General features: G+C 48.5%; 42 protein-coding genes. 23 read left to right on the forward strand and 19 right to left on the reverse strand.

What is annotated here, in order from left to right; genetic code table 11:
* Positions 1-130: 130 nt before the first annotated feature.
* Positions 131-1081 (reverse strand): transaldolase, encoded by a 951-nt coding sequence (gene tal, locus FJ444_RS12555; RefSeq protein ID WP_140958661.1) that lies wholly within the window; start codon positions 1079-1081, stop codon positions 131-133.
* Between the two features lie 214 nt (positions 1082-1295).
* Here tal and FJ444_RS12560 point away from each other — a divergent pair, with 214 nt between their 5' ends.
* From FJ444_RS12560 to FJ444_RS12605, 10 genes are all read left to right on the forward strand, one after another.
* Positions 1296-2954, forward strand: coding sequence for a ribulokinase (locus tag FJ444_RS12560; RefSeq protein WP_140958662.1), 1659 nt, complete (start codon positions 1296-1298; stop codon positions 2952-2954).
* A complete protein-coding gene (locus tag FJ444_RS12565) occupies positions 2951-3643 on the forward strand; it encodes an L-ribulose-5-phosphate 4-epimerase (protein WP_140958663.1) in 693 nt (230 codons plus the stop codon). Before FJ444_RS12560 ends, FJ444_RS12565 begins: the two co-directional genes overlap by 4 nt.
* Before the next feature lie 35 nt (positions 3644-3678).
* Positions 3679-5178 (forward strand): L-arabinose isomerase, encoded by a 1500-nt coding sequence (gene araA / locus FJ444_RS12570; RefSeq protein ID WP_140958664.1) that lies wholly within the window; start codon positions 3679-3681, stop codon positions 5176-5178.
* Between the two features lie 122 nt (positions 5179-5300).
* Positions 5301-5885 (forward strand): HAD family phosphatase, encoded by a 585-nt coding sequence (locus FJ444_RS12575; protein WP_140958665.1) that lies wholly within the window; start codon positions 5301-5303, stop codon positions 5883-5885.
* A gap of 130 nt (positions 5886-6015) precedes the next feature.
* The gene (locus FJ444_RS12580) at positions 6016-7221 is read left to right on the forward strand and encodes an aldose epimerase family protein (RefSeq protein ID WP_140958666.1); all 1206 of its coding nucleotides are present in this window, start codon (positions 6016-6018) and stop codon (positions 7219-7221) included.
* Between the two features lie 15 nt (positions 7222-7236).
* Positions 7237-9201 (forward strand): glycoside hydrolase family 97 protein, encoded by a 1965-nt coding sequence (locus tag FJ444_RS12585; RefSeq protein WP_140958667.1) that lies wholly within the window; start codon positions 7237-7239, stop codon positions 9199-9201.
* On the forward strand, positions 9182-11086 hold the full coding sequence (locus tag FJ444_RS12590) for a family 43 glycosylhydrolase (protein WP_140958668.1): 1905 nt from the start codon (positions 9182-9184) through the stop codon (positions 11084-11086). The genes FJ444_RS12585 and FJ444_RS12590 overlap by 20 nt, the downstream gene beginning before the upstream one ends.
* Before the next feature lie 229 nt (positions 11087-11315).
* Positions 11316-12176, forward strand: coding sequence for an alpha/beta hydrolase (locus FJ444_RS12595; protein ID WP_140958669.1), 861 nt, complete (start codon positions 11316-11318; stop codon positions 12174-12176).
* Between the two features lie 125 nt (positions 12177-12301).
* The gene (locus FJ444_RS12600) at positions 12302-12946 is read left to right on the forward strand and encodes an outer membrane protein (protein WP_140958670.1); all 645 of its coding nucleotides are present in this window, start codon (positions 12302-12304) and stop codon (positions 12944-12946) included.
* 316 nt (positions 12947-13262) lie between these two features.
* On the forward strand, positions 13263-15353 hold the full coding sequence (locus FJ444_RS12605) for a TonB-dependent siderophore receptor (protein ID WP_140958671.1): 2091 nt from the start codon (positions 13263-13265) through the stop codon (positions 15351-15353).
* Positions 15354-15403: 50 nt separating this feature from the next.
* Here FJ444_RS12605 and FJ444_RS12610 read toward each other — a convergent pair whose 3' ends face one another.
* Positions 15404-16036 (reverse strand): hypothetical protein, encoded by a 633-nt coding sequence (locus FJ444_RS12610; RefSeq protein ID WP_140958672.1) that lies wholly within the window; start codon positions 16034-16036, stop codon positions 15404-15406.
* Position 16037: 1 nt separating this feature from the next.
* A complete protein-coding gene (locus FJ444_RS12615) occupies positions 16038-16529 on the reverse strand; it encodes an RNA polymerase sigma factor (RefSeq protein ID WP_140958673.1) in 492 nt (163 codons plus the stop codon).
* Between the two features lie 159 nt (positions 16530-16688).
* Here FJ444_RS12615 and FJ444_RS12620 point away from each other — a divergent pair, with 159 nt between their 5' ends.
* Positions 16689-17390: a tRNA-uridine aminocarboxypropyltransferase gene (locus FJ444_RS12620; RefSeq protein ID WP_140958674.1), complete on the forward strand. Its 702-nt coding sequence runs from the start codon at positions 16689-16691 to the stop codon at positions 17388-17390.
* 65 nt (positions 17391-17455) lie between these two features.
* Here the strand turns inward: FJ444_RS12620 and FJ444_RS12625 are convergent, their stop codons facing one another.
* The 3 genes from FJ444_RS12625 to FJ444_RS12635 all read right to left on the reverse strand — a co-directional run bounded on the left by FJ444_RS12625 (position 17456) and on the right by FJ444_RS12635 (position 23469).
* Positions 17456-18991: an alpha-N-arabinofuranosidase gene (locus FJ444_RS12625; protein WP_140958675.1), complete on the reverse strand. Its 1536-nt coding sequence runs from the start codon at positions 18989-18991 to the stop codon at positions 17456-17458.
* Between the two features lie 11 nt (positions 18992-19002).
* Positions 19003-20013: a glycoside hydrolase family 43 protein gene (locus FJ444_RS12630; RefSeq protein WP_140958676.1), complete on the reverse strand. Its 1011-nt coding sequence runs from the start codon at positions 20011-20013 to the stop codon at positions 19003-19005.
* A gap of 81 nt (positions 20014-20094) precedes the next feature.
* Positions 20095-23469 (reverse strand): LamG-like jellyroll fold domain-containing protein, encoded by a 3375-nt coding sequence (locus tag FJ444_RS12635; protein WP_140958677.1) that lies wholly within the window; start codon positions 23467-23469, stop codon positions 20095-20097.
* 368 nt (positions 23470-23837) lie between these two features.
* Here FJ444_RS12635 and FJ444_RS12640 point away from each other — a divergent pair, with 368 nt between their 5' ends.
* The 6 genes from FJ444_RS12640 (at position 23838) to FJ444_RS12665 (ending at position 33746) form a co-directional block, all read left to right on the forward strand.
* On the forward strand, positions 23838-26633 hold the full coding sequence (locus tag FJ444_RS12640; protein ID WP_140958678.1) for a TonB-dependent receptor: 2796 nt from the start codon (positions 23838-23840) through the stop codon (positions 26631-26633).
* 241 nt (positions 26634-26874) lie between these two features.
* Positions 26875-28296, forward strand: coding sequence for an MFS transporter (locus tag FJ444_RS12645; protein ID WP_140958679.1), 1422 nt, complete (start codon positions 26875-26877; stop codon positions 28294-28296).
* Positions 28296-29237, forward strand: a complete 942-nt coding sequence (locus FJ444_RS12650) for a glycoside hydrolase family 43 protein (RefSeq protein ID WP_181405162.1) — start codon at positions 28296-28298, stop codon at positions 29235-29237. The genes FJ444_RS12645 and FJ444_RS12650 overlap by 1 nt, the downstream gene beginning before the upstream one ends.
* 24 nt (positions 29238-29261) lie before the next feature.
* The gene (locus tag FJ444_RS12655) at positions 29262-31727 is read left to right on the forward strand and encodes a glycoside hydrolase family 127 protein (RefSeq protein WP_140958681.1); all 2466 of its coding nucleotides are present in this window, start codon (positions 29262-29264) and stop codon (positions 31725-31727) included.
* A 20-nt stretch (positions 31728-31747) separates the two neighbouring features.
* The gene (locus FJ444_RS12660) at positions 31748-32173 is read left to right on the forward strand and encodes an FKBP-type peptidyl-prolyl cis-trans isomerase (RefSeq protein ID WP_140958682.1); all 426 of its coding nucleotides are present in this window, start codon (positions 31748-31750) and stop codon (positions 32171-32173) included.
* A 118-nt stretch (positions 32174-32291) separates the two neighbouring features.
* Entirely contained in the window at positions 32292-33746 is a 1455-nt protein-coding gene (locus tag FJ444_RS12665; RefSeq protein ID WP_140958683.1) for a catalase, read from the forward strand.
* Between the two features lie 60 nt (positions 33747-33806).
* On the opposite strand, the gene FJ444_RS12670 is transcribed toward FJ444_RS12665, so the two are convergent.
* Both FJ444_RS12670 and FJ444_RS12675 read right to left on the reverse strand, forming a co-directional pair.
* Positions 33807-34892, reverse strand: a complete 1086-nt coding sequence (locus tag FJ444_RS12670; protein WP_140958684.1) for an aromatic ring-hydroxylating dioxygenase subunit alpha — start codon at positions 34890-34892, stop codon at positions 33807-33809.
* Positions 34893-34914: 22 nt separating this feature from the next.
* The gene (locus FJ444_RS12675) at positions 34915-35868 is read right to left on the reverse strand and encodes a PDR/VanB family oxidoreductase (RefSeq protein ID WP_140958685.1); all 954 of its coding nucleotides are present in this window, start codon (positions 35866-35868) and stop codon (positions 34915-34917) included.
* A 130-nt stretch (positions 35869-35998) separates the two neighbouring features.
* Between FJ444_RS12675 and FJ444_RS12680 the strand changes: the two genes are divergently transcribed.
* The gene (locus tag FJ444_RS12680; protein ID WP_140958686.1) at positions 35999-36466 is read left to right on the forward strand and encodes a MarR family winged helix-turn-helix transcriptional regulator; all 468 of its coding nucleotides are present in this window, start codon (positions 35999-36001) and stop codon (positions 36464-36466) included.
* Between the two features lie 2 nt (positions 36467-36468).
* Here FJ444_RS12680 and FJ444_RS12685 read toward each other — a convergent pair whose 3' ends face one another.
* Positions 36469-37371: a LysR family transcriptional regulator ArgP gene (locus FJ444_RS12685; protein ID WP_140958687.1), complete on the reverse strand. Its 903-nt coding sequence runs from the start codon at positions 37369-37371 to the stop codon at positions 36469-36471.
* Between the two features lie 88 nt (positions 37372-37459).
* Between FJ444_RS12685 and FJ444_RS12690 the strand changes: the two genes are divergently transcribed.
* The 3 genes from FJ444_RS12690 (at position 37460) to FJ444_RS12700 (ending at position 42497) form a co-directional block, all read left to right on the forward strand.
* Entirely contained in the window at positions 37460-38053 is a 594-nt protein-coding gene (locus FJ444_RS12690) for a LysE/ArgO family amino acid transporter (protein WP_140958688.1), read from the forward strand.
* Between the two features lie 189 nt (positions 38054-38242).
* A complete protein-coding gene (locus tag FJ444_RS12695) occupies positions 38243-38977 on the forward strand; it encodes a tetratricopeptide repeat protein (RefSeq protein WP_140958689.1) in 735 nt (244 codons plus the stop codon).
* A gap of 286 nt (positions 38978-39263) precedes the next feature.
* Complete coding sequence (locus tag FJ444_RS12700; protein ID WP_181405150.1) at positions 39264-42497, forward strand: TonB-dependent receptor; 3234 nt, start codon at positions 39264-39266, stop codon at positions 42495-42497.
* A gap of 58 nt (positions 42498-42555) precedes the next feature.
* On the opposite strand, the gene FJ444_RS12705 is transcribed toward FJ444_RS12700, so the two are convergent.
* Complete coding sequence (locus FJ444_RS12705) at positions 42556-42939, reverse strand: DoxX-like family protein (protein WP_140958691.1); 384 nt, start codon at positions 42937-42939, stop codon at positions 42556-42558.
* 23 nt (positions 42940-42962) lie between these two features.
* Positions 42963-43319, reverse strand: a complete 357-nt coding sequence (locus tag FJ444_RS12710; protein ID WP_140958692.1) for a hypothetical protein — start codon at positions 43317-43319, stop codon at positions 42963-42965.
* 167 nt (positions 43320-43486) lie between these two features.
* Here FJ444_RS12710 and FJ444_RS12715 point away from each other — a divergent pair, with 167 nt between their 5' ends.
* Positions 43487-43825, forward strand: coding sequence for an FKBP-type peptidyl-prolyl cis-trans isomerase (locus tag FJ444_RS12715; RefSeq protein WP_140958693.1), 339 nt, complete (start codon positions 43487-43489; stop codon positions 43823-43825).
* Between the two features lie 41 nt (positions 43826-43866).
* Here the strand turns inward: FJ444_RS12715 and FJ444_RS12720 are convergent, their stop codons facing one another.
* The 7 genes from FJ444_RS12720 to FJ444_RS12750 all read right to left on the reverse strand — a co-directional run bounded on the left by FJ444_RS12720 (position 43867) and on the right by FJ444_RS12750 (position 55184).
* Positions 43867-45384, reverse strand: a complete 1518-nt coding sequence (locus FJ444_RS12720; RefSeq protein WP_140958694.1) for a tryptophan halogenase family protein — start codon at positions 45382-45384, stop codon at positions 43867-43869.
* Positions 45384-46916 (reverse strand): tryptophan halogenase family protein, encoded by a 1533-nt coding sequence (locus tag FJ444_RS12725; protein WP_140958695.1) that lies wholly within the window; start codon positions 46914-46916, stop codon positions 45384-45386. Before FJ444_RS12725 ends, FJ444_RS12720 begins: the two co-directional genes overlap by 1 nt.
* Positions 46917-46955: 39 nt before the next feature.
* Positions 46956-48452 (reverse strand): tryptophan 7-halogenase, encoded by a 1497-nt coding sequence (locus tag FJ444_RS12730; protein ID WP_181405151.1) that lies wholly within the window; start codon positions 48450-48452, stop codon positions 46956-46958.
* A gap of 1 nt (position 48453) precedes the next feature.
* A complete protein-coding gene (locus FJ444_RS12735) occupies positions 48454-50013 on the reverse strand; it encodes a tryptophan halogenase family protein (RefSeq protein ID WP_255439158.1) in 1560 nt (519 codons plus the stop codon).
* A 101-nt stretch (positions 50014-50114) separates the two neighbouring features.
* The gene (locus FJ444_RS12740; RefSeq protein WP_255439159.1) at positions 50115-52703 is read right to left on the reverse strand and encodes an exo 1,3/1,4-beta-D-glucan glucohydrolase; all 2589 of its coding nucleotides are present in this window, start codon (positions 52701-52703) and stop codon (positions 50115-50117) included.
* Between the two features lie 538 nt (positions 52704-53241).
* Positions 53242-54483 carry an FtsX-like permease family protein gene (locus FJ444_RS12745; RefSeq protein ID WP_140958697.1) on the reverse strand — a complete coding sequence of 414 codons (1242 nt, stop codon included), beginning with the start codon at positions 54481-54483 and terminating at the stop codon, positions 53242-53244.
* Entirely contained in the window at positions 54477-55184 is a 708-nt protein-coding gene (locus tag FJ444_RS12750) for an ABC transporter ATP-binding protein (protein ID WP_140958971.1), read from the reverse strand. The genes FJ444_RS12745 and FJ444_RS12750 overlap by 7 nt, the downstream gene beginning before the upstream one ends.
* A 232-nt stretch (positions 55185-55416) precedes the next feature.
* On the opposite strand from FJ444_RS12750, the gene FJ444_RS12755 reads away from it, so the two are divergent.
* Positions 55417-56331, forward strand: coding sequence for a DUF2608 domain-containing protein (locus FJ444_RS12755; RefSeq protein ID WP_140958698.1), 915 nt, complete (start codon positions 55417-55419; stop codon positions 56329-56331).
* A gap of 129 nt (positions 56332-56460) precedes the next feature.
* Here FJ444_RS12755 and FJ444_RS12760 read toward each other — a convergent pair whose 3' ends face one another.
* Positions 56461-57600, reverse strand: coding sequence for an MFS transporter (locus FJ444_RS12760; protein ID WP_140958699.1), 1140 nt, complete (start codon positions 57598-57600; stop codon positions 56461-56463).
* Between the last annotated feature and the right edge of the window lie 71 nt (positions 57601-57671).

The raw sequence follows: 57671 nt of genomic DNA on the forward strand, positions 1-57671 counted from the left end.
ACTGCTTCAGCCCAAGTTCATGTAGATGACTACACTTCACTTGCGCTTCATTGTATAAACGTCGCACAGACTGCTGCGAAATCATACAGCAAAGATCAACACGCCCTAATACGGACCAGCTAATTTGGCGTTATGCCAAATCAGCCAGCATGGCTTCCAGTGTAACCTGGTCTTTGGCGAACTGGCGAATGCCTTCTGCCAGTTTGTCGTGAGCCATTTGATCTTCGTTCATGTCCCAGCGGAACGCTTGCTCAGTTAATGCCGCTGGCGCTGGCTTTGGCGAATCAACCGGGTTTAGTTTACGCTCAAGTGTGCCTTCTGTGTTTGCCAGTTCATCCAGCAGTGCAGGGCTGATGGTTAAACGATCGCAACCCGCCAGTTCCTGAATTTCACTGATATTGCGGAAGCTGGCACCCATTACAACGGTGTTGTAACCGTGAGTCTTGAAGTAGTCGTAAATACGGCTTACTGACTTTACGCCCGGATCGTTAGCACCGGTAAAGTCTTCACCTGGCTGATGTGCTTTGTACCAATCCAGAATACGGCCAACAAAGGGAGAAATCAGGAAAGCACCGGCTTCGGCACTGGCACGAGCCTGAGCGAAAGAAAACACCAGGGTAACGTTGGTTTTGACGCCCTGAGACTCAAGAATGCGCGCAGCCTGAATCCCTTCCCAGGTGGCGGCGATTTTGATCAGTACCCGGCTGGTATCGATACCCTGGTCACGATAAAGCGCCAGCAGGTGATTGGCCTTTTCAACGGTAGCCATAGTGTCGAAAGACAAACGGGCATCAACTTCGGTAGACACATATCCGGGTACCTGCTCCATTAATTTACTGCCTATTAACACTGCCAGCTTGTCGGCTGCCGCACCAGCAACATCGGTTACAGCGTTCTGAGCAGCTGCCCATTTTACTGCTTCGGCTGCCAGCGGGCGGTATTTTTCAATTTGCACGGCTTTCAACAGTAACGATGGGTTGGTCGTTGCATCCTGAGGCTGGTAGCGCTTAATTGCTTCAAAGTCACCTGTATCGGCAACTACTGTGGTCATGGCCTTCAATTGTTCTAGTTGGGTTGTCATAGCATTTTCCATTCAACGGTTAACACAGAGCGGCGCGGCATTTTCCTTTTTCACAGCCAATCAGGCTGCCAGCTATTGCTGTAAGTGATGAAAAACTAAACACCACACCATTAATATTAATTTTATATTACCTTTACATTTGCGTATTATTGATATTATCATACAATTAAATTTGGTGGCTAATTTAGTTAGCAGTTCGTGGAATAGAAAGTTTATGTCTCGTTATACATTAGGGCTCGATTATGGCTCTGATTCGGTCAGAGCGCTGTTGGTTGATGTAACAACCGGTACAGAGCTGGCCAGCCATATGGTGAATTATCCGCGCTGGGCAGAAGGGCGCTATTGCGTACCCGCCCGCGACCAATATCGTCAGCACCCGCAGGACTACATCGACAGTCTTATCCAGGTAGTTAACGCGTTGTGGAAAAAAGTACCTGCCGGTACCGCTGACAACGTTGTGGGTATGAGCTTTGACACGACTGGCTCAACCCCTGTACCTGTGAACGCAGAAGGTGTGCCGCTGGCCTTAACCGACGCGTTTGCGGAAAATCCAAATGCGATGTTTGTGCTGTGGAAAGATCATACTGCCGTTAAAGAAGCCAGTGAGATCACCAAAGCTGCCAACAATAACGATGTCAATTATCTCTCTTATATGGGTGGTATTTATTCGTCTGAGTGGTACTGGGCTAAAGCGCTCCATATATTCCGCAACGATGCGGCGGTGAAAGCTGCAACCTACAGCTGGGTGGAACACTGCGATTGGATGACCGCGCTGATGTGTGGCACCACGCATCCATCACAATTACAAATGGGTCGCTGTGCTACCGGCCATAAATTAATGTGGAATGAAGCCTGGAATGGTTTCCCGCCAAACAGTTTCTTCACCAGTATCGATCCATTACTGGATGGCATCGTTGACACGCTTAACCCGTCTACACAGCCAAGTGATAAAGCCGCAGGCAATCTCACTCAGGAATGGGCCGACAAGTTAGGTCTGCCTGCAGGTATTGTTGTGGGGTTTGGTGCATTTGACTGTCATATGGGCGCGGTAGCAGCCAATGTCCGCGAAGGCGTGCTTACCAAAGTGATGGGCACGTCTACCTGTGATATTACCGTTACTACACCTCAAACATTGGGTGATACCTGTGTTAAAGGGATCTGTGGTCAGGTTGATGGTTCGGTTATTCCGGGCATGATAGGCCTGGAAGCGGGTCAGTCTGCGTTTGGTGACTTGTACGCGTGGTTTAAGAACCTGGTGTTATGGCCAACGCAAAACCTTCTGCACGAACTGATGGAAACCGGCGCCAGCGAACTGGCAGACAAAATTGAAGCCATTACCCTGCAGCGCTTGTCGAACGACGCTGCGTTATTGCCCGTGAGTGCAAACGATATAACCGCACTTGATTGGGTAAACGGCCGTCGCACACCCGATGCCGACCAAACGGTATCGATGGCAATCACCGGTATTAAAATGGGTGCCGACGCTCCTAAGTTATTTAAAGCACTGGTTGAAGCCACTGCATTTGGTGCCCGTGCCATCACCGAGCGATTCCGCTCTGAAGGCGTACCCATTGACTCCGTGGTGGTCATTGGTGGTATCTCCAAAAAATCTGACTACGTAATGCAAACCTGCGCCGATGTGTGGAACTGCCCAATCGACGTATTAGAAAGTGAACAGAGTTGTGCCTTAGGCGCCGCTATCATGGCTGCTGTGGCTGCTGGCGAATACCCAACTGTCGCCGACGCTCAGGCTGTGATGGCGTCGCCTGTTTGTAAACAGTACCTGCCGAATCCTGAAAACACAGGTGTTTACGACGAGCTCTATCAGAAATATCAAAGCCTTGGTGCCTATATCAGCGGAGGCAAGCCATGAGTTATACCGAATTAAAACGCGAAGTGTATGAAGCCAATATGGAGCTTCAGCACCGTAATCTGGTGATCTACACCTTTGGCAACGTGTCACAAATTGATCGCGCAAAAGGCGTTGTGGCAATTAAACCAAGTGGTGTGTCTTACGACCAGATGAAGCCCGAAGATATCGTTATTGTTGATTTGGAAAACAACATAGTGGAAGGCACCATGCGGCCTTCCTCCGACACCAAAACTCATACGCATTTGTATCGTGCGTTTGACAACATTGGTGGCGTAACCCACACCCACTCAACCTATGCAACGGCTTGGGCTCAGGCCAAGCAAAGCATTCCTTGTTTAGGCACCACCCATGCAGATTACGTGCACGGTGAGATTACTTGTACACGAGAGTTAACCAAAGAACAGGTAAACGGTGACTACGAAGAAGAAACGGGTGTGCAAATTACCGACGCTTATACCGACCGCGACCCGCTTTCAGCACCCATGGTGATTGTTGCGGGTCACGCGCCCTTTACCTGGGGCAAAGATGCAGCGCAGTCTGTATATCACGCTGCACTGCTCGAAGAAATTGCCCGTATGGCTTATTTAACCCGCACGCTGAGTCCAAACGCGGCGCCATTAAATCAGGCCATTCTGGATAAACACTATTTACGCAAGCACGGCAAAAACGCTTACTACGGTCAGCAATAAGCCGCAACGCACCTTTATCTATAGAGGACAGAATTATGACTACAGTACAAAAAGAAGTTTGGTTTATTACTGGTTCACAGCACCTGTATGGTCCGCGTGTACTGGAAGAAGTGGCAAACAATAGCCAGGCGTTGGCAGCCGGTCTGAATAACAGCATTCAGCCAGTTAACATTGTTTATAAAGATACAGTTAAAACACCTTCTGAAATTCATCAGGTGTGTCAGGCAGCCAATAGTGCGCCTAATTGTATTGGTGTGATTTTATGGATGCACACCTTCTCGCCAGCAAAAATGTGGATTGCCGGTTTGAACGAGCTGCAAAAGCCCTGGTTACACCTGCATACACAGTTTAATGCCGGTCTGCCATGGAGCAGCATCGACATGAACTACATGAATACGCACCAAAGTGCACACGGCGACCGCGAATTCGGTTTTATCGGCACGCGTATGCGTAAAGAGCGTAAAGTGGTTGTTGGCCACTGGCAGGATCCAAAAACCGTTAAACAAATCGACGGCTGGTGTCGTGCGGCATTGGGCTGGGCAGAAAGCCGGTCGCTGAAAATAGTACGCTTTGGCGACAACATGCGCCACGTAGCGGTAACGGAAGGCGACAAAGTTGCTGCGCAAATTACCTTCGGCTACGAAGTCCATGCTCACGGTCTGCAAGAGCTGGCTGATGTAGTAGCAAATGTGAGCGATGCTGATGTAGCAGCTCAAATGGATGCTTACTATCAGGAATACGATGTTAGCAAAGAGCTGCTGACCGACGATTACCAGCGCGACCGCTTGATGAAAGAAGCGCGTTTAGAGTTGGGTATGGAGAAATTTTTCGTTGACGGTGGTTTCGGTGCTTTCACCAACTGCTTTGAAAACCTGGCAGGCTTAACCGGTTTACCTGGTTTAGCGACTCAGCGCTTGATGGCGAAAGGTTATGGTTACGGCGGCGAAGGCGACTGGAAAACTGCGGCCATGGTTCGCATCATGAAAGTCATGGCAAACGGCCTGGAAGGCGGTTGTTCGTTTATGGAAGACTACACTTACAACTTTACAGGTGGCGTAGATCAAGTGCTGGGTGCACACATGCTGGAAGTCTGCCCGTCGATTGCCGGTAAGAAGCCGCGCCTGGAACTGCACCGCCATACCATTGGTGTGAAATGTGACGTTCCGCGTTTGTTATTTGCTGCTAAAGCGGGTCCGTCGATTAACGTATCGCCAATCGATATGGGTAACCGTTTCCGTATTCTGGTTAACGAACTGAATACCGTTGATCAGCCAGAAACGACACCAAAGCTGCCTGTTGCGTCTGCACTGTGGGAGCCTAAGCCGAGTCTGGAAGTAGCCGGTGCTGCCTGGATTTATGCTGGTGGTGCACACCACTCAGCTTACAGTCAGGCTATCACGGCCAGCATGATTGAAGACTATGCTGATATGGCAGGTGTGGAAACCGTGGTAATCGACGGTGACACTAACCTGCGTACCTTTAAGTCTGAACTGCGTTACAACGCAGCTTACTATCAGCTTAAGCAAGGCATTTAATCGACCTGCTGGTGCGTTCACACGGTGAGTTGACATGATAATATTACGATTCATTGTAGTATGAATATTACCGGCACTTTTGTGCCGGTAACTGTCTCTTGAACCGTAACGAAGGAGTTTTCATGGTCGATTTATCCGGCTACCAGGGCATTATTTTTGATATGGACGGCACGTTGGTGGATTCCATGCCGTCTCACATGGTGGCATGGGAGCGCGCATGTCAGGCGTTTGGTTACCCGTTCGACCTGGACTATATGAATTCCCTGGGCGGCGTACCTACACAACAAACTGTCGTAATACTGAACGAAAAATTCGGCATGGATCACGATCCAGTGGCTGTGGCAAAGTTCAAGCGTGAGGCATGGGAAACCATGGATCTCGAGCCTGTACTGATCCCGTCCACTATGGCGGTGTTTGAGCACTATCGCCCTACCATGCCAATTGGAATCGGAACCGGTGCAGAACGACCGCACGCTGAACATCTGCTTGCCAAGCACGGATTGTTAGCACGGATTGATTCACTGGTGACGGCCTCTGATGTAACAAATGGAAAACCGCATCCCGAAACGTTTTTAACCGTAGCGAAGCAAATGGGTGTCGCGCCACAACATTGTGTTGTGTTTGAAGACACTGAGATTGGCTTTCAGGCTGCTAAAGACGCGGGAATGGACTGTATTATGGTAAAACAGGGCGAAATTCAGCGCTAACCGTGAATTAACGCATGTGTGTTGCTGGTTTCATCAGCGGAACACACCTGCCAGTGAACTGAATCATTACTTGCATTCCCTGTTATATTTGTAATATAAAAGTATAAAAATAATTATGGGAATGTTAACCATGTCTACGCTTTCGCTTACTTCAATACGTCCTTCACAACAATTCACCGCCTCCGGTAGTCGCGCTAAGTGGCTGCTGGCAGGTGTATTGTCACTCACTTTTGGCTGTAGCAGTCAGGTGATGGCAGAAAAAGGACAAACAATGACAACGACTCCCTCTGCAACAATCAGTGCGTATGGTGTGCTAAGTGACGCTACACCGGTGAAACAAGTCACGCTGAAAAACAGCAACAACATTGAAATTGATGTCATCAGCTACGGTGGCATTATTACTCGTATGTCGGTACCCGATGCCAACGGCAAATCCGGTAACATCGTGTACGGGTTTGATTCGCTGTCAGACTATGAAACGAAAAACCCGTATTTTGGCGCGTTGATTGGCCGTTACGGCAATCGTATTAAAGACGCTAAATTCTCGCTGTTTGGTACCGAGTATCAATTGGCTACCAACGATGGTAGCAACCATCTTCACGGCGGCGTGCAGGGCTTCGACAAAAAAGTTTGGAGCATGGAACCGTTTGCAACCAAAACCAGCGCTGGCGTGAAATTAACTCTCGTAAGCCCGGACGGCGATCAGGGGTATCCCGGTGAATTAACCACGGTAGTGACTTACACGCTAACCAACGACAATACGCTGGATATGCAGTTTATTGCCACAACCGATGCACCAACCATTGTTAACCTAACCCAGCACACGTACTTCAACCTGGCGGGCAAAGGCGATATTCTGGATCACGAATTAACCATTCACAGTTCAGCAATTACTCCGGTAGACGGTGGCCTTATCCCTACTGGTGAACTCATGCCGGTTGAAGGAACTCCGTTTGATTTTACTGCGGCCAAAGCCATTGGCAAAGACATTGGCGATAGCCACAAACAGCTGTCATTAGGTAAAGGTTACGACCACAATTACGTGTTGAAAGCGCAGCCTGATGACCGCTTAATTGAAGCTGCAATGGTATACGAGCCAACCACGGGCCGCGTGCTGCGCGTACTCACCGAAGAGCCTGCTGTGCAGTTTTACTCAGGCAATTTCCTGGATGGCAGCACCACAGGTATGGGGCAGCAGCATATCTTCCGCGGCGCTTTCTGCCTGGAGCCTCAGCATTCACCTGATTCGCCAAATCAATCCGCGTTCCCCAGCACAACCCTGTTACCGGGTGAAGTGTATTCAACGCGCATTGTGTATGCGTTCGAAACCAAGTAATACGAGTGCGTAATAATGTGGCAGCGTACAACTAAACTGATACTGGCGGTGCTGGTCACCGCTATTTCGTCGGGTTCGGTATGGGCAAAGGCCATTGTCAGTTTGCACAGCCCGAACTACGAACTCAGTGCTCAGGTGTCGCTTAATAGTGATAATGCCCTGGTGTATCAGGTAAAGCGCAGAGGCGAGGCAGTGATCCAGCCTTCTGCTCTGGGCCTTACCCTCGCCAATGCATCGTTTGCCAGTGAGCTCAAACTGAACAGTGTTGGCGACGTACGCGCCATTGAATCGACTTATAGTCTGATACACGGGAAGAAACGTGACATTGTGTATCAGGCTAATGAAGTGCTGGTGAGTGTTGAAAATTCTCGTGGTGATGTGTTGGCAGTCCGCTTGCGATTAAGCAACGACGGCCTGGCGTTCCGCTACGAACTGTTGGGTAAATCTACCGACACACGCGTAGTGATCAGCGAGCAAACCAGCTATGGCATATTTGCTGACACCTTGGGATGGCTGCAACCTAAAGCGGCGGCTCAGTCGGGGTGGATGAACACCAATCCATCTTATGAAGAAGAATACCAGCACGGTATTGTAGGAAAGCTTACGCCACAGTTCAGCAACGGCTGGGTATATCCGGCTTTGTTTAAATACAAGGATACCTATCTGGTAGTCAGTGAAGCTGGCATCACCGAAGGCTATGCTGCTAGTCACCTTGTAAGTGACGAACAAGGCATATTTGAACTTGCGTTCCCTCATCCTGCGGAAACCGTTACTAACGGCCAGTTGTTACCCGAGCATGCATTGCCTTTTACATCGCCATGGCGACTGCTGTTAGTAGGCGATCTGGATACGATTGCCGCTTCTACACTGGGGACTGATGTAGCCAACCCACTAGCATTTCAGGATACCGGTTACATAAAGCCAGGGCCTGCGGCATGGAGCTGGGGGTTGCTAAAAGATGAATCAGTTAATTCTACAACCCAACGCGAATTCATCGACTATGCCGCTGACATGCACTGGCCGTATGTGCTGGTGGATGTGAACTGGGATCAGAATATTGGTTACGACGGGATTGCTAAACTTTCAAAATACGCAGCGTCCAAAAGTGTGCGTTTATGGCTGTGGTATAACTCATCAGGGCACTGGAACCAAACGGTTTACAGCCCTAAAGGTCAATTGCTTACGCAGGCCGACCGCCGCAAAGAATTTGCCCGTTTGCAAGACATGGGGATTGCCGGTGTAAAGATTGATTTCTTTCCGGGCGATGGCGCAGCCGTATGGGATTACTTTAAAGCGATTCTTAGCGATGCTGCCGAATTTAAGCTGATGGTGAATTTTCACGGCGTAACACTGCCGCGGGGATTGCAGCGAGAATACCCCAATCTGATGACGGCAGAAGGGATCAAAGGCCAGGAAATGATTACGTTCTTCCAGGACTTCGCTGACCGTCAGGCGTATCACGCAACCCTGTTACCCTTTACCCGCAATCTGTTCGATCCTATGGACTTTACGCCCACGGTGTTAGGCGATATTCCCAATATCGAGCGACGTACAACGAATGCTTTCGAATTGGCTGAAACCGTATTGTTCTATTCAGGTGTTCAGCACATTGTTACTACACCTGCGCAGATGCCATTGGTTGAGCCGCACGTAAAGCAGTTTCTGCAAACATTGCCGACAAGCTGGGATGACACAAAACTCATTGCCGCTCACCCGGGCAAATATGTTGTGTTGGCTCGCAAGGCACAGTGTCAGTGGTTTATTGCAGGCATTAGTGCCCAGGATACACCACAGCAAATCGTTATACCGGCAGATGCCTATCCTCTAACGGGAGGAACGCTGTTAATGACCGGCGAAAACGCACGCCAAACCCGCATTCAAACCTTGCCAGCAGGCGATCTTCATTTAACGTTATCTACAAACGATGGGTTTGTGCTGACAACACAAAGAGAGAGTACCAATGATTGTAAAGTCGATTAAACGGCTGACTACTGCGGCCTTGTTACTGGCCGTACTGGGCGGATGCAGCAGCACCACATCCCAGAGTGATGCTACCGCTACACAACCAGACAGCGTAGCCACGGAAGCTTCTGGCATCTTTACTAATCCGCTATTTCCAAATGGCGCCGATCCGTGGCTGGAATACTGGGACGGTAACTACTACCTCACCACCACCACCTGGACATCACAACTGGTTATGCGTAAATCCCCCACATTAGCAGGACTGGCAGACGCTACTCCGGTAAACGTGTGGTCATCCACAGACCCTGATCGTTGCTGTAACTTCTGGGCATTTGAATTTCACCGACTAAAAGGCCCGAATGGCTTTCGTTGGTACATGATGTATACCGCAGGGCAAGACGGCACGCTGGATCACCAGCACCTGAATGTGCTGGAAAGTGTTGGCGACGACCCCATGGGGCCGTATCAGTACAAAGGCGCGTTAATGCCTGATGTATGGAATATCGACGGAAACTACCTTGAGCATAACGGCAAGTTGTACGTGATTTATTCCCAGTGGCGTGGCGACACCCAGCTCAACATTATCGCTGAAATGGAAAATCCATGGACGCTAAAAGCCGGCCAGCCCCACACCGTGCTGACGACACCTGAGCTGGACTGGGAAATCAGCGGCCGTAAAGTGACTGAAGGTGCCGAAATCCTGCAGCGTAATGGCCGCACCTTTATGACCTACTCAGCCAGTTTCTGTAACACCCCGGATTACAAATTGGGCTTGCTGGAACTGGTGGGCGATGACCCAATGAATCGCGACCACTGGACAAAGTACCCAGAGCCGGTTTTCAGCCGCACTGAAACTGTATTTGGGCCTGGGCACAACGGCTTCTTTACCTCGCCGGACGGCAAGGAAGACTGGCTGGTGTATCACGGCAACGATTCTGTTGAACATGGCTGTAGTGCAACGCGTTCACTGCGCGCTCAAAAATTTACCTGGAATGAAGATGGTACGCCGCAATTTGGTGAGCCTCTGACGCCGGGAGTGGAAGTAGCCCCGCCGGGTGGCGAAAACGGCCCGTTGGTGACACGTGTTCAGGGGCAGCGTTATCAGTTGGTTAATGCAACCAGTGAGCTGTGTCTGGATATTTCGGCTGACCCGCAGGACAACCGTGCGGTACAACGCCAGTGTGCCGGCACCAACGGACAATGGGTGCTCGATTCCACCACCGATGGCTTTTTGCGGTTAGCCAATCGCGAAGACAGCAAATTCCTTGAAGTAGCGGCTTGTAGCACGGCTGACAACGCGCGTGTACAGTCTGCGGCATGGCGTAACAACTACTGTCAGCAATGGCAGGTAGCGCCGGGCATTGATGGCAATGTAACGATCACTAACCGCTACTCAGGTAAGCCGTTGGCAGTTGCAGGATGCTCAGCGTCTGCAAACCAGGCGGTATTGCAGCAGAATGCCGACAGTGCCTGTAATCAGTGGCAGCTTCGCCCGATAGGTGAGGTGGCGCTGATGAGCCAGCAAAGCGGTAAAGCTATCACGGCTGATAAAGACAATGTGGTACAGCGCGCATTTAACTATCTGGACGAACAAACCTGGGTATTCCAACCCACAGATACTGGCTACTTACAGCTAAAAGTTGATGCGGCCAGCTCGCAGTGTCTGGGCGTGGTGGATAACCAGGTTGTACCTGGGGCAAATATCGATATGGTGAACTGTGATAGTAAAACTGCTCAGTGGCGATTAGCCCCCGTGGAGGGTGGCGGCATGATGCTGTTTAACCGTTATACCCGTTTACCACTGGGGTTAACCGACTGCGGATTAGCTGAGCAAACCAACATTGCGCAACAGCCTGATTTAGGTACGCGTTGCCAGGTATTCCATTTGCGCGAACCAAAGTAATTAATACATAACCTTGTTGTTCGAGGGGCGGCACTGTGTAGGGCGGTGTTGCCCCTTCTTTTTTCTGGGGCGGTAAGCTGAAAAATCGGATAAGTGGATGAGTAACGAAGGGATGAGAGTGGGAAAGTGGCTTTTAAATTGATAGGCTTATACTCAATACTTCAAGTTAGTTCTATACTTAGAGAATAAGTATCGACTTTTTATGGAATTCACCTTGGTAAGGATAAGCATGCGAAAGAGCGTCTACCTACCCATTTTAATAAGCTTTATTGCTGTATTAGTAACCGGTTGTGTAATCAATGTTACGCCTCAGAATCTGATCTATCAGTCTCCAAAAGTGGAAACGCTGAACTTAACAAGCTTTCAGGAAAAGGCGTTTAAAGACAGTATTTCAGTAGCAATTAAGTCTATTGCTATTACAGGTGTAAGAGGCAACAAAATCAGAGGCGTACAAGTACTGTATCAAGGCGCTAAAGCCAATATAGTGTTGTTTGGAGGCAATGGTTCAACCATTAACAAGTCTGCCAGTAAGCTGCACAGATTAGGCAGTATTCCGGCCAATATCATTTGGTTTGACTATCCGGGAGCCGGTATCAGCGACAAACCAGCAGATATGAAGCCAGAGCACATGTTGCAGGATGCGATGGCCGTATACGACTACGCCACCGAGAAACTGCGCAACGATAAGCCAATGTTAATTCATGGTGTGGACCTTGGCACTGCGGTAGCCACCTATGTTGCGTTAGAGCGCAACCCTGATGGATTGGTGTTGGAAGGTGCGGTAGTAAATTTAACGCAGCTGATTTACGACAACTCGCCTGGCTGGTCTGCCTGGCTGACGCGCTACAAGCTGTCTGAAAGCTTAAAAGCGGTAGATAACGCGTATCAGGTTGGCACTTACACTGGACCATTGCTGGTTATTGTGGGTGAGAAAGACAAAAAGACACCGCCCAAATACAGCCAGATACTGTATCAGGTGTCCCCTTCAGAAAACAAAAATCTGGTCGTGGTTGAAGGAGCAGAACACAACAATGTACTGACTTCGCCCATTGCAGTAGAGGCTTATCAGGCATTTATTAAAAGCCTGTAAGCCTGGCTTCCATTCTTAATGTTAAACAGGCGCAAGTCTCACTGCGCCTGTTGATTTCACCTTTATTTTACTTCGCTTCATTACCATTGCTGTTTTGCACCCACTTGCACAGAATCAGGAATCACATGAAACAATATGTAAAGTATGCCTTATCGTTCGTTTTGCTAGGGGCTATTAACAGCGCCAACGCAGCAGCAGGATGGTTTGTTGAAGGCGCCGCCCTTACCAGCTTTTATAACTATAACGAGCGCGATGCGCGAAATGCACTGCCCGACAGGGTAACCCAGTTTCTCGGTGACGATGACCTGACTGGCAGTGATAATGATCTAATCAATTACTACCTGGCAGTAGGGTATTATGTAATGCCCACAACCAGTGTGAAGCTGACTTATGCCAGTGGCATAGATTTGGGCTTTTTAGACGGACTAAGCTGTTTATTTTGTTCCGACGGAACCGAGCACTACCATACCGATGCTGAATTTAGCTATATCTCGACTGACGTTACGCATCGCTTCTACACCATCAGTGACGCGTTTCACTTCTATGCTAAAGCGGGAGTGGCTTACTACTCCATTGAAAGCATGACCACGCAAAAGCAGTCTGCCGAGTGGACGACAATAAGCAAAGACAAAACGAACAAATGGGGAGTACTTGGTGGCGTTGGTATTGCCTGGGATCTCACCGATAATGTTTCGTTGAACGGCGGTGTGAGTCTGCATCAGTTTATGGCAATAAAACAATACAGCATCGCCTTAGAGTACCGTTTTTAACCTCTTTTGAGTACGGGCTACGGGGAATAAGTTAGCTGGCATTTACAATGCAAAACAGACTCTTTGTCTGTTGTAAATGCCGGCTAAGCGCTTACGCTGCTTGATTACCTGCGTGCATTATTGTGCTCGGAATTGGCGCAGGTATTCGCTTAGAATAATCAAATATAACCAATTCTTTACATTGGTTGAAATTAATAATAATTCGCATTAACATTCTTTCCCGCGATTGCAGTCCCAGGACATCTAATAACAATAACAATGCATCGCGCACAGGCTTGTGCCTTAAGAACGCACACAAACAAATGGAGAGAATGGCTTGAAATTCCAACTATCTGCGATTACCGCAGCGTTGCTGATTAGCAATACTGCACTGGCAAATACCGAAGACGATCCGGAGCGTATTGTTGTTGAAGGGCAGTATTTGTCGTTCAATAAATCGAATTCGGTAAAAACCCCCACCCCCATCATTGATGTGCCTCAGAGCCTGTCAATTATGACCGCCGATGAAATCATCGCGCGTGGTATCACCAGCATTGGTGAAATTATTGACTACACGCCAGGCGTGAACACCTCGATGGGTGAAGGTCACCGTGACTCAGTGGTGTTCAGGGGGGTGCGATCAACAGCCGATTTTTATATCGACGGTAACCGCGACGATGTGCAGTACTTCCGTTCTCTTTACAACATTGAGCAGGTTGAAATTCTGCGCGGCCCGAACGCATTGTTGTTTGGTCGCGGTGGTACCGGCGGAATCCTGAATCGCGTATCCAAAAAAGCCAGACTGGACGATGCGTTTACCGGTTACAAAGCTACGCTGAATACCTTTGGCGGGTACAGCGCAGAAATCGATACTAACGCCAGCTTAAGTGAAACCTCTGCAGTACGCGTAAATGCAATGTATGAATCATTAGAAAATCACCGCGATTTCTTCGGTGGTGAGCGTATCGGCTTTAATCCAACTGCACGCTTTGAACTCAGCGCTGATACAGTGCTGGACGTATCTTACGAATACATTAATCACGATCGCTTTATTGATCGCGGTATCCCTACCGGTGAAAATGGCAAGCCCGTTGAAGCGTTAAAAGACATTACGTTTGGCGATCCAAACAACAATTACCACGAACTGGATGCGCATGTGTTTCGTGCCAACGTAGAACATCAGTTTACCGATACTATTAAAGGAAACCTGAACGCGTTTTACGGCGATTACGACAAAGTGTATGCAAACTTTTACGCAAACAACTTTGATGAAGCCGAAAATACTGTTGAGCTTGACGGGTATATTGACAACACCCAACGCGACAACCTGATTTTTTCGGGCAATCTGATTGGTGAATTCCAGACAGGTGGAATTGGCCATGTTGTGATCACCGGCGCTGAATTCATTCAAACCAACTCAGACCAGAACCGCTTTAACCCTGTCTTCAGTACCTCAGGTAACGACAAAGAGACTTTTGCCATTGAGCGACCACTTAACATTCGCGGCATGGCTGGCGTGAATGCTGAAGGCACGCCGTTTACCGTTGCGTTTACCGCGCTTAATGATGATACCCGTGTAACACTGGATGTGTTTTCATTCTACCTGCAAGACGAAATTGCGCTTTCAGAGCATCTGGACCTGGTGCTGGGTGCGCGTTTCGACAGCTTTGATATCGAAGTATTCGATGCGAAAGCGGGTAACACGCAAAATCGCAAAGACAGCCAGGTATCGCCACGTGCCGGGCTGATTTATAAGCCGCAGGAAAATATCTCTTTGTATGCCAGCTACAGCGAGTCATTTTTGCCTCGTAGCGGCGAGCAATACACCGATATAAATGGCGACAAAAGCCAACTCGATCCAGATACTTACAGCAACCAGGAAATTGGTCTGAAGTGGGATTTTGCGAAAGGGGTGAGCTTCACCGCTGCGGTGTTTGAAAACGAACAGAAATCGCCACAGGTAGCTGATGACGATCCGGCCACACTGGATGTGATCAATTCTGAAATTTCAGGCTTTGAACTGCAATTCAGCGGTGCAATTAGCGACGACTGGAACCTAACGGTGAACTACAGCAACCTTGACGGGGAAATTGTAGAGCGCACAGGCCCAACCGGACTGACCCCACGTGAGCTGCCGGAAAACACCTTCTCAGTATGGTCTACCTACCAGGTTAATGACCGCTTTGGTTTTGGTGTAGGGGCAACGTATCAGGACGAGAGCTTTATTAACAACAGCAACAGTGCTGTGTTACCGAGCTATACGCGTGTTGATGCGTCGGCATACTACGATATTTCAGATAATCTTCGCGTTCAGCTGAACATTGAAAACCTGACCGACGAAGTGTATTACCCCAATGCACACTCAACTCATCAGGTAACTGTAGCGGCACCAATAAATGCTATGTTAACAGTGGTCGGTAAGTTCTAACCGACATCTTTATGCATAAAGCACAGGTTCAGCCTGTGCTTTGTTTAACCTTAGTCTTCTCGTAACGCCTTCATTTCATTAAGTAATGCCTTGAGCTTTTTAATTTCACTGCCGTATACCATGGTGACATCGGCGCGGTAAATCCTTGCTCCTGCCACGCCCAAAATAAGTGAAATGAGCCCGATTACAGCATAAACAGTAAACGACGGCATTCCGTTGCTATTAACCATGTCCAGTTGAGTTAACACACCTATTGCACTGTCAGAATAAGCATATCGCGCAGTGCAAATTGCAAAAAGTGCAGGGTAAAAAAAGCGGTAAATTTGGGTGTACTGAGCAATGGCATTATCTAACCAGATATCAAATTCGTTAAGGTACTCAAAGCTAGATTGGTCCTTGCTAATCTTGCTTAATTTCTTTAGCTGTCCGTGTCCTACCATTACCAGTCCAGTTAGCATTGCTGCTATTATTGCTCCGACAAATGGCGCGCCAACGTATGCCACGGCACTGCCAATAACCATCGCAGCAAAGAGCACAGCCTTCTGATTTGCAGCAAACAGTGATTCAAATTTGTCTACGAGGTTTTGCGACTTCATCGCATACAGATTATTCACTTTTGGAGCAATCAGCGCCATATCGTCAATAAATCCGCTTTGCCAGATGTCTTCAATGGATTTGCGCATGTCAGGTCTCCAAATTATGCAATAGTTTGTTCAGGCGGTGTTTAATTCGCGATATACGAACACCAATGTTATTCGCTGTCAGCCCGAGTATTTCCGCAATGACCTGATTCGATTGTTGCTCCAGGTAAAGGAGAATTAGGGCCCTGTCGATTTCAGATAACTGGTGAATTGCTTTGTACAAGTATCGGACTGATTCATCCTGGACGAATTGAATGTCACTCATTACTTGCTCTGGCAAAGGGTCAGACGTAAAGGTTAACGGCGAGCGTGTTTGCCTTTTTAAATACGTTAAACACACGTTGAAGGCGATTTTGTAAATCCAGGTTGTCCAGGCGCAATTGTGGTTGAAGCGCTCATGGCTGCGCCATATCTGCAGACACACTTCCTGATAATAGTCTTCGAAGTCTTCCTGATTATTGGTGTAAGCACGGCAGATCTTAATGATGATGCCGGCATAAGGCAGTATCTGCGTGGTGTAAAAATCGCTACCCATTTATTTCGTCATTGTGTTGTTTTGTTAGTTAGTGGCTGGAAAGCTAATTTATTACACTCTAGTGCCATTTTTTTATTTTGAAAGACATAACCGGGGAGGGTAACTGGTAAATTGGCATTTCAGGTATACTATGCTTCTTTACCTTTGAAGTCCTGACTTTTGCACAACGCTATTCTTGCACTCCGCCAGCGCGAACTGGCTTTATCAACCAAACCCTTTGCTGCACGTGGTGGAAAGGTAAAACGCTGTCAGCAGTGTTTGCTGCCAGTGCCAGACTGTATGTGTGCTCATACCCCTGCGCCTATGGCTGACGCAGCGTTTTTGTTTTTAATGGCGAAAGGCGAATGCTACAAGCCTTCCAATACGGGACGTTTGATTGCAGATGTGGTGAAAACCAATTTCGCCTTTACCTGGCAACGCTTAGAGCCCCAGCAAGCATTACTGGACTTGCTCAACGATGCGCGTTACGCGCCTATTATTATTTTCCCACATGAATATGCAGAGCCAGAGCGATGCATTCACAATCTTGATAGCGTGCCAGACAGCCGCACACCATTATTTATTATGCTCGACGGCACCTGGCGCGAAGCGCGCCGAATGTTTCGCAAGAGTGAGTACTTGCAGCATTTACCGGTATTGGGAGTACGCCCGGTTGCACAGTCTGATTATTTGCTTCGGGAGGCTGCCCATGATTATCAGTTGTGTACTGCAGAAGTCGGTGTTGAAGTATTAAAACTGGCTGGAGATACCGCGTCTGCTGACGCGTTGACTCGCTATTTCAAGGTATTTCGGCGAAGTTATCTGAAGGGTAAACCGCATTTAACCGATAAAAATGAACAGGCAGAAAACGGTCTGGAGTGAAACGTTTTCCGCCTGGGGACGAACTGTTGTAGCTATTACAGTAAGCGATATTACAGTAAGCGATATTACTGCAAGCGACCCACCAGTACCGATTTAGCTGGCAAGGTTAAGTCATTCAGCGAAGCGCTAAACGCAGCAGGTTTCACTACTTCTTTTTGTGAGAATGTGTTCTTTGCTGTTATAGCGTCGTGAGTCAGCAACTCACCGGTAAGCTTACTAAAGTTACCGTTACTCAAGTTAAGCTCAATACTCGCATCATTCTCTGGATCAAGATTCACCAGCGCTAAATAAACATGGCCATCTGTTCCCAATGCCAATGATGCGGTTACCGCAGGTAATTGCTTATCGCCCTGTTGGTATGCACCGCTATCAATCGTAAACGGTATCGCAGTAGCGTTCTGGAACACTTTGTACATGCCAAATACGTGATAAGTTGGCGTAACCAGCATATCTGCGCCATCGGTGAGTACCATTGCCTGCAGTACGTTAACCATTTGCGCAATGTTAGTCATGTGTACGCGATCTGCGTACTGGTTAAACAGGTTAAAGTTAACCGCGGTAACAACGGCGTCGCGTAGGGTATTTTGCTGATATAAAAAGCCGGGCTCTCTGCCAGGTTCTGGATCATACCAGGTACCCCATTCATCTACATAAAGACCAATTTTGCCTTCCGGATCGTTTTTATCCAGCTTGGCAATGTTGGCTTTCAGGTAGTCGTTCATCCGATACGTACGTTCCAGCGTGGCAAACCAATCGTCATTATCAAACTCAGTCGCATGGCCTTTTTTCTGCCAGTCGCTGTTGGGCAAGGTATAAAAGTGGTAACTGATCCCATCCATGTTTTGCTGAATATTTGCACTCAGCACATCTGTCCACTGTGTGTCTTCAGTATGGCCGCCGCTGCCCACCAGTTTAGGCTTCTTACCAGGAGGTGTTTTGATAAACGTCGCGTACTGTTTATACAAGTCCGTGTAGTATTCCGGGCTCATGTTGCCACCACAACCCCAGCTTTCGTTGCCAATACCGAAGTAAGCGATGTCCCAGGGTTCTTCGCGACCGTTTTTACGTCGCTCATTGGCCAGTGTGGAGTTTTTATCGGAGGTCATGTATTCAACCCACTCCGCCATCTCTTGCACGCTGCCGCTGCCCAGATTGCCGTTTATATATGCATCAGCGCCAAGTAGCTCGATGAAATCAAAGATTTCATGTGTGCCAACGGCGTTAGTTTCTTCCACGCCGCCCCAGTGCGTATTGACTTTTACCGGGCGTTCGCTCTGTTTACCGATGCCGTCGCGCCAGTGGTATTCGTCGGCAAAGCAGCCGCCGGGCCAACGCACCAGCGGAACTTTTATTGCTTTTAATGCATTGAGTACATCATTGCGAAACCCCTTGGTGTTGGGAATATCAGAGTCGGGTCCTACATAAATCCCTTCATAAATACCCCGGCCAAGGTGCTCGGCAAATTGCCCGTAGATGTCTTTGTGTAAAAGCGGGCCTGTTTCTTTAAGGTTCGCAGTGAGGGTGACGTCGTGTTGTTCCGACACACAGCCGAACGACAAACCAACGCCAAATAACGTGGCTACCAGCAATTTGCTTTTCATAATGTAACTCCTTAAGGCTGAATACCTTCCGTTGTCATGACGACGCGTTTTAGCGTGCCATCTTCGTTGTAATAAAGCGGGTCTATGGCAACTGAACGGCGGAAGCGGCCACCGCTGGGTTTGCCGTCGATAGGCGGTACTGCACCTGTGTGATAGATGAAGTAATCCTTGCCTTTAAACTCGATGATAGACTGGTGATTGGTTTCTGTGTTTCCGGCAATTTCGTTCAGGATCCCTTTGTATTCCCATGGGCCATGAATACTCTTGCTCATGGCGTAGCAAATTTTTTCCGGGAATTCACAGGCGTAACTTAAATAGTAGTTATCGCCTTTTTTATGCACCCAGGACGCTTCGGTGTAATTGGGTAAATCAAGTGCCTTAATGTCACCGTCAAGCTCAATCATATTGTCTTTGAGCTTCACGTATTTAGGAACCAAATTACCAAAAAACATATAGGTATCACCATTTTCCTCAATGAAAATAGCGGGGTCGATATCGTCCCAATCGTTCGGGGTATGCTTGGTCATGTCATCAGTAACCAGTGCTTTTCCAATGGCATCTTTGAACGGGCCAGTAGGTGAATCTGAGGTTGCTACACCAATGGCAAAGCCGGGCTTGTCGTCTTTGTGGCGAACGGTGGTGTAAAAGTAAAACGTACCGTCCTTTTCAACCATGTGCGCTGCCCAGGCATCGCCTTTCGCCCATGTAAAGTCGGTGGCTTTCATAATCGGGCCATGTGCTTCCCAGTTCACCATGTCGGTAGAGCTGAAAACCAGCCAGTCGTGCATTTGAAAGAACACATCGTTGTTAGGCGCTTCATCATGGCCGGTGTACAAGTAAACTGTGTCGTTGTGCACCAGGGCTGCTGGGTCGGCTGTGAATACGTCGGTAAATAGTGGGTTGTTGGCTGTCTGTGTTAAATAGCCTGGTGATGCTGCAGAAGGTGTTGGTGCTTCGACTGTAGATTCACCCGAGCAGGCTGTTAATGCCACCATAGCGAGTGCTAAGTTTAAATGTCGCATAATAATCCCTATAAAAATAAAACTGAGAAAACGAAAAAACCGGCACCGAAGTGCCGGTTAGGTTATTAGCGTTGTTAGTGTTTATTCTGGTTTCTGTGCATTGTAGATTTGCATCACGTCTGTTGCTGTCAGTGCATCATCGAATACATACACTTCATCCAACTGTCCGTTAAATGCTGCATCCCAGAAGTTGGCGCCTAGTGAGAAGGACGTCACATTGACCGGAGAGAACACATCCGGGAAGCCAGCGCCGCTGAAACCTTCTTCGCCGTTGATATAGATGGTCATCGCACCCTGGTTGTTCACCATAACCATGTGGTACCAGGCGTTAGTTTCCAGTACCTGGTCGGTGAAGGCGTCATACCATGCGGTACCAGACCACACCATTGCATTGCTTGCACCATGGTGACCACCCGGAATCATACTGATCCAGCTGTCGGTAGTGGCGTAACCGAAGAACACTGGCGTATACAATGTCAGTGAATCCGGATTAAACCATACTGAGATTGCATAGGTATTATCTTCAATCAGATTGTCTGGTAACTGAACGCCGTAAGTGCCGTCCATATCCAGTGCTTTACCAGCAATGCCGTCGGTGTAAATTGCCGCACCACCTGCCTGTGTCAGTAAGGCGCCTGTAGTTGTTCCTGCATCAAAATTACCAGTCGCATCAGTTAAGTCTTCGTTGTCGAAGCTGTAATGCACTACTGGATCAGGTAACCCCAGAGCACGTACTGTTGCTTCAAATGGCTTGGTAACAGATGAACCTTCCAGTGTAATCGTTGCGGTAAGTGTTACTACTGCATCGCTTTCGCCGTTAGCAGGACGTTTTACTACCCCTTTGCTGCTCACTACAGCAGGGTTAGATGACTCCCAGCTTATTGCTGAAGCATATGGGCCCGATACTGTCATTGGCAAATCAGAAATCACCGCACTGATATCGCCTAAATCGAGTATTTCTTGTGCAGAAGCCAACAATTCCGCGGTGCTTAAAGGTGTTACGTCCAGATTCTTGATTTCACCTGCAGTTAATGCGGTATCATAGAATTTAACGTCATCAATCATGCCCACAAATGGCAGGTCATAAGGATTGGTACCCAACGTAAATGTAGCTTCCTGACCGGTGAAGATATCCGGTAAGCCGCCTATTTCAGTTGTTTGTACACCGTCTACAAACACTTTAACAATGCCTTTATTTACTGAGAATGCTACGTGTTTCCAGGTATTCAGAGGCATTGGAACGCCAGTAATACCATCAAACCATGGGTTGGCGCCTTTCAGAGCCGAGTTACTCCACAGCATTATGTTGCCGTCCCAGCTTTGTGGTGCAAGGTTAATCCAACCATTCGCACCTGCATCACCAAATAACGCCGGAGTGAAGATAGTAGTTTGAGCTGCATTCAGCCACATAGATACAGTGTAGTCGTATGAATCGATAATGCCGTTGGGTAGACGAATACCGTTGGTACCATCAAGAACGGCAGCCTGACCGTTCTGACCAACAGCATAGCTTACTGTTCCGTCTGTGCTATCCGGGCGAATACCGGTTTCAGTAGCAGCGCTGTAATTACCGATGCTGTCACTCAGGTTGGTGTCAAAGCTAAAGTGTGCAACACGGTTGTAAGCAACGCGTGCTGGTACCATTACTTCATAGCTCTGTGTTTGCGTTACACCATTAAGCGTAGCGCTTGCGGTTAGCGTTACAGTTGCATCGTCGTTACCCACATTTGGACGAGTAACAATGCCGGAGTAAACAGCATTTGGCAGTTCTGGTGTACCTTTAACTTCAATGTAGTCCGGGTGACTTGACGTCCAGGTAATTGCTGCACCATTTGCGCCTACTGCTGGTAAGTCCAGGTTAAACGTGGTTTGTTCCGGGAAGCTGATAGCTGCAAGTGTGTTAGTTAGCGCGATGCTTTCATCCGTGGTGGCGGTTTTGCTACCCCACAATGAAGATCCATCCTCACCTACCGCAGTAAACGTGGGTACGAACTGACCCATATTGTCGTTGTACTGCCAGGAAGAAACACCTTTATAAGTGCCTAATCCGTCGATGTACAAGCGAACTGTGTTGTCTGCTTCATAATACCATTTACCGCTAAAGTCGCCGCTGATGACGTTGTAGTCTTCCAGTGTCATATAGCTGGAAACCTTGGCTTCACGGGCAATGTCTGTTTCGTGATTAATGACTTTAAATGTGCCAATCAGGTCGGTTTCGTCGGCGATATTGTCGCCATCCTGAACCGGAACGTAACGATGTGGCGCAACAACCATCCATCCGTCTTCGTTTACAAACATCTCGTGAACACGCACGTTATGAATTTCTCCGGTACCCGGGAAGCGTGTATGGAAAATCACAAAATACTGACCAGTTGATTCGTCGAAGTAAACTGAGTTGTGGCCTGGTGACATATAGCCGTGATCTGAGCCCATTTCGCCAGGATTCACATCGAATAAGTGACCACCCATAATCTTGTTGCCATAGCCTTCGATGGCTGACCATGCGCCTGCTGCGCCGATCATATCCTGGCCTTTAATGTCTTCAAACGGACCGTTCGGATTACGAGAGCGCGCAATGCGCATGTTGTATCCATCCGCGTTATTGAAGCCACCAAACGAGGTAAACAGGTAGTAGTAATCAGACTCCGGGCTGTACAGCATATTTGGCCCTTCGATAGCGCTGTAGAAACCGCCCATCAACTTGGTGCCGTAACCCTGATCAGGTAAAGCTTTACCGGTTTGAGGATCCATTTCCATGATCCATATACCGCCAGAGTATGAGCCGTACACCATCCACAAGCGGCCTTCTTTATCAAAGAAAACGTCTGGATCGATAGCGTTTGGATGAATGTTACCGTCATAGTTTTCACCATTGATCCCAGGATTTTCATCACCTGTGTGACCACTGGTTACAATAAGACCTAAATCCTCATAAGGACCTTCGATGTCATCAGATACGGCAACACCTAAATAAGAACGCGATACACACTCACCGTTTTCAGGTAAAGCACAGTGGTTGTAATAAAAGTAGTATCGGCCATCAGCTAGTTGAATTACGTCAGAGGCCCAGGACCCTACCCAACCGCCTACCCAGGCAATACCTTCTGCGACTTCTGATTCGTAGGTATTAAATAACGGGGTATTTGCAGCAGCTGCCGCGTTGTCTGCTGCAGCTGGATTCAACTGCGTCCAGTTAACCAAGTCGGTGGAACTGGCATATGCCATGTGTGAACCGAAAATGTAGAAAGTACCGTCATTAAGACGAATGACTGAAGGGTCGTGTACACCTACTTCAGCAAAAGTCACTTCAGTTGGGAATACAGGGTCGGCTATACTAACAGGTGCCGTGTTATCAGGTGCCTGCACAATACCTTCAACTTTTTGTTGTGTTCCGTCTCCACACCCACCTAATGCTGCGGATATACTCACGGCTAACAACACTTTGTTCCATTTCATGGTTAAACCTCATCAAAGTAATATTGTATTATCATTTTAAAGTACCATCTAAGTTGCGCCATGTAAATCTGTTGTTAAATATAATGTGCTGCAAGATATCGTAAAAAAGACTATCTATTTGTTATTTATGATTATTTCTTTGTTATAAATTCAGTTTATGTTAACCAATAAGCAATGTTAAGTTGATTTGTTAAGAAATGTTAATAGTTTTAACAGACTTTGTTGACACCAATTAAATCATACAATAATATCTACCGATAATTTATAGATCGGTTACGAAAAATAACAATCTTTTTATTTTGCAGATAACGCACTTACTAGGTTACTGCCTGGAGTATTAAACGCTCCCAGTAATGGAGGTTTACCGTATGTTTAAGAGAACACATTTAGCAACCGCAGTTGTACTGGCACTCAGCAGTACCTTGCTGCAGGCTCAGGAAGCCGATTCCGCTCAGGACGATGCCACTCAGGATGTGGAAGTTATTGAGGTCTCGGGTATTCGTGCAAGTCTTAATAAGGCAATCAATATTAAGCGTCAGAATATGCAAATTGTGGACGCTATCGTAGCTGAAGATATCGGTAAATTCCCAGATAACAACGTAGTAGAAGCGCTACAGCGTGTAACAGGTGTACAGGTAACTGACCGTGCGTCTGGTGAAGTTAATACCGTATCTATTCGTGGTCTGACTGACGTAACTACAACGGTAAACGGTCGTAATATCTTCACCTCTACAGGTCGCTCCATTGCGTTAGCCGATATCCCGGCAGCATTACTGCAAAGTGCAAACGTATATAAAACCCGCTCTGCTTCTCAGTTGGGTAGTGGCCTGGCGGGTCAAATTGACGTAAAAACGCAACGTCCGTTTGACTTTGAAGACTCTAAAGTTGTGTTGGCTGCTCGTGCCATTGAACAGGAGCAAGCTGATTACTACGATCCAAACGTAAGCCTACTGGTAAGTGACCGTTGGGATACTGAATTTGGTGAAATTGGTGCTTTGGTTAACGTAGCTTATGCAAGAACGCGTTTCCGCGATCAAAGCATTACTGCGGGCGCGATGTTACCTTATTTTACCAAAAACCCACCAGAAGGTTACGATATGCTCACGCGTATCTCTTCTGAATACTGGACACCTGGTCTTGAGGAAGGCTTGCCATTTGCTGCTGGTTCAACTCTGGATATTAATGGCGTAGACGCAGAGTACTATTTGTCTCGTGACGCGATCTTCGGTATTGATAAATACGGTGATCGCGAACGTCCCGCGGTAAGCGTATCGTTGCAGTGGGCACCAAACGATTGGTCAGAGTACTTATTCGAGGCATTTTATAACGGATTCCGCACTGACGACCAAACCACTATGTTTTTTAAAAACGTAGAGCACACCTATTTATTAGATCCTAGCACACCACTGTATTTATATGGTGATACCAATATCGTTAAAGCGGGTACAGCCATGGACTCGCAGAATATCGGCAATAACTTTACCAGTGGTGACTACTTTACTGGTAAAACCGACGGCTACTTATATGCACTAGGTGGTAGTTGGTATTTAACCGATAACATTCAGGTTAAATCAGAACTGATTTATCAGACCAGTGAATACTCAAATATGTTCTTCGCCATGCGTGGCGTACCTCAATACCTGACAGGGACGCTGAATTTTGACTTTAACGCAGGCGCCGGTATTCCTTCACTGGAAGTGGTTGATAATCCGAATACCGCAATTGATGAGTCGGATCTGACCAACCGAGCGCTGTGGCAAACAGACGGCCTGTACGACAATTCTTACCGCGGTGAAGGTGATGCACTGACCTTTAAAGTGGATACTGAGCAGTTTGTTAACTTAGGCCCAATCGAAAAACTAAAATACGGTTTGCGTTACGACAAGCGCACAGCAGAAGATTACGATTACTTAGGCCCGGGTGGCAATGTAGCAATGTCTCTGACCGAGTTTGAAGATGGGTTTACTTATATCAACAGCAACTTCTTCGATGGTCGCGCCAACTTCCCAGCAAGCTGGGCTGCGGTAGATGCGAAGTATATTGCTCAGAATCGTCAGGATATTCGCGCATTACACGGCTATGACGATGTCACTGACCAGATTCCGGGCATTAACTTTGAAATTGAAGAAGTGTCGAAAGAAGCCTATGTTGAAGCTGATTTCTCAATGGAAGTTGGTGGTAAGAAGTTAGATGGTCAGTTTGGTGTTCGCGTAGAAAAAGCTGATCGGGAGATGAGCTTCTACGATGGCGACGTGGTAACAGAAGGTGAAGGCTCCAGTACTTCAGTATTGCCAAGTTTTGTTGTGCGTTACCATCTGGCTGACGACATTATTACGCGTTTAGCGTATACCGAAACAGTGCGTCGTCCGGACTTCGCAGCGCTTAACCCAACCATTTCTTATGGTTCAAATCTAACTGGATTGGAACTGAAAACAGCGGGGCAGGGTAACCCAGACTTAGGCCCTGTGGAATCAACAAACCTGGACGTATCTGTTGAGTGGTACTTCTCACCACAGAGTTCTGTTTACGCTGCCTGGTTCCAACGCGATATCGAAGGTTTCGTATTTGATTCCAAGCGCAAGGTAACACTGCAAGGACCAGAGGACGAAGAGCCAACGGGTTATGTTATTACGCAGCCTGGCAATGCGTCTGACGGTAAGCTGAACGGTTGGGAATTAGGATTGGTTTATTTCCCGGAAAATCTGCCGGATATGCTGGATGGACTGGGTGTGCAAGCTAGTTATACATTGCTTGATTCAGAACAGGATATCCCAGAGTTTGACGTAGACGAAAACGGTGACATATTCGTATCACGCGTACTGTCTCGCAGCATGTTTGCAGTATCTGACAAATCTTACAGTGTGGTTGCTGTGTACGAGAAAGAAGATTTCGACATGCGTTTGTCTTATGTATGGCGTGATGACTTCCTGAATAACTACGAAGCGGCGATTTTTGCTAACCCGCTGGGCGTGTATCGTCGCCCAGAGCAGAGTCTGAACTTCCAGATGAGTTATGACGTGAGCGAAAACCTGATGCTGACGTTTGACGCAACGAACCTGACTGATGAGGTTTATCAGAGTTATTATCAATACCCAACCACTAATAACTTCGGTAGTGCTATTATCAGCAGAACCTTCGCACTGGGCTTGCGTTACAGTATGTAATCTGGTGTGAATAAATCGTGAAAGACAGCCCGGCTTGCCGGGCTTTTTCTATTTTCACTGGCTTAAAAATCAGCGGCCGGACGAGTATTTGAGACAAAATACTTGTTATTTTAAAAGTATGATAATAGTATATTTGTCATTAACATTTGGTTTGCAAATGTCGTTAACACGGGGCTAATGTACAGGCTCGGTATCCATTCATAATTACCTGCTTTGGCAGGTATTCAGTCGGAAGCGCGGTATGGTTTCGCAGAAGTTAACACGGTTAGAAAAAGTCGGATTTGGCGCCGGGGATATGGCAGTCAATGTGGTGATCTCCTCAATGATGTTGATCATCACCTTCTTTTACACAGATATATTCGGACTCAAGCCATCTGACATGGCTTTAATGTTCCTGTTAGTTCGCATCCTCGATGCTATCAGTGACCCACTGATGGGTATGGTGACCGACCGCTACACCAGCCGATGGGGGCGCTATCGTCCTTATTTCCTGTTCTTGTCGGTGCCGTTTGGTATTTCCGTCTTTCTGACATTCAGTACCCCTGACGTCGACTACAACGCCAAGCTTGTGTGGGCGTATTCTACTTATATTTTCGTTACGCTGATGTTTACTGCGGTAACCATTCCTTACATATCACTGATTGGTGTTATGACCGCTGATCCGAAAGAAAAGCTGTCGGCCAACGGCTATCGTTTGTTCTTTGCCAAGGTGGCAGCGTTTCTGGTAACCATTATTGTGCCCTGGATGGCGGGTGCAGATATGTGGGACGGTGACCGCGCCGCAGGCTATCAGGCTGCAATGGGGCTGATGGCAGTGCTCGCAGTGGTGATGTTCATGTTTTGCTTCTTTGCAACCACCGAGCGCCTTGAGCACGAAGTGGAAGACAAACCACTTAAAGAGCAATTGTCGCTGCTGTTTAAAAACGATCAGTGGCTGATTCTATGTGGCGTGTGTGTACTAGGCACCATCGGTTATGTTGTGCGCGGCTCGGTAGCCCTGTACTACGCAAAATATTACCTGGGCGGCGATTCAGGTATGCAGTCATTGTTCTTATCTACCGGCGTGGGTGCTGCCATTCTTGCCATGATTGCCTCTACCTGGATCACCAAACGTTACTGCAAGGTAAAACTGTTCCGCTTTAGTCAAATGGCAGTAGGCCTGTTATCTGTGATCATGTATTTTGCGGTTGGCCCGGACGATCTGGTACTGGCGTTTGTGCTGTTCTTCCTGATCAGCTTTGTAGTGGACCTCCACGCCCCAATTTTCTGGTCTGCCATTGCTGAAGTGGTTGACTATGGTGAAAGCAAAGAAGGTAAGCGCGTTGCCGGTTTGGCATTCGGCGGTATCTCATTCTGCCAGAAAGCAGGTATGGGTGTGGCGGGTGCATTGGTTGGCTGGTTACTGGCGTATTTCGAATACACGCCGGGCACAGAACAAAGTGAATTCACCCTTACCGGCATAGTACTAATGCTCACAGTAATATCAGGCTTCTTCCATTATCTGGTGGGTTGGTTGATGAACCGCTACGTGATCACCGACGTCGAATACGCAAAGCTTGCCAAGGTTGTTGCAGACAATCGCGCAGCCAATGCTAAATCTGATACCACAGTAAGCGACACAATGCCTTCTACCTCTAACATGACACGTGGAGTTCAGTCATGATGAATACCAATGAGCCGTTGATCCCACAACGCGCTGACCCGTTTATTTTCAAGCACACTGATGGATTTTACTACTTTACTGCGTCAGTCCCTGCTTACGATGGAATTGAGTTACGCCGTGCAGAAACAATCGAAGGCCTGGCGCAAGCGCCGACGCGTATGGTTTGGACTAAGCCCGACACCGGCCCCTACAGTGAGCTTATCTGGGCACCCGAGATCCATTTCAACGAAGGCGCGTGGTATGTGTATTTCGCCGCCGCCCCGAGCCGCGAAATCAAGGATGATCTGTTCCAGCACCGGATGTACGCCATCAAGTGTGACGACGCCAACCCGGTAGACGGCGAATGGGAATTCTGTGGTCAAATTGAAACGCCATGGGATACCTTCTGTCTTGACGCCACTACCTTCTATCACAACGACGAATTGTATTATTGCTGGGCGCAGAAAGAGCCGGGTATCCGCGGCAACTCAAATCTGTACCTGGCGAAGATGGAAACGCCTACCAAAATTACCGGTGATATCGCACGACTCACTGTGCCTGAACTGCCTTGGGAAATCATTGGTTTTTGGGTGAACGAAGGGCCAAACGTCATTAAGCGTAACGGTAAGATCTTCATGACCTATTCCGCCAGTGCAACCGATGAAAACTACGCCATGGGTTTGTTGTACGCAGATCTGGACAGCAATTTAATGGACCCTGCGAGCTGGACTAAGTCGCAGGAGCCTGTGTTCCTCACGAATGAGCCTAAAGAAATGTTCGGTCCGGGTCACAACAGCTTTACTGTTGATCAGGATGGCAATGACGTGCTGGTGTATCACTGCCGTCAGTACACCGAAATCGAAGGCGACCCACTGTGGAACCCAGACCGCCACACGTTTGTGAAGCACCTGAAGTGGGACGAAAACGGCATGCCGATTTTCGGAAAGCCCGGCCAGCCATAAACACACAACAATAAGCAAAACGCTATGATGAATCCTGTCTTTAAAAAATGGTGTCTGGCGTTTTGCGCCAGCGCGCTGTTGCCGACATTGTCGGCATGTAGCGCTGATAGCGCTAATCCCCAAGCGCAAGTCTCTGCCGAGCAGGCAAGCTCAGCTGCCGCCCTCCATACTATGCCAGTTGGCAAATTATTCGACTTGTCTCAGGTACGCATTACCGACGGACCTTTTGCCCATGCAATGCACACCAATGTCAGCTATTTGCTCGCCATGGAGCCAGACCGGTTGCTTGCGCCCTATTTACGCGAAGCGGGGCTTGCGCCCAAAGAAGATTCCTACGGCAATTGGGAAAACTCAGGATTGGACGGCCACATTGGCGGACACTATTTAAGTGCATTGAGTCTGGCGTATGCCTCAACGGGTGATGAAGCCCTGTTACAGCGTTTGCAATATATGCTTAATGAACTGCACCGCGCCCAACAAGCAACGGGTGGGTATCTCGGCGGTATTCCAAACAGTCAGGCTATGTGGGCGCAAATTAAAGCCGGTGAAATCAAAGCGGATTTGTTCAGCCTGAACGACCGTTGGGTACCGCTATACAATATCGACAAGATTTTTCACGGTTTGCGCGATGCCTACGAGATAGCGCATCAGCCCTTGGCAAAAGCCATGTTAAGTTCGTTGGGCGAATGGATACTCGACACCACGGCCAAGCTTACCGATGACCAATTCCAGCAAATGCTGTACTCAGAGCACGGCGGGCTCAATGAAGTGTTTGCCGATATGGCCGCTATCTTCAACGACCCGCGCTATCTAAAGCTGGCTCAGCAGTTTACCCACCAGAAAATTATCCAACCTTTAATTGCGGGTCAGGATCAACTGACCGGTTTGCACGCCAACACACAAATTCCGAAAATCATCGGTACCCTTCGTGTCGCAGAGTTGAACGATGACGCCGCATGGGAAAAAGCAGCGACGTATTTCTGGGATACCGTAAGTCAACATCGCAGCGTGAGTATAGGTGGCAACAGTGTGCGCGAGCACTTCCACGATGACAAAGATTTCACCCCTATGGTGGAAGACATCGAAGGGCCGGAAACCTGTAACACCTACAACATGATGAAGCTCAGCAAAATGCTGTTTCTTCGCACAGGTGATGCCCGCTATCTGGACTTTTATGAGCGCGCCACGTACAACCATATTCTATCCAGCCAGCATCCACAGCACGGTGGCCTGGTGTACTTTACGTCCATGCGTCCCGGTCATTACCGCATGTACTCCTCGGTACATGACTCTATGTGGTGTTGTGTTGGCTCTGGTATTGAAAACCATAGTAAGTATGGAGAGTTAGCGTTTACTCACTCAAATGGTGAGCTATGGGTAAACCTGTTTATGCCAGCCTCATTACACTGGCAGGAAACCGGTGTTACCGTTACTCAGCGAACCGCCTTCCCCGATAATAACGCGGTGATTTTAACGGTGAATACCGAACGCGATGACACGCCATTTACCCTAAACCTGCGTCAACCCGGTTGGTCTCAGGGCGAGTTAGTAATTAGTGTTAACGGCAAGCCAATACGTGCCGTGTTCACTAACGGATACTGGCAAATAACGCGAGACTGGAACACGGGTGACACAGTAACCTTCAAATTGAACCCAACGCTCGCCACTGAGCAGTTACCGGACGGCCAGGACTACTATTCTGTGATTTACGGTCCGGTCGTCATGGCAACGCCTGTTAAGGCATTTGAAAAAGAAACGCTGAACTTTGTGGCTGACGACAGCCGTATGGGTCACATTGCCGCCGGGCCGGTATGCCCGCCTGAGGCATTGCCAATTATGTTGGGTGAGCCAGAGGCATTCTTGCAACAGTTACAACGCCCCGATCCTACGTCGCTGTCTTTTGTGGCCAGTGGTAACGTGGCTATTGCGAACCTGGTTGACGAAAACGCCGTTACGCGCCTTATTCCCTTCTTCCGTTTGCACGACGCCCGTTATCAGGTGTACTGGCCGCAAATGCCGGAAACCGCGTTCGATGATTACGTAAAAAGTGCTAATGCAAAAGCGGCTGAACTTGCTGCATTAAAAGCCATGACTGTCGATGTCGTTACGCCTGGAGAGCAACAGCCAGAAGTTGAGCACGACTTCCGCGGTAACCAAACACGTGCCGGGGTGAATAACGGCATGCACTGGCGCGACGCCACTGGCTTCTTTGAATACCGCTTAAGCAATAAAGCGCTTGAGGCTGGCGTATTGCGGATCACGTACTTCAAAGGTGACGTAGGCAGACAGTTCTCGATTTCACTGAACAACGAGTTATTAGCAGATGTATCGCTACCGGTTGGTGAGCCTGAGATGGATTTTTACACGGTGGATTACCCGTTAAGTCCGGCTATGCGCAAAGCAAACGTGCTTACACTGCGCTTTAGTGCAGCCCCTGACTCTGTTGCTGGTGGGATATATGGGATACGCTTGCTGAAAGATCCAAACTAAAATAAGCAAATTTAATAGTAATGGCAAAACAAAAGAAACAAGCAAAAGGCTCCCGAGGCAGCAACCGCAATCTGACCCAGGATGTGTTAGCTAAATACCGTCAACGCCCCGATACCACCGAAACCGCATCGGGGCTGATTTACCGCATTATTGACGATGCGCAAGGTGAACAGCCTGGTCCGCATCATCGGGTGAAGGTACATCAGCGCATTATGCTGGGCGACGGTTCGGTTATCGACGACACCTACAAGAAGGGCTTGCCCGAAGACTTTGCTATTAGCGAAGCCATTGAAGGGCTACAGGAAGCCTTGCCGATGATGTCAGTTGGCGCGCGCTATGAGTTCGTGATCCCACCGGAACTGGCCTGGGGGAAGCGGGGTAACAGCGGCGCAATTGGGCCGAATGCCGTGATGATTGTAGACGTGCGGTTGGTCGATATTGAGTAATTGCAAAAACTGATTAGCATGATTGATATATATCGATATAGTTAATTATTGGTTGTTGTTAGGATACTTCCATCAAATAAATGGTTTTTAATTTATAAAACCAATTGGAGGAAGTATCATGACAAAACGTTGCCCATTAACTACCAGTTCAGGTGCGCCAGTTGCGCACGACAATCAAAGCCGCACTGCCGGTGCCCGTGGCCCGGTGACGTTCGACAATCATTACCTGTTTGAAAAGCTAGCACACTTTAACCGTGAACGTATTCCCGAGCGTGTAGTGCACGCTCGTGGGAGTGCCGCGTACGGTACTTTCACGCTAACTAAAAGCCTGAGTGATTTCACTATTGCTGATTTCCTGCAAACCGAAGGTCAGCAAACGCCGGTATTTTTGCGCTTTTCTACCGTAGGCGGTGGTCAGGACTCCAGCGACTACGCCCGCGACCCTCGTGGTTTTGCGGTGAAGTTTTATACCCAACAAGGTAACTGGGACATGGTGGGCAATAATACGCCGGTGTTCTTCCTGCGTGATGGCATTAAATTCCCGGACTTCATTCACTCGCAGAAGAAGAATCCGCGCACCAATCTACCGGATCCACAGGCGGTGTATGAGTTTTGGGCGAATAACCCACAGTCGCTGCATCAGGCTACTATTCTGATGTCGGACCGCGGCATTCCGGCCTCGTATCGCCACGTTAACGGTTATAGCTCACACACATTGAGCTTCTGGAACGATAACGGCGAACGGTACTGGGTTAAATGGCACTTTAAAACCAACCAGGGCATTCAAACTCTGACCAACGAAGAAGCGGCCACTCAACCCGCCTTCGGTGCGCAGCAGGATTTGGTGGAAAGCATTGATAAAGGTGACTTCCCGAGCTGGACGGTGAAGGTGCAAATCATGACCGAAGCACAGGCGCGGGATTACTACATTAACCCGTTTGACGTCACCAAAGTGTGGCCGCACAGCGACTTCCCGCTGATTGAAATTGGCCAGCTTGAACTGAATCGCAACGTGGATAATTTCTTTGCGGAAAACGAACAGGCAGCATTTGCACCGAGCAATTTGGTACCGGGAATTGGCGCGTCGCCAGACCGTATGTTGCAAGCCCGGTTGATTGCTTACCAGGATGCACAGCGTTACCGCATTGGTGCGAACTATAACCAAATTCCGGTGAATGCGCCGCGTTGTCCGGTACATCACTACCAGCGAGATGGCGCGTTTGCAGGGATTAATCCTGCGGTTGCAGGGAGCGGTGCGAACTTCTATCCGAATGACCGTGCTGAACAGGGCGCCCCCGCAGAAGTGCCGGACGTGGCCGAGCCACCCATGCCGCTTGAACAAGACGCCTGGTTGGGTATTCACGACAACCGTGACGACGACAACTTCTCACAGGCGGGTGATTTGTTCAGGCTGATGAGCCCGTGTCAGAAAGGACAGCTGGTTCACAATATCGCAGCAGGGTTACACCAGTGTACCGACGATGTTCAGCAACGCATGCTGGCCCAGTACGAACAGGCAGACCCGCAGTATGCGGCTATGGTGAAGCAGGCCATTGCGACGTTTCAAAAATAAGTGAGCGTTAAATCAAACAAACAGCCCGTCATGGGCTGTTTGTTTATGGGGTTATGATATTTACGCCTGCTTCAGTGATTCAATGATCCGGCGGGCCCGGTTTGCACCCACATCCACGTGAATATCAATCATTTTCTTGCCGTTAAAGCGCTTCATATTTTCATACTGGGCTTCAATGACTACCTTGTCCTCATCAAAGGTAAAGGCCGTTTGGTCGAACACCTTTTTCATGGTGTCTTCCACGTTTTGAGTGGGGTTACTGGCCATGGTCCACAGGTAAAAACAGCTTTCGTCGGTTTCAGGCGTAAGCCCGTGAAAACCGCGCATGTGAAAGCCGCCACGGTCCGGTGAATCAACCGGTTCGCTGCCTTGTTCCACCGCTCCTGTCCAGATTTCCAGATGTGAGGGGTGAAACACGATCTCCTGCCAGCGGTCTATCTTGCCACTGAACGGGTAAGCGGCGCTGTAAGTCGGTGGTGGCGTTGAATTCAGCATGTGACGCACTACTTTTACGCTGTTGCCATGCTGTGTTACATCCATTTGAGCATTCATGTGAATACTGGCGTTACCGCCAATGGTTTTAAGGTGCACGTAACCTAAATGGCTCAGATCCAATAAGTTGTCATGGACTAACTGATAGGGCGCGTTGTAGTGGAATACATCACCGCTGTAATGATAAGCGGGATTATTGTGAACCGGGTAGTGTGGTGGTTCACAAGTGGGCTCACTGTTTACGTCGCTGCCGAACCAAATCCAAATTAGCGCGTCCTGTTCTTTAACGACATAGCGCTGCACTTTCGCTCGCGAAGGAATTTTGTCCTGGCCGGGTATTTCGATGACTTTTCCGTCGCCATTGAACAATAAACCATGGTAACCACAGCGCACGCCGTTGTCTTCCAATGTACCTGCAGACAAGGGCAAAAACCGGTGACAGCAACGGTCTTCTAACGCGTTTACTGCGCCGTCGGCAGTGCGAAATAGCACTACGGGCTCATTCAACAGCGTTCGGCCCAGTGGCTTGTCAGTCAATTCACTGCTTAACGCGGCAACATACCACATATCCAGAGGGAAGTTGTGGCGTGTGCCTGCGGTGCTTTTTATGGTGTCTTGCGACGCTTCAGTTGGGGAAAATTGTTGTACGGTCATGGGAAATATCTCGGGTGTAGGGTTATAGATCCAGTGTCAGCGATGCCGAAACAGCACGTGAACAGCAGGGGGTAAACTGATTGTGTTGCGACTTTTCCTGTTCGGTGAGATAGGCATCGCGGTGGTCAACTTCACCATCCAGGACGTTCAGTAAACAGGTGCCACATACGCCCTGTTCACAGCTGGCATCGACCTCTATACCAGCGTCATCCAGTGCTTCAAGTGCGGTTTGACTTGCTTTTACCGGTATGGTGAGTCCCGAGCGTTTCAGGAATAGTTCGAACGCTTTGTCGCTTCTGGTATCCACTTTTTCCAGCCCAAAGCGCTCTTGATGCAATGCGTTTGCAGGCCAATTCAGCGTATTTGCGATACTCAGTACTGCGTCCATAAAACTGTTTGGGCCACAGGTATATAACCCGCTTTGCGCCCCATATTCACCGATGTTCTGTGTAAACCACGCTTTTACTTGTTCGCGGTTGTCTGGCTGAAGTATCCGCACGCGATCGACAAAAATTCCATGTTGCAATTCAGTGTCAAACGCAACGCGCTGACCGGGCTTGCTGACATACAGCAAGGTAAACTCCTTACCTTGTTCTGCCAAAGCATGTGCCATCGACATGATGGGGGTGATGCCAATTCCCCCCGCTACTAACACTGTTTTGGTGTCTTCCGGGTTAAGGGCAAACAGGTTCTTTGGAGGCGAAACTTTAATGCGCTGACCAGGATGAAATGTCGTATGGATAGCTGCAGAGCCACCGCGAGAATTCGGGTCGCGAAGTACGGCAACACTGTAAGCATAGCGATCAGAGGGAGAGCTACACAGGGAATACTGGCGTGTGATGGCATCGCTAATACGAATATCAATATGGGCACCCGCTTCAAAGGCAGGCAAAAGCCGGTTAGCTGGATCTGTGAAGGTAAGCTTGACCACCGATTCTGATAACGGCGTTATCGCCTGAATAATAACATCGAGCATAGAGGCATCTTGGTTTAACTAATCATTAACATTATTAAATGGCAATATGGTTGATATGTCAACTATATTGAAGCTACTCAATGTTTATGATTGTCGCTAAGATAGGTGTTTTAATTTCCAGATACTCTTAATGTCTGAACAAAACCTAAATAAAAACAAACAGCTGGATTTAGAACGTTACGTACCGGCACTGATCACCTACCTGGCCAATAAATTATCCAGCGGGGCTTCTCAACACTATCGCAGTGAATTTGGTGTGGGTGTGGTTGAATGGCGGGTAATGGCGTTACTAGCGGTAGAGCCTGCCATTACGGCAAATAGAGTGTGCAAGGTTATTGGACTCGATAAAGCCGCCGTGAGCCGGGCGATTAAAAGCCTGGATAGTGCTGCGCTGATTACCTTGGAAAAAAGCGACAAAGATGCCCGTCAAATTCTGATCAATTTGTCTGCAGAGGGGCGTGATAAACATGACGCCATTCTTCATGTTGCGCTCGCCAGAGAGGCAAGACTTCTCGAAGTGCTTTCAGCAGTGGAGCGCGAGCAACTGATTGTTATGTTACAAAAGCTGAACGATCAAATTCCCAAAGTAAATGCCTGACATTATTGCGCATTAGGTTGAATTAGCCGGCGCCTTGCAACACTGAGCGCATTCGTTCGCAAACTGGCAAGTAACGGACTCTCAGTTTGCCAGTAATGCCAATAAAGGGGCGTGTCGAGTGTGTAGTGAGGCGCTAAATCCACCATGTCACCACGCGCAATGCCATCACCAATCTGTAATTCCGGCAATAATCCATAGCCTAAACCAGCAACCACCGATTGCCTGAATCCTTCTGAAGAGGGGCATAGGTGAATGCGTTTTGGCGTAGCTTTAACTATATCGGTTAAGAATTCATGCTGAAGTTTGTCGTGTTCATCGAACACTAAACAGGGGGCGTCAGCTAAATCTGCTACCGATTGAATGCCATGGGCTGCTACAAACGCCGGACTCGCTACTGCGCGATATCGCAACGCGCCCAAGTAGCTTACCAAGCCACCATTTACAGGCTCAGCAGTAGAGGCAATACACACCATCACTTCGCCGGATTTCATGCGATTCAGGACGACGGTTTGATCCTGCAGCACGATCTCAAATTGTAAGCGTGTGTTAACTTCGTTGTTGGTGGTCACCAGCGCTTCGGGTAACCAGGTTGCAATGGAGTCTGAGTTGGCCGCAAGCCTTACAATTAAGGGCTTTTGAGGGTCACTATTGTACTGTAACGCGTTGATACCTAGCCCGTATTCCAATTGCAACACCTGTTGAAGGTGATTCAGTAGCCGGGTGCCGGTAGCAGTGGGTTTCGGAGGTTGTTGCCGTAACAACACGGGCTCACCCAATTGAAACTCCAACTGCTGAATACGGCGACTTACCGCTGATTGGGTAATAAACAATTTGCGGGCAGCGCGTTCAAATCCGCCTTCGTTAATCACTGCCGAAAGCGCGTGCAGCTGTGCGTAATCGATCATGAGTTTTGTGCATGTATGAAGATTATTATTCATTAGATTAATAACACGCGGTACGTAAAATGCAAACCAAATTACGACGGAGTGGGCTATGTCTTTTCTTGCAGGTGTGTTGTTGGGGTTGAGTTTAATAGTGGCAATTGGCGCGCAAAATATCTGGGTGCTGAGTCAGTGTATGGCGGGGGCAAACCGAGTCGCAATAGCGCTTACTTGCATGCTGTGCGATGCAGCGTTGATCATTATTGGTGTATTTGCGGCTAATCGCCTGACTGAAGTGGCTCCGGCGCTATTGCCCTGGCTTACCGCTGGTGGTGTGGCGATGTTGCTGTATCTTGCATGGCAGGCTGGCTATCGGGCACTTAAAAGCAAATCAGGTTTGCGTACTGAGCAGGTAAAACCGCAGCATTGGTTTCGAACTGTGTTGGCTGCCTTGGCAATAAGTTTATTAAATCCGCATGTTTACCTGGATACCGTTGTATTGTTGGGCTCAATTGGCGCGCAGCAAAGTCAACCTGCTATGTTTGCGGTGGGCGCTTGTACTGCTTCGCTTCTGTGGTTTGGATCGCTAACTGCTTTCTCTCCAAAATTGAAAACGTTATTGAGTTCGCCACTGCGTTGGCGGGTGTTTGATGGTGCGATTGCTGTGATTCTTACCGGTATGGCGGTGAAGCTTTGTTTTGTTTGATATCAAAATTCGCATTACTCAGGTAGCAGGGACTTGATTAGCTAATACCTCCAGGCAGCGTACTCACCTATTTTCTGATTCCGGTTATTTATGTGTTGGCTGATGGTAAATAACTTGTTAATAATGTTGGGCGGCAATGTTGTACATTGTTTTATGCTTGTTCAGTTAACTACCAGGAGGGACAGAAAGATGAGGAGTCAAAAAGTAAAAGTAAGGCACTGTTTGATAGGGTTAACAGCAGTATCCGTACTGCTTAGTACTCAACTGCAAGCCAGTAATCAGGAAGACAGTCAGGCAGCGAATACCGAGGAGGAAGTTGAGAACATTACGGTTACCGGCAGGGCCGGAGATGCAGCGATGCAAGCCTTTAACGCAGGCGAATTTGCTTTAGCCGAAATGAAATTTAAGGAAAATGAGCAGTGCGCACTCAGGGTGGAGCGAAACCGACAAGCATTTGTTGAAGGCGTTCGGGAATCTCAAATTAGTCAGGAGGTAAATGGTGGTGGTGTGAACACCGGTAGCTCTATGACCGATTCAAATGCTGCCAGAGTTGAAGGCAATTCCTCAATGAACGCAATTGCGGCGAAAACGCAAAAAAATGAAGACAAAGTTCGTGAAAACACTTGTGAAAATCGCGCCTTTCAAATTTACATGACAGGCATGTCACAGTTGCAACTCGGTCGTGCCGAAGACGCAGAAAGCAGCTTCGAGCGTGCGGTGGCATTAAGCCAAATCCAATACGATGCCCACTATCGATTAGCCTTAATGAAGCTGTTACGACAGGATAAAGAGGGCGCAGCCGATCACCTGGATGCCATAAACACTATTTTAAAACGCTGCTACGACTGCGAAGCTCGCGACGAGATCGTAAGAATTTCTGACTTTCTTCAAAAGGCCGTTGACGGAAAAATAAAGCTGAACTAAGAAAAAGTTATTTTACCATCATATAGTTAGGATAACGATGTCATGGAGAAATACTTTGTGCTGTAAGTGAAAATTTGCTTGAAAAATAACCTTGAAAAGAATATGGTAAAAAAATGTATATAAATTGTTACAAATTGTTGGCACTTTAAATACATATTTTTTGCTTCATGGTTGTAAACGCTTACAGCTTTTTTTTGTAACCGCTTTGAAAGCGCTTACATTTGAAGTAAAGGTCACTGAATACAAAAACAAAAAGTTCAGCTCGGGTGCGTGGATGGAGAAGAGAATGGATAAAAGGCACACTCAACAAAAAAGATCGGATGGAAAGTTTAAGAAAAGTTTAATTGCCATGGCAATTGTGGGTTTTACCCAACAGGCATACGCTCAGGAAGCGCCTGCAACACAAGTAGAAGACTCCGAAGAATACGAAACGGAAGTCATTGAAGTTAAGGGTATCAGGGGAGCGCTTGAAACGGCCGCTGATCTAAAGCGTTCTTCAAAAACCTTCGTGGATTCAATTACAGCAACAGACGCAAACGTATTACCAGATTTGTCGGTAGCAGAAGCACTGGCGCGTATTCCGGGTATTACCGTAACCCGTTTTACTGCTGGCGATGATGATTTCCCCTCACCGGAAGGCTCAGGTAACCTGATCCGTGGTTTGGGCTTTGTGCGTTCTGAGTTCAACGGCCGCGATGCATTTAGTGCAAACGGTGGTCGAGCATTGGATTGGGCTGCGATTCCGCCAGAACTGATTGGCGGCGTTGACGTGTATAAAAACCAATCTGCTGATCTGATTGAAGGTGGTATTGGTGGTTCAATTAACTTAAGAACATTAGAGCCTTTCGATCGCGAAGGACGCGTGTTCATTTTTAGCGCTGATACTACCTACACCGATTTGCGTGAGGAATGGAGCCCATCGTTCAGCGTAGTGGCTGGCGACAGATGGAAAACCTCTAAAGGCGAATTTGGTTTGTTAGGATCGTACTCAACATCCGATCTGGCCTCTGAAATTCACGGCTTTCAAACCGCTGCTCCTAACCCGCGTGACAACTTGTCACAGGATGCGTTTACCGGCGATTATATTCCGGAAGCCGGTTCTGTAGTGGCTGTGCCACAGGGCTTCCAGCTTCGTACTAATCAGGTAGACAGAACCCGCGACAGTTTCTATGTGGCCGGTCAGTGGCGTAGCCCGGACAACGATACCGAATTAACCGTTAAATATATTCGAGTAGAAAACGACAGTAACTCAGTAGAGCAAACTACCGAATCCTTTACCGATGCAAACAGCTGGAACCGTTTTGAATTAAGTGAACTGGTTGTTAAACCGTTTACCTCCGACGGTATCGCGCGTTGTAACGGTAACAACGAAAGCCCGGTGGGTTTCTGTGATGAAACCGTTCCGGTTACGGGCGGCTTGATGGAGCAAGGTATGCTAACCGATTCAGGTGATTCCTGGTACGGCGCATATGGTTTGCAACTGAGTAACCTTGGTGTGGGCGTTCAGCAGGAATCCATGACCGACGATATCAGCTTCAATCTGAAAATGCGTCCTGCCGACAACTGGATGGTTGAAATCGACGGTCACCGCACCACCGCTGAATCTAAACATCGTGAGTTGTGGGTGGGCGCGAATACCTTTGTTCAGGCTTTCTACCGCCCTGATTTAGATAATCCTTATCTGGAACTCTCACATGATCCGCGTCTGGATATTGGTGGTTTTATTTTCGACGAAGGTGAAAATCAGAACGCTTGGCAGTATCCAACCAGTACCGCCGATGCAGGTTCAACATTTATGCCTTTCATCTCTGATGGTTACCGCGACGGTGAAGGTGAGTTAAACGCGCTTCGCGCAGATGCAACCTATCAGTTTGAAGGTGATTCGTGGTTTGAGTCGGTTAAGTTTGGTGCGCGTTACTCAGAGCGAGAACAGGTTAACCGTGACGCGGGAATGAACTGGCAGGCTGCATCTCAGGCGTGGAACGGCGGTATGGCGATGTACAACAACTTCGATACCGTTGCGCACGAAATTGTAGATATGTCTGACTTCTATCGCGGTGGCGTAGTGGGTGGGGATAACACGTCTTTCGTATTCGTGGATTCTAACCTGTTACGCAATCCCCACCAGTTCTTTGATTTCTATCAGAACGAACCCGACCTGGCTAATGGTGGATGGAATCCTTATTCTGCGAATGGTTTAGCGCGTCGCACTCAGGACGGCAAGTACACGCCAATTTATCAGCCGGATCAGGTGTCTGATATTACCGAAGAAACCCTTAACCTATATGTGCGATTGGATTTCTATAAAGAGATTGGTAACGGTATGGATATCGAAGGCAATGTGGGTTTACGTTATACCCGCACCCAGTCGAATTCTGACGGTGAGCTAAGTTACTCAGAGGTATGGGAAGATACTGACGATGTTGATCTGCCTCTGTATCCACAAAGTGCAGAGGATCGCGATCACCCGGCTGATTTCCTGCCAGAAACTGTTGCGTATCTGGAGCAAGCGTCAACTGAGCGAAAGGTGGATTTAACCGACGATCACTTCTTACCTTCATTGAACGTGAAGTGGAACTTAAACGACGAAATGCTGCTGCGCTTTGGGATTAGTAAAGCGGTCACGCGTCCAAATATTCAGGATCTGAGAGCGGCGCAAACGGTGTCTGGAGCGTTTACTACCGTTCAGTTTGATCCGTTGCCTGAGGATGATCCAAATTTTGGTATCGCTCGTGGCGCAGAAGATATCTTCGTGCGTTCAATTAACGTAAACGGCGGTAACCCTGATTTAAAATCCACAGAAGCGATTAACTGGGATGTGTCGTTTGAATGGTACTTTGAAGACGGCGAATACTTCAGTGCGGCTATCTTTGGTAAGGACCTGAAAAACATTATTTCCTGGGGTGTAGATGTACAGGATACTATTACGCTGGATGGCGCATCGGTTAATTACCAATACGTTGGGCCTGTTAATCAGTCTGATGCGGAAATTCGCGGATTAGAGTTCTCTTATCAGGACTTCTTTGACGAACTACCTGGCATTTGGTCGCACCTTGGTGTACAGGCTAACTATACGTTCATTGATGCGTCTGCCACACCACCACCGGCGTTCTTGGATGCGGACAATGATGGCGAGCCAGACCCGGGTTCGTTTGCTAATAACCTGCGTTTTGGACGTGATGACCTGGTTGGACAGTCGCGCCATACCGCTAACCTGATTGGTATTTACCAGGACGAGAAATTTGAGGTGCGAATTGCGTACAACTATCGCTCAGAGTACCTGAATGCTTATCGCGATTGGATCACCGGTGACCCGCTGTTCCAACAACCTACGAGTTTTGTTGACGTATCATTACGCTACGACATTACTGAAAACGTGCAGCTAAGCTTCAACGGTGCGAACATCTTCGACGAGAAGAGCAGTTCTGAAGCGCAAATTGACCAAAGTGGTCAGCGTTATATGCGTTCGAGCTTCCTGAATGACCGTCGCTTTAAGTTTGGTATTCGCTATACCTACTAATAGCGTGTAAATTTAGTGTTCATGTAAAAAGGCCAGGCAACTGGCCTTTTTTATGTGTCTATTGCTGTAACGACGTCTCTGCCGTTTCCATGGAAAACAGATATACGCCTAATGCGATGCAGGGAATATTGGTGGTGACGGGATTAAATGCTTCAACAAGCAACAAAGGTTGCAACACCGCGCTGACAATAAGTAAGCCAATTAATGCCAAAATATTCAGCATTAACAGCGGTTTTGACTGGTAGTATTTGATGAGCAGTAATCCGAAAATCACTTCGCTCAAGCCTGCAAACTTTATAAACCAAAAAGTAGCGTCCGCAGAGAATCCAATGCTTGATGATAGCTGCCATTCCAGTGGCGCAATAGTGAACAACTTTGGCACCAATCCCTGATATATCCACATAAAGCCTAATGTGAATCTGGCTATGTTAATTTGCTTCAATTTCAAATCCCTTTAACGCATTACTACTGCGTGAAATCCACTGTTAGCCTAATGTCTTTGGACTCTTCAAAGTCAGGTTTAGATAAACCAAATAACTCAGTAAATGGCGACGATTTCCTGATAGCCTCAATAGCTGCCTTCTCCAGAGCTTCGTTATTGTCGTCGGTTAGTACTTCATAGGCTATGACCTCCGCACTATCGTTCAGTAAAAATGAAATGACGACAGGCTTAGGGTATGAAGTCTCCTTTACAGAGAGATTAGAAGTAAGCTTTGCTTTAATGACAAGGGTACAGTCTTTTATAGTGTTGCACTCAGATGATGGTGGGTGCTTTGCTACACAACCAAACAACAACACGATCACGAAAAGCCATCTGAACATGTAAAATCCATTCAATGTTAGGTTGTAAAGCATGACTTTAGCTCATTTTGGAGCTGGGCGGTATGGTTGGATTATATCGCTCTTGTGAAAATACTGTTCCAACTCACTTCACCCAATCTTAAAACCTGCGTTACCATGCGCCCGATATTGAATAAATGAGTAAAGACATGACTGAGCAAATCCGAATTGAAGACGTTATTGTGGGCGAGGGCAGTGAGGTGAAGAAAGGCGCGTTGATCACCGCACACTATCGCGGGCTGTTAGATGACGGCACGGAGTTTGATTCGTCCTATGAAAAAGGCCGTCCGTTTCAAACCGTTTTGTCGAAAACCAAGGTCATTCAGGGGTGGTTTCAGGGCTTACAGGGGATGAGGGTTGGTGGTACGCGCAAGTTGTGGGTCCCGGCTGAGCTGGGCTACGGCGAAAGGCAGGTGGGCAAGATCCCACCAAACAGTAGCCTGTACTTCGAAATTGAATTACTGGAAGCCCTTAATCGCGACGACTAGCAGGCATAGGGTAATGCCTGCGGTTGCCCGGGCTAACCTGTTTAGACCGGCAAATTGGCTTTGCAGTGCTTCGCAATAAAGTCCTCGTGTCCGGGCATTACCTGCAGACACTTACCTGTCACCGTATGAATTTCTTCCATCCTACGATGTAACTCATCCTCTGAAAGTATATCGGCAATGGGATGATAGCGCTCGGGCTGAATGCCCTGACCGTGCATGACCGCAAACCAGCTTACGTGGTTAAATAACTCGTTATCGTGGCGGTATAAGCGGGCATTTTGTTTGTAGATTTCGATGCGCTTGTGCAGCGACTCGGGAATATCCATGGTACGACAGTAATGCCAGAACGGGCTGTCGTTTCGGCGTGTGGCCTTGTAATGCAAAATCAAAAAGTCACGCACCTGCTCGTACTCAAGCCGCGTACGCTCATTGTAATAATCAATGTCGTGCTGATTAAACAGCTTGTCCGGGAAATTCGTCATTAACCGGGCAATGGCGGTTTGAATTAAGTGTATCGACGTGGATTCCAGTGGCTCTAAGAAGCCAGATGCCAGGCCAAGCGACACTACATTTTTGTTCCAGGGCTTTTTGCGGATCCCGGCTTTAAAGCGCAGGTAATTGGGCTCGGAAATCGGTTTGCTGTTCAGGTCGGCGTACAGACTTTGCAATGCTGTGTCGTCGTCCATAAACTTGCTGCAATACACGTGGCCGTTGCCGGTGCGAGACTGCAGCGGAATTCGCCATTGCCAGCCTGCTGACTTTGCCGTAGCACGGGTGAAAGGGGTTAACTCGTCGAGCTTGTTGCTGGCTACCGCAATGGCCCGGTCGCAGGGCAAATAATGGGACCAGTCTTCGTAGCCGCTATTTAAGGTTTGTTCGATGAGCAGGCCTTTAAAGCCCGAGCAGTCGATAAACAAATCCCCATCAATGTGATGGCCGTTGTCGGTATCCACACTGGCTATATGGCCGTTTTCCGGATGCTGATTTACCTGGGTGATTTTGCCTTCCGTGCGCACTACGCCATTGGCTTCTGCTATACCGCGTAAGTGCTTGGCATACAGCATGGCATCGAATTGAAATGCGTAGGCAATGGTGCTCAGCGGCGAACCTTGTAGTTCAACCTGCGCACGCTGAAATTTATTGGCCTGGGCTGCCAGGATTTGCAGGTTAAATTCGTCGATGGGTTTGGCTTGCCCCATTTTTTGCTGGCGCAGCCACATGTGATGAAAGTGGATCCCTTCCATGTCCATGCCATAAGGCCCAAATGGGTGAATATACGACTCACCGGTTTGCCCCCAGTCGACAAATTCGATCCCCAGCTTAAAAGTACCGTTGGTGAACTTAACGAAGTCGTTTTCGTTAATGCCCAGCAACCGGTTAAAGTACAGAATGTGCGGAATGGTTGCTTCGCCTACGCCTACCGTGCCGATTTCTTCTGACTCGATAAGCTGAATCGTAATGCTGTTGTCATTCAACAGCTTTGACATAGCTGCGGCAGCCATCCACCCCGCAGTACCACCGCCTACAATGACAATCTTTTTAATACTGTGCTCTGACATTATTGTCGTCCCATTGAAAATGTTGGGTTTGGTTGCATGGCGGTATATTTATCAATAAACATCGCATGGTCCGGCAGTCGGGCAACAGCTTGTTCCATGGCCTGCTTCATGGAGTTAAGACTGCGCTGAATATCGGCCACCGGGATATTAGCCAGAATTGGGTCGAAGGTGTTGGGGAATATGCCCTGGCCAACCATTACCGCTACCCAGCTGGAGCGGGTAAAGAGTTCATGATCGTCTCTGAATACGCGGCCGCCTTGCTGAAAAAGCGTCATCTTATGTGTTAGCGAGTCTGGTATATCCATATCTCGCACATAGCGCCAGAACGGGCTGTCATCGCGGGTGGTGGCTTTGTAATGCAGAATAATAAAGTCGCGTACCTGTTCGAATTCCCGGCTCATTAATCGGTTGTATTCATTACGGATCACAGGGTGTAGCCCGGCATCCGGGTACAGTGAAATGAAGCGACTGATACCCTGTTGAATCAAAAACAACGAGGTAGATTCCAGCGGCTCCAGAAAACCGGCCGACAAGCCAATACCAATGCAGTTTTTCTCCCAAAAGGCTTCCTGGCAGCCGGTTTTAAACTGAATGGTACGCACTTCTGAGATGGGTTTGCTGTCGAGTCCGTCGAGCAGAACCTGACGAGCCTGGTCGTGATCAATAAAACGGTCACAGTAGATGTGCCCATTACCGACGCGCTGCTGGGTAGGTATGCGCCATTGCCAGCCAGCGGCTTTTGCCGTTGAACGCGTGAAGGGAAGGACTTTGCTGGTTTGTTCTGTGGCGACCGTTTGCGCCGTGTTACACGGCAGCCAGTGGCTCCAGTCTCGGAATTTCACGCCCAGTGTGTCGCCGAGTAATAAAGACCGGAATCCCGAGCAATCGAAAAATAACTCGCCGCCTACGGTGGTGCCATCTTCCAGTGTCAGACCAGCAATATTGCCGGTGTCTGTGTGTTGTTGCACGCTGGCAATTTTGCCCTCAATGCGTTTAACGCCACGCTGTTCTGCGTATTTTCGTAAATAGGCGGCATAAGCGGTGGCATCAAAGTGATAGGCGTAGCGCAAATGTGAGAGCACCGAGTTGGGGTTTTGCTCAGGCAGCACAAACTTGTTCTGTTTCGCTGCGACTGCGCAGATGCTGTAGTCTTCAAGCTCACAGGTATTTCCGGCTGTCAGGGTATGCAGCCAGTACTGATGAAAGTCGACGCCGTTCATATCGACGCCGTGTCCGCCAAATGGGTGGAAGTAACTGTCGCCTAACTTGCCCCAGTCGTTAAACTCGATACCCAGTTTAAAAGTGCCGTTGGTGGCTTTAATAAATTCACTCTCGCTGATGCCCAGTAATTTATTAAAGTTGATCATGTCGGGGATTGTGGCTTCCCCTACACCAATGGTGCCAATCTGTTCAGACTCCACCAGGGTAATCTTAACGTCGCCAGTGGGCAGCATGCGAGACAGCGCGGCGGCGGTCATCCAACCGGCGGAGCCGCCGCCGACAATGGTTATGTGTTTTATGATGTTTGGCATTGTGTCTTTCATTTTGTTCTTCGTGACCTTGCTGCGTTCTTATTGGCTGCGCTTTTGAGACAGATAAGCCATTAGCTTTTCCAGGTAGATAGCGTGAGGCGGCATTTGGCTCACCACCTGCTGAATCACATTGCCCATGCCGTTTAATTGATTCGCCATCTCCGCGCGTGGCACCTGATCTGCCACTATGTCGTAAGTTTGTGGGCGGCGCTGCATACCGCTGTGCAGCATAAGCCAGTCCTGTTCATTAAAGGGTTCTAAATCGTAGCTTACAAGCATACCCCTGTGATTATATTGAGTGAGTTTGCGGGTAAGTTTCTCACTTTGCACAGACTGCGCAGCCTGTTGCCAATAGGCATGCTCTGGCAAGGAATCTTGCCGATGTTCAAACGCAAACAACGCACCTTGGAATAAACCAGTATGTTCGATATCGGCAATAAAGCGGCGGTTATATTCAGTTGCCTCAGCCAGCATCGTGTTGGTTACCGGAATGAGTTCCAGCAAGCGCTGAATATCGCGCATCAGCATCATCAATGGCGCAGGTGTGAGAGGCTCTATCACACTGGCTGCCTGACCTATAGCGACGCAGTTACCTGTCCAGGCTTGTTGCCGGTGCCCGGCGCTAAACGCCATGGCAATACTGGCCTGTGCCCCGTGAGCGTCTATCGCCTGTGATTTCTGTTCAGGCGAACACACGGTTAATCGTTGAATGCTATCGCGCAGATAGGTGTCGGCTTGCCAGCCAAACTCACGTGCACGAATGTGCCTGTGTGTAGGCAGTGTCTCACCGCGTTGCAGTGTGCTGTGAATAGCAAACAGGGTTCGCGCATTTTCGACCTGGCTTTTGGAGGCTTGGTTATTTTGTTCTAGCGTGGAATACACCTTTGCATCAGGACCGCTGCAGTCGATATATAAATCTGCTTCAATCCGCTGCCCGTTGTCGAGTTGCAAGCTGGTAATACTTATATCGCCAGTGTCTGTAGCCACCTCTGAAATGCTCGCATTGATCACCGTTACCTTGCTGCTGAGTTTACTTGCATACAGCGCGCTTAATGCGCTGGCATCAAATTGATACCCGTATTCTGCTCTGGAAAGCGGATGGCGATTGTCTTCAGGCGGGTGGGCAAATTTACCGGTTTTGTCGGCCTGTGCATTGATTAGATAAGTTGCCAGCTCGGTTTCACCGTGGCGGGTAACAAAGTGATGTAAGCCTACGCCGCGCATGGCGGGAAACGGCAAATGAAAGCCCTGTAACCACGAGCAGGGTGTCATGGCCCAGCGATCAAAATAATTGCCCCAGCAGAATGTACTGTTGGTGTTAAACAACAAGTCAGGCTCAGACACGCCAAGTGTAAGGTGAAACGGGTACAAGTGTGGTGCACTGATGCTGCCATACAAACAATCCAGTTCGGCATGTTTTGCACTGCTAACCAGAGTTAAAGTGATGTCAGGCGGCAGTTGCTGCTGTAACGCAAGTGCGGTCATGTTCGCTGCAAGGCCGTTACCGGCAATGACAATACGTTTTATACCGGGCATGCTAATTGCCCCCCGACGTTGTTGATGCCATCGCAGACATAAGCGGCTTACTGTTTGATGCCGCGCCATAGCGGGTAAGGAATTCGCGGTGCAGTGGCGTGTTATTTACCGAGCTAAGGATGGCCTTGCGCATGCGCTCGCTGGTTTGGATAAATTCCGCATCAGAGGTGTTATTTACCCGCGGATCGAATCCTGTTGGCATCAAATTCTGCCCCAGTAATACCGCTATCCAACTGGGTGGCAGGAACACACCAAACTCGTAACGCTGAATATAGCCACGACTCAGCCACAGTTCGATTTTGGTTTGCAAGCTGTCGGGCAGGGGCAGGTTACGGAAGTATCGCCACATGTCACTGTCGTCGCGCTTCGTAGCAACATAGTGCAGTAACAGGAAGTCTCTTACCCGTTCGAAGTTAAGTGCCATTCGGCGGTTGTATTCGTCGGCATCCTGTTGCTGGATGCGTTGCTGCGGGAACAGCTCAATTAACGTGGTGATCCCCTCCTGAATTAAGTGTATGGATGTGGACTCCAGCGGCTCTAAAAAACCTGAAGACAGGCCAATGGCCACTACATTCTTTTCCCAGCATACATTACGTCGACCCGCTTTAAAGTAGAGCTGATTAGGCTCGGCCAGCGGCTTGCCATCCAGCGCGTTTAGCAACTGACTACAGGCTTCGTCGTCGGAGATATGCTCGCTCCAGTACACAAAGCCATTGCCGGTGCGGTGTTGCAGCGGAATTCGCCATTGCCACCCTGCCGCTTTGGCGGTTGCTCTGGTATAAGGCATCAGTGGGTCGGTACTTTCGCAGGGTATAGCCACGGCGCGGTTACAGGGTAACCATTCAGACCAATCGTCGTAGCCGGCGTGTAAGGTTTGTTCTATTAATAAGCCTCTGAAGCCAGAGCAATCTACAAAGAAGTCGCCTTCAATTACCGCCTGGTTGTCCAGTATCAGTGATACTATTTCGCCGGTGTCGTTGTGTTGTTTAACCTCAACGATTTTGCCTTCAGTGCGTATTACGCCTTTTGCCTGAGCATAGCGTCGTAGAAATTTGGCGTACAGTGAGGAGTCAAACTGATACGCGTAACCGTAGTGTTGTTCGATGTTGCTGGATGACGGTTCGGGTATGCGGAACTTGTTGTGTTTTGCCGACATTACGCCCGCAGCATATTCATGTAATGATGTGGTGATGACACCGCTCTGAAAATGCTTTAGCCAGTGTTGGTAAAACTCGACGTTATTGATTGGCAAGCCAAAGTCGCCAAAGGGGTGAATATAGCTTTCGCCCAGGTTACCCCAGTCACAAAACTCGATCCCTAGTTTTATAGTGGCTTCGGTTTCCCGCATAAATGCGGCTTCATCAATGCCCAGCGCGGAATTAAAAAAGCGAATGTGGGGCAGCGTAGCTTCGCCAACCCCTACGGTGCCGATACTGTCAGACTCAATGAGCTCGATATCAATCGCCAGGCCTTGTAGCTTGTTAGCCAGCGCTGCGGCGGTCATCCAACCGGCAGTGCCGCCACCTACAATTACCACTCGCTTAATGTCATTCCGGTTCACGTTGCTTTTTTATTCCTTATGGCGCAATGATGCGAATTTACTCCCATCATTGCGCATGTTGCAGGCCCTCACAAGTCGTAAGGGCCGACTTTTATTTATGGCTACTGACAACTCAGCGTTGCGGCATCAGCCTTACCCGGTACGCTGGCAATATTGGTGACACTCAGGTCGACATTGCCTTCCATGCTTAAGGCAAATGGCACAACGATGTCACCTAAGCGTATCCCTTGCGCGGTAAAACAGGCTAAGTCGACCGACATCTCGCTCCATTCACCCTGAGGTAATTGCTGCATGTATTCGGTGATATCCAGGTAAGCTCTGCAAGAGCCTTCCGGATCCGCCGTGCCTTCGCAGTTCATACCCAGCTTAATGGTTGCGTTGTCGATGTCGTCTGCTTTTACTTCAAAGCTTAACGCTGCTTTGGCTTGTAAATCAGACAGCATGTCTTCGCGGAAATGGCTCTTGCTCACAATGCGAAGTTCCGCTGGTTGCGTGCCGTCTACGGTGAGTTTCACCGCATCTTCCTGCACCACTTTGTCAACGGTACGGAAGGTTAACGAGCCGAGCGTGTGAACACTGGCGCTTACGTTGACGTACTGGCCGCCAGAGAGCAATGCCATTTCCCAGGGCGCGTGCATTTTGCCATCAAACATCTTACGCACCTGCACGTCATCCATGTCCAGTTCAAAGCTCTCGTTAAGATCGTCGGCAAGCACGTTCTCGTCGCCATAGGTCAAACCAAAGCCATAAGGCAGGAGTGGCGCGTAGTCTTCGTCTCCGCGGTTAAGCACTGTTTGCGTTGGGCTTTTCGGCCAGGAATACGACAGCTTACCTTTGAAGTCGTGTTGTAATGAGCCGTCTTTGTTCGTCAGTAGTACATCGGCAACGGCCAGCCCTTCAGAGCCGGGTAGCCAGGCCGCCACAAATGCATCGGAACTGTTTAGTTCGGCATTTACCCACATAGGGCGTCCGCTGATGAACACCGAGACCACAGGAATGCCTTGGGACTTAAGCTTTTTCAGTAGAGCTAAATCCGTTTTATTGCCGCGCTGGTATTCGAGGTTCTCACGATCACCGTGCCCCTCTGCATAAGGCTCTTCACCAAACACCACAATGGCAACATCCGGCTTTTGCGAGTAGTTACCTTGTTCGCTGAGTATTACTGTACCGCCTGCTGCCTCAACCTGTGATTTGATGCCATCGTAAATGGACGAACCGCCCGGGAAATCGGCATTGGTGTTATTGGTACCCTGCCAGGTAATGGTCCAGCCACCAGACTGCTTGCCAATATTATTGGCACCGTCACCCGCTACCAGAATCGTTTGGGTGGGGTCGAGGGGTAACAGGTTTGCTTTGTTTTTAAGAAGTACCAGTGATTCGCGTACCGCCTGGCGGGCCACTTCGCGGTGGGCGTCTTGTCCAATCAGTTCTGTTTTACCTGAAAACTTGCGCTTGGCAGGGCTGGGCTTGTCAAACAATCCGGCACGTAATTTCACGCGCAGAATGCGCGTTACCGCATCATCAATACGTGACAGAGGAATAGTGCCGTCTTTAACCTGCGCAATGGTGTTTTCGTACAAGGGTTTCCAGGCTTGAGTGGGCACCATATATACATCCAGACCTGCGTTAACTGCCTGTGGGCAGTTGTCGTTAGTGCAGCCCGCAATCTGACCATGACCATTCCAGTCACCTACCACAAACCCATCGAAGCCCATACGGTCTTTCAGTACGGTAGTAAGCAGGTACTTACTACCGTGTATTTTCTTGCCATGCCAGCTGTTAAACGACGCCATCACGGTTTGTGCACCCACGGTTAAGCCTTCTACGTAACCTTGCGCGTGAATATCGAAGAGCTCTTGTTCGGATGCAACGTTGTTGCCTTGGTCATCGCCGCCTTCAGTGCCGCCATCGCCTAAGAAGTGCTTAACTGTGCTGATTACCCGGTTGTCACTCAAAAAGTCTTTATTCGCATGGCCCTGCAAGCCGTTAATAATGGCCTTGGCGTATTCACCTACAATGACAGGATCTTCCGAGTAACCTTCATAGGTACGGCCCCAGCGGTCGTCCCGGACTGTGGCAACGGTAGGTGCGAATACCCAGTCAATGCCGGTTACCATGACTTCCGTTGCCGTTACATTGGCGATTTTTTCAATTAATTCAGGATTGTTTGCGGCACCCAGGCCGATGTTGTGTGGAAACAGCGTGGCGCCGATTACATTGTTATGGCCGTGTACCGCGTCGGTGCCCCACATAGTAGGGATGCTTGAACCATCAAGTGAATCATCAACTGACGCCTGGTACATGTCTTCGGCTAACTGAATCCAGTCGGCCGGTGTGGCGTGTTTATTATTATTCGGGAAGGCACCACCGCCATTAAGGTAAGAACCAAACCCATATTTGCGCATGTCTTCAACGGTGATGTCGCGTATTTCAGGCTGAATCATTTGCGCGACTTTTTGTTCCAGCGTCATCGAACTTAGTAGCTCAGCTATTCTGGCTTCTATGGCCGGATCCTGTTTTACTACTATATCCAGCTTGGGCCAGATATCTGCGGTTTGACTGTTATCGCCCGGTTGGCTGCTTTCACCCGGTAAAGCGGGCTCGACAGTGTTGCTCTGTTCCTGATCTTTGGCACAACCCGCCAGCATTAAAGTGGTGACGCTTGCCAGTACAATTGATTTTATTTCCATTAGCAGTATTCCATGATGATTTTTGTATAACGTGCATGTTGTCTTTCAAGTCATCAAAAACAATGGGTAAGTAGCAGCTAATTGGCGGGACATATGAAAGTTGCACTTCACAGTAACCAATGCGTATTCCCAACCACGAAGGAATTGCGTGTGTCCTGTGAAGTGCGCAAAAGAGACTATGGCCTCAGGCTTTCATGTTCCCATTTTTACGTTTTTTGTTATTAGACTTGCTCGTCGGCTAAATCACACACCAGGTAAAATGCCGGTTTTGTCAAATTGAAAGCGCTTACAGTATCCTGTGGCTGATGTTTAATTTCAACAGAATATTGTGCTTTTCTGCCTGAAAAATAAGCGTAAACAGGCTGGGTATTCGCTATTTTCTGAGTGGGATAAACTTGATGGTTTTGTTTATGTATTTGAAATTTAATACTTAAACTTGTTTTTTGGTGTATTGATGCGTTTGCGATTTCGTTAACTTTTTTGAAAAGTTTTTATTACAAATTAATGGCTTAGATAGCCTGCAAAACGCATCTGCCAATCAGGATGACAAACGCTGGCTTAACGCGCCGCGATAGGCGTCGATAGCCGGTATCAAACTACAAATAAGTGTTGCGACCATAATAATCCCCACCACTATCAGGCTGTGCAGGTTAAATACGTTGGCCGATATGAACATACCGTACTCACTGGCTAACCAGTCTGTCGACAGTGTAAACACCGTAAATACCAGTATTAAGGCAGAGGCACTGGCTGCTACCGACAGCAATAACGCTTCTATCAAAACCAAACGAAAAATCGTACCTGCACCGGCACCAATAATACGTAGCACGGCAATTTCTTTCTCCCGCTGCTGCATGGACGCGAGTAACATGGTGGACAGCCCGAATAGTGATGACAACATGATTAACAGGCTGATAAACCGCAACAGGTTTTCAATACCCGACATCATCTGCCACATTTCAGCTAATGCAACGCCCGGCAGAATGGCCATCAGGCGGTCGTCAGGGTAATTGTTGAGTTCGCGCTGTAAGGTAAACGTCGCAAATTTGCTGGTGAGTCCCAGCATAATGGCCGACACACTGTCTACTTTCAGAAGCTGAGGGTCAGCCTCTTCCGGGTGTTCCAAAAGCGCGTGTAACTGCGAGGGAGGCAGGTGCATCGCTTCTATACCTGCCAGTGAAACGTGCACGGTGTTGTCTACCGGCGTGCCGGTTGGCGCCAGAATCCCGGTAACGGTGAAGGGCGATTCGTCGTGATTGTGAAAACTCACCGCGCCCATACCATGAGCAATAACAATGTCATCGCCCACCTTGTAGTTCAGGGTGTTGGCAACATCAGCACCAATAACGGTGCCAAAATTGCCAGAAAACGTATTGCCTTTGGCAAAGGTGAGTGGTTGTTTATTGCCGTATTTGTAGTGCTCAAAATAGGCCTGAGTGGTGCCCAACACGCGAAAGCCTTTGTGTGAATCGCCCAAAGAAATTGGAATTGCCCAGCTTACCTGCGGGTGGTTTTGCAGCATGGTATAGCTTGCATAATCAATATTGTTGGTGGGCGAGCCCATCCTGAATACGCTGTACAGTAGTAAATTGAGCTGGCCACTGGGCGCACCCACTATTAGATCAACATCGGACACCGTGCGGTTAAAGCTGGCTTGGGCCTGTAATCGAACATGCTCGACGCTCAGCAACACACTTATGCTGATCAGAAGGGACAAAAAGGTCAGTGCAAGCGATTTGCCGCGGCTTTTCAGGCTGCTCAAGGCAAACGACATTAACATGCGTTTGTCTCCTCAAACACGAGAATGTCGTTCACTGACACGCGGGATGTTAAGTACTTACTGAGCGACTGATCATGACTCACAAAAATAAGCGTAGTGTTATGCGCCTCACATAAATCAATAAGCAGCGTCATGAAGGCATCTCTGGCATCGGCGTCCAGTGCGGAGGTAGGTTCATCCACCAGTAATATTTCCGGTTCGTTCACCAAAGCTCGTGCAATCGCAACGCGCTGCTGTTGACCCACGCTCAATTGCTGCGCTTTTTTTTGAAGTACATCTGCCGGGAGATGCAATGCATTAATTAACGTTTTTAATCGGTCGTTATTTGGGGGGAGATTGCCAGCAAAATGCGCAGCTAACCGAATATTCTGCGCAACAGTTAGATGCGATATCAAATTGAACTGCTGAAATACCACACCAATATGACGGGCTCGAAAGCGATCGCGTTTGGATTCCGTTAGTGCAGAAAACGGCTCGTCGAGAATCGTAATACTGCCCTGTTCAGGAGTGAGAATGCCCGACAGCAGATTTAGCAGAGTGGTTTTACCTGAGCCCGACTTACCGTGTAAAAAAATGCGCTCACCTTGTTTTACCTGCCAGTCTGCAATCCGCAGGGTGTTTTTGCTTTGTGGATAACAAAACGACACGGCATTCAACTGAATTACAGCGGATTCGGCGAGGTTGGGTAGCGAGGCGTTCATCACAGTTATTGTCTGGTTAATGGCTTTTTGTGCTAATTGAATTGGTTCCCAGTGTAGAGGTTTACCTATATCGATACAAAATATTCCTGCAGCGGAAATTCGACAATTGGTCTGTTCTGAATCCGATACCTCAAGTTCACCTGTGTACCTGTAACTTTCATCGATTGAAATAACAGTAATCGTCACGCATTGGTGTAGTATTCTCACTAAGTTTGTTTATGTACTGATTCTTATGGCTTCTGTTTTTAAAACCATTTACGCCAATCGTTTAGCGACGGTGATGCTTGCTTGTGCTGCAATCAGTTTAACCGCCTGCGCCGCGGCTCCCGTTCCGCTAAAAGCGGGTGCTTATGTTGAAGAGGTTGTCTCGTTTAATCAGATTGCGCCGGTTGTTGAGGCACTCAATCAACGGTATCAGCCTGAAAACGTGCTAATCGTGTCAGATATCGACAATACCTTACTTACCAACAACGGCGGTTTGGGAGGCGATATCTGGTATCAGTGGCAGCGCGGAAAATTACCAGTTAAACCATCACCCGAGCAAAGTGTGAGTTGTTTGTTTGAGGATGTGATTGGCATGCTTTACGAGCTAAGCCCCATGGCATTAACCGAACCTCAGGTGCCTGCGCTGATAACCGAATGGCAATCTGCCGGAAACCCCTTGATGTTGCTCACTTCCCGCTCTCCCGATTACCGCTCTCCTACGGAAAGAGAATTATTGAATAAAGGGATTAATACGCGCATTTCGGCACTGCTTCCTAAAGATGGTAGCAACCCGGAATACCGGGAAAAGCTGGAACGTGAAATGAGCTATAGCCGGGGAATAATGATGACCACTGGCATGCACAAAGGAAAGATGCTGGAGTGGATTCTCAATAAAACCGGCCGCGAATTTGCCGCCATCGTCTTTATTGACGACTCACAACACAACATCGACGATATGTTCGGGAGCTGGCAAAACAAACCGGTAGAGATGGCTATTTTTCACTATACCCAGGTAGAAACAAAGCGTATTGAAAAATTTGGACAGGTGTTAAATACTGAACAAGCTGATGCGTTGGCTAACGATTATGTGGCGTTAAGCCAAACACTCAAATCCGTGTTTCCCAAACGATATGAAAGTGGCCGTTGTTTGAGTACACAATAATATTGCATTAGCTGCCCGGTTTTCTGGTGCCTTGTTTTCGGTTTCCGTTAACCGGCTTACGGTAACCGGTTGTCTGCTACCGGTTATTGGCGTAGTTCCTCGTATTGGCGGTTGATGTTGCCGACTGCCCTACACACGGATCTTTAAGCTGATCAGTAGCGCCAGCACCATTAAGCCAACAATAATGTGCAGTGACACAGGCAGGCTGAACAGCTCAGCCCCAAACCCTACCAAAGCCGGTCCTGCCAATACCCCGGCATAACCTAATGTAGATACCGCGGTAACGGCCATGGATTCAGGCATGACGGTTTGCTTGCCGGTGGCTGAAAACATAATGGGTACAATATTAGCGCAACCAAAACCAATCAACGCGTAGCCTGCTAATGCCAGTTGCCAGGTATCGGTATGCAAGGTAAGCAGGAAGCCAAAAATGGCGGTTAATGCACCGGCGTTTATCACAATTCTCGGGCCCATGGATGATACAATTTTATCGCCCGTTAAGCGGCCAATGGTCATTGCCACGGAGAAACTGGCGACACCCAGCCCGGCGCTCGACGTTTCAATGTTCATAAACTCGGTTAAGTAGATCCCGCTCCAGTCCAGTACGGTACCTTCCGAAAGAAATAGAATGCTGCACACCAGGCCTATCAGCACCACAATACTGCGAGGCATAATCATGATTGGTCCCGACGAATTCTCTGCGTTATTCAGCAGTCCAGTGAGGCTGTATAACAGCATAGCCACAACCAGTATTGACGTTACAACACAAGCAAGCATAACAGGCACGTCCAGCGAAAGTTGCGTTGTCATTACCAACGCGCCAGCCATGCCGCCCAAACTGTAAAACCCGTGGAAGCCAGACATCAGTGGTTTGTCTGAGGCCTTTTCAACCACCACTGCCTGAATGTTCATTGCACAGTCGGTTAAGCCAATGCTCATTCCAAACAGGAACAGTGTGAATGCCAGGCTATAGATGCTCTCCATCATCGGGATAAGTAAAAAGAGTATCGCAAAACTCAGTACAGAGGCAGTAAGCAGGCGCTTGCAACCAATACGGCCAGCCCATACTCCTGCTAGCGGCATGCCCGCCAGGGCGCCAGCGCCAAGACACAGCAAAAGTCCGCCAATCACGCCGTCACTGATCTGCACATTGTATTTTACGAAGGGAATAATCGATGCCCAGGCCGCTGTAATCATGCCGGCACTGAGGAACATGATACGGGTAGCCAGGCGTGTTTGCGGTGTATTATTTGAGACTGAGTTGTCCATGTTGGCGGATATAAAATGTTCGTTTTCATTATGGTAAACGATATCATATCGCTAAAGCTGATTTAAATAAA

Origin of the sequence: Aestuariibacter sp. GS-14 (assembly GCF_006494365.1) — a bacterium.
Classification (GTDB): domain Bacteria; phylum Pseudomonadota; class Gammaproteobacteria; order Enterobacterales; family Alteromonadaceae; genus Alteromonas; species Alteromonas mangrovi.

Coding starts and splice junctions, on each gene's coding strand:
- FJ444_RS12715 (WP_140958693.1), top strand. CDS start 43,487: ATGACTGAGCAAATCCGAATTGAAGACGTTATTGTGGGCGAGGGCAGT.
- FJ444_RS12685 (WP_140958687.1), bottom strand. CDS start 37,371: ATGATCGATTACGCACAGCTGCACGCGCTTTCGGCAGTGATTAACGAA.
- FJ444_RS12745 (WP_140958697.1), bottom strand. CDS start 54,483: ATGTTAATGTCGTTTGCCTTGAGCAGCCTGAAAAGCCGCGGCAAATCG.
- FJ444_RS12590 (WP_140958668.1), top strand. CDS start 9,182: ATGATTGTAAAGTCGATTAAACGGCTGACTACTGCGGCCTTGTTACTG.
- FJ444_RS12680 (WP_140958686.1), top strand. CDS start 35,999: ATGTCTGAACAAAACCTAAATAAAAACAAACAGCTGGATTTAGAACGT.
- FJ444_RS12615 (WP_140958673.1), bottom strand. CDS start 16,529: ATGGGTAGCGATTTTTACACCACGCAGATACTGCCTTATGCCGGCATC.
- FJ444_RS12750 (WP_140958971.1), bottom strand. CDS start 55,184: ATGAACGCCTCGCTACCCAACCTCGCCGAATCCGCTGTAATTCAGTTG.
- araA (WP_140958664.1), top strand. CDS start 3,679: ATGACTACAGTACAAAAAGAAGTTTGGTTTATTACTGGTTCACAGCAC.
- FJ444_RS12690 (WP_140958688.1), top strand. CDS start 37,460: ATGTCTTTTCTTGCAGGTGTGTTGTTGGGGTTGAGTTTAATAGTGGCA.
- FJ444_RS12710 (WP_140958692.1), bottom strand. CDS start 43,319: ATGTTCAGATGGCTTTTCGTGATCGTGTTGTTGTTTGGTTGTGTAGCA.
- FJ444_RS12695 (WP_140958689.1), top strand. CDS start 38,243: ATGAGGAGTCAAAAAGTAAAAGTAAGGCACTGTTTGATAGGGTTAACA.
- FJ444_RS12720 (WP_140958694.1), bottom strand. CDS start 45,384: ATGTCAGAGCACAGTATTAAAAAGATTGTCATTGTAGGCGGTGGTACT.
- FJ444_RS12760 (WP_140958699.1), bottom strand. CDS start 57,600: ATGGACAACTCAGTCTCAAATAATACACCGCAAACACGCCTGGCTACC.
- FJ444_RS12575 (WP_140958665.1), top strand. CDS start 5,301: ATGGTCGATTTATCCGGCTACCAGGGCATTATTTTTGATATGGACGGC.
- FJ444_RS12655 (WP_140958681.1), top strand. CDS start 29,262: ATGATGAATCCTGTCTTTAAAAAATGGTGTCTGGCGTTTTGCGCCAGC.
- FJ444_RS12645 (WP_140958679.1), top strand. CDS start 26,875: ATGGTTTCGCAGAAGTTAACACGGTTAGAAAAAGTCGGATTTGGCGCC.
- FJ444_RS12730 (WP_181405151.1), bottom strand. CDS start 48,452: ATGCCCGGTATAAAACGTATTGTCATTGCCGGTAACGGCCTTGCAGCG.
- FJ444_RS12585 (WP_140958667.1), top strand. CDS start 7,237: ATGTGGCAGCGTACAACTAAACTGATACTGGCGGTGCTGGTCACCGCT.
- FJ444_RS12640 (WP_140958678.1), top strand. CDS start 23,838: ATGTTTAAGAGAACACATTTAGCAACCGCAGTTGTACTGGCACTCAGC.
- FJ444_RS12610 (WP_140958672.1), bottom strand. CDS start 16,036: ATGCGCAAATCCATTGAAGACATCTGGCAAAGCGGATTTATTGACGAT.
- FJ444_RS12600 (WP_140958670.1), top strand. CDS start 12,302: ATGAAACAATATGTAAAGTATGCCTTATCGTTCGTTTTGCTAGGGGCT.
- FJ444_RS12625 (WP_140958675.1), bottom strand. CDS start 18,991: ATGAAAAGCAAATTGCTGGTAGCCACGTTATTTGGCGTTGGTTTGTCG.
- FJ444_RS12675 (WP_140958685.1), bottom strand. CDS start 35,868: ATGCTCGATGTTATTATTCAGGCGATAACGCCGTTATCAGAATCGGTG.
- FJ444_RS12565 (WP_140958663.1), top strand. CDS start 2,951: ATGAGTTATACCGAATTAAAACGCGAAGTGTATGAAGCCAATATGGAG.
- FJ444_RS12670 (WP_140958684.1), bottom strand. CDS start 34,892: ATGACCGTACAACAATTTTCCCCAACTGAAGCGTCGCAAGACACCATA.
- FJ444_RS12595 (WP_140958669.1), top strand. CDS start 11,316: ATGCGAAAGAGCGTCTACCTACCCATTTTAATAAGCTTTATTGCTGTA.
- FJ444_RS12755 (WP_140958698.1), top strand. CDS start 55,417: ATGGCTTCTGTTTTTAAAACCATTTACGCCAATCGTTTAGCGACGGTG.
- FJ444_RS12725 (WP_140958695.1), bottom strand. CDS start 46,916: ATGCCAAACATCATAAAACACATAACCATTGTCGGCGGCGGCTCCGCC.
- FJ444_RS12660 (WP_140958682.1), top strand. CDS start 31,748: ATGGCAAAACAAAAGAAACAAGCAAAAGGCTCCCGAGGCAGCAACCGC.
- FJ444_RS12650 (WP_181405162.1), top strand. CDS start 28,296: ATGAATACCAATGAGCCGTTGATCCCACAACGCGCTGACCCGTTTATT.
- tal (WP_140958661.1), bottom strand. CDS start 1,081: ATGACAACCCAACTAGAACAATTGAAGGCCATGACCACAGTAGTTGCC.
- FJ444_RS12630 (WP_140958676.1), bottom strand. CDS start 20,013: ATGCGACATTTAAACTTAGCACTCGCTATGGTGGCATTAACAGCCTGC.
- FJ444_RS12700 (WP_181405150.1), top strand. CDS start 39,264: ATGGATAAAAGGCACACTCAACAAAAAAGATCGGATGGAAAGTTTAAG.
- FJ444_RS12580 (WP_140958666.1), top strand. CDS start 6,016: ATGTCTACGCTTTCGCTTACTTCAATACGTCCTTCACAACAATTCACC.
- FJ444_RS12635 (WP_140958677.1), bottom strand. CDS start 23,469: ATGAAATGGAACAAAGTGTTGTTAGCCGTGAGTATATCCGCAGCATTA.
- FJ444_RS12740 (WP_255439159.1), bottom strand. CDS start 52,703: ATGGAAATAAAATCAATTGTACTGGCAAGCGTCACCACTTTAATGCTG.
- FJ444_RS12665 (WP_140958683.1), top strand. CDS start 32,292: ATGACAAAACGTTGCCCATTAACTACCAGTTCAGGTGCGCCAGTTGCG.
- FJ444_RS12560 (WP_140958662.1), top strand. CDS start 1,296: ATGTCTCGTTATACATTAGGGCTCGATTATGGCTCTGATTCGGTCAGA.